The organism is Kordiimonas lacus (assembly GCF_001550055.1).
Lineage (GTDB): Bacteria > Pseudomonadota > Alphaproteobacteria > Sphingomonadales > Kordiimonadaceae > Kordiimonas > Kordiimonas lacus.
In genome coordinates this window covers 688,885-734,965 of sequence record NZ_LRUA01000010.1, presented here as the reverse complement: position 1 = coordinate 734,965, position 46,081 = coordinate 688,885, and the positions used below count along the sequence as shown (strand labels likewise).

Annotated in this window: 29 protein-coding genes; 12 read left to right on the top strand and 17 right to left on the bottom strand. The window is 56.3% G+C overall.

The window, feature by feature from the left end; translation table 11 throughout:
- On the bottom strand, positions 1 to 5,934 hold a 5,934-nt coding region (locus KORLAC_RS18310; RefSeq protein ID WP_160328661.1), incomplete at its 3' end, for a calcium-binding protein.
- Positions 5,935 to 6,698: 764 nt separating this feature from the next.
- On the opposite strand from KORLAC_RS18310, the gene KORLAC_RS18305 reads away from it, so the two are divergent.
- The gene (locus KORLAC_RS18305) at positions 6,699 to 7,535 is read left to right on the top strand and encodes a DUF3108 domain-containing protein (RefSeq protein ID WP_068309234.1); all 837 of its coding nucleotides are present in this window, start codon (positions 6,699 to 6,701) and stop codon (positions 7,533 to 7,535) included.
- 310 nt (positions 7,536 to 7,845) lie between these two features.
- On the opposite strand, the gene KORLAC_RS18300 is transcribed toward KORLAC_RS18305, so the two are convergent.
- Complete coding sequence (locus KORLAC_RS18300) at positions 7,846 to 8,409, bottom strand: DUF1579 family protein (RefSeq protein WP_068309233.1); 564 nt, start codon at positions 8,407 to 8,409, stop codon at positions 7,846 to 7,848.
- 156 nt (positions 8,410 to 8,565) lie between these two features.
- A complete protein-coding gene (locus tag KORLAC_RS18295) occupies positions 8,566 to 11,505 on the bottom strand; it encodes a TonB-dependent receptor plug domain-containing protein (RefSeq protein WP_068309231.1) in 2,940 nt (979 codons plus the stop codon).
- A gap of 372 nt (positions 11,506 to 11,877) precedes the next feature.
- Here KORLAC_RS18295 and KORLAC_RS18290 point away from each other — a divergent pair, with 372 nt between their 5' ends.
- Positions 11,878 to 12,900 (top strand): helix-turn-helix domain-containing protein, encoded by a 1,023-nt coding sequence (locus KORLAC_RS18290; protein ID WP_068309228.1) that lies wholly within the window; start codon positions 11,878 to 11,880, stop codon positions 12,898 to 12,900.
- Positions 12,901 to 13,300: 400 nt separating this feature from the next.
- On the opposite strand, the gene KORLAC_RS18285 is transcribed toward KORLAC_RS18290, so the two are convergent.
- Positions 13,301 to 13,684 (bottom strand): hypothetical protein, encoded by a 384-nt coding sequence (locus KORLAC_RS18285; protein WP_139167370.1) that lies wholly within the window; start codon positions 13,682 to 13,684, stop codon positions 13,301 to 13,303.
- A gap of 331 nt (positions 13,685 to 14,015) precedes the next feature.
- On the opposite strand from KORLAC_RS18285, the gene KORLAC_RS18280 reads away from it, so the two are divergent.
- Entirely contained in the window at positions 14,016 to 14,426 is a 411-nt protein-coding gene (locus tag KORLAC_RS18280) for a methyl-accepting chemotaxis protein (protein WP_068309225.1), read from the top strand.
- Positions 14,427 to 14,607: 181 nt separating this feature from the next.
- On the opposite strand, the gene KORLAC_RS18275 is transcribed toward KORLAC_RS18280, so the two are convergent.
- The 7 genes from KORLAC_RS18275 to KORLAC_RS18245 all read right to left on the bottom strand — a co-directional run bounded on the left by KORLAC_RS18275 (position 14,608) and on the right by KORLAC_RS18245 (position 25,371).
- A complete protein-coding gene (locus KORLAC_RS18275) occupies positions 14,608 to 15,639 on the bottom strand; it encodes a cupin-like domain-containing protein (RefSeq protein WP_068309223.1) in 1,032 nt (343 codons plus the stop codon).
- Positions 15,640 to 15,646: 7 nt separating this feature from the next.
- Positions 15,647 to 17,197 carry a tryptophan halogenase family protein gene (locus tag KORLAC_RS18270; RefSeq protein ID WP_068309221.1) on the bottom strand — a complete coding sequence of 517 codons (1,551 nt, stop codon included), beginning with the start codon at positions 17,195 to 17,197 and terminating at the stop codon, positions 15,647 to 15,649.
- A 23-nt stretch (positions 17,198 to 17,220) separates the two neighbouring features.
- The gene (locus KORLAC_RS18265; protein WP_068309219.1) at positions 17,221 to 18,714 is read right to left on the bottom strand and encodes a tryptophan halogenase family protein; all 1,494 of its coding nucleotides are present in this window, start codon (positions 18,712 to 18,714) and stop codon (positions 17,221 to 17,223) included.
- 4 nt (positions 18,715 to 18,718) lie between these two features.
- Positions 18,719 to 19,435 (bottom strand): SapC family protein, encoded by a 717-nt coding sequence (locus KORLAC_RS18260; RefSeq protein WP_068309218.1) that lies wholly within the window; start codon positions 19,433 to 19,435, stop codon positions 18,719 to 18,721.
- 194 nt (positions 19,436 to 19,629) lie between these two features.
- Positions 19,630 to 22,749: a TonB-dependent receptor gene (locus KORLAC_RS18255; protein WP_068309216.1), complete on the bottom strand. Its 3,120-nt coding sequence runs from the start codon at positions 22,747 to 22,749 to the stop codon at positions 19,630 to 19,632.
- A 330-nt stretch (positions 22,750 to 23,079) separates the two neighbouring features.
- Positions 23,080 to 24,090, bottom strand: a complete 1,011-nt coding sequence (locus KORLAC_RS18250) for a LacI family DNA-binding transcriptional regulator (protein WP_068309212.1) — start codon at positions 24,088 to 24,090, stop codon at positions 23,080 to 23,082.
- A 54-nt stretch (positions 24,091 to 24,144) separates the two neighbouring features.
- The gene (locus KORLAC_RS18245; protein WP_206595009.1) at positions 24,145 to 25,371 is read right to left on the bottom strand and encodes a nucleoside permease; all 1,227 of its coding nucleotides are present in this window, start codon (positions 25,369 to 25,371) and stop codon (positions 24,145 to 24,147) included.
- A gap of 156 nt (positions 25,372 to 25,527) precedes the next feature.
- On the opposite strand from KORLAC_RS18245, the gene KORLAC_RS18240 reads away from it, so the two are divergent.
- On the top strand, positions 25,528 to 26,634 hold the full coding sequence (locus tag KORLAC_RS18240) for a Gfo/Idh/MocA family protein (protein WP_068309207.1): 1,107 nt from the start codon (positions 25,528 to 25,530) through the stop codon (positions 26,632 to 26,634).
- Between the two features lie 15 nt (positions 26,635 to 26,649).
- Entirely contained in the window at positions 26,650 to 27,561 is a 912-nt protein-coding gene (locus tag KORLAC_RS18235; protein ID WP_068309205.1) for a sugar phosphate isomerase/epimerase family protein, read from the top strand.
- Positions 27,562 to 27,580: 19 nt separating this feature from the next.
- Here the strand turns inward: KORLAC_RS18235 and KORLAC_RS18230 are convergent, their stop codons facing one another.
- Positions 27,581 to 28,087, bottom strand: a complete 507-nt coding sequence (locus tag KORLAC_RS18230; protein WP_206595008.1) for a gluconokinase — start codon at positions 28,085 to 28,087, stop codon at positions 27,581 to 27,583.
- Positions 28,088 to 28,229: 142 nt separating this feature from the next.
- Here KORLAC_RS18230 and KORLAC_RS18225 point away from each other — a divergent pair, with 142 nt between their 5' ends.
- Genes KORLAC_RS18225 through KORLAC_RS18205 form a run of 5 tightly spaced genes read left to right on the top strand, consistent with a single transcriptional unit; the run spans position 28,230 to position 33,683 of the window.
- Positions 28,230 to 28,766, top strand: coding sequence for a gluconate 2-dehydrogenase subunit 3 family protein (locus KORLAC_RS18225; RefSeq protein ID WP_068309201.1), 537 nt, complete (start codon positions 28,230 to 28,232; stop codon positions 28,764 to 28,766).
- Positions 28,763 to 30,475, top strand: coding sequence for a GMC oxidoreductase (locus KORLAC_RS18220; RefSeq protein ID WP_068309200.1), 1,713 nt, complete (start codon positions 28,763 to 28,765; stop codon positions 30,473 to 30,475). The genes KORLAC_RS18225 and KORLAC_RS18220 overlap by 4 nt, the downstream gene beginning before the upstream one ends.
- A complete protein-coding gene (locus KORLAC_RS18215) occupies positions 30,475 to 31,326 on the top strand; it encodes a sugar phosphate isomerase/epimerase family protein (protein ID WP_068309198.1) in 852 nt (283 codons plus the stop codon). Before KORLAC_RS18220 ends, KORLAC_RS18215 begins: the two co-directional genes overlap by 1 nt.
- Positions 31,327 to 31,330: 4 nt before the next feature.
- A complete protein-coding gene (locus KORLAC_RS18210; RefSeq protein WP_082714779.1) occupies positions 31,331 to 32,329 on the top strand; it encodes an SMP-30/gluconolactonase/LRE family protein in 999 nt (332 codons plus the stop codon).
- On the top strand, positions 32,322 to 33,683 hold the full coding sequence (locus KORLAC_RS18205) for a GntT/GntP/DsdX family permease (protein WP_068309194.1): 1,362 nt from the start codon (positions 32,322 to 32,324) through the stop codon (positions 33,681 to 33,683). Before KORLAC_RS18210 ends, KORLAC_RS18205 begins: the two co-directional genes overlap by 8 nt.
- Positions 33,684 to 33,871: 188 nt before the next feature.
- Here the strand turns inward: KORLAC_RS18205 and KORLAC_RS18200 are convergent, their stop codons facing one another.
- Both KORLAC_RS18200 and KORLAC_RS18195 read right to left on the bottom strand, forming a co-directional pair.
- Positions 33,872 to 35,188 carry a DUF1302 family protein gene (locus KORLAC_RS18200; protein WP_139167371.1) on the bottom strand — a complete coding sequence of 439 codons (1,317 nt, stop codon included), beginning with the start codon at positions 35,186 to 35,188 and terminating at the stop codon, positions 33,872 to 33,874.
- 2 nt (positions 35,189 to 35,190) lie between these two features.
- Positions 35,191 to 38,382: an outer membrane lipoprotein-sorting protein gene (locus tag KORLAC_RS18195; RefSeq protein WP_068309186.1), complete on the bottom strand. Its 3,192-nt coding sequence runs from the start codon at positions 38,380 to 38,382 to the stop codon at positions 35,191 to 35,193.
- 550 nt (positions 38,383 to 38,932) lie between these two features.
- On the opposite strand from KORLAC_RS18195, the gene KORLAC_RS18190 reads away from it, so the two are divergent.
- Positions 38,933 to 40,024: a helix-turn-helix transcriptional regulator gene (locus tag KORLAC_RS18190; RefSeq protein ID WP_068309184.1), complete on the top strand. Its 1,092-nt coding sequence runs from the start codon at positions 38,933 to 38,935 to the stop codon at positions 40,022 to 40,024.
- A 29-nt stretch (positions 40,025 to 40,053) separates the two neighbouring features.
- Positions 40,054 to 42,483 (top strand): TonB-dependent receptor, encoded by a 2,430-nt coding sequence (locus KORLAC_RS18185; protein WP_139167372.1) that lies wholly within the window; start codon positions 40,054 to 40,056, stop codon positions 42,481 to 42,483.
- 134 nt (positions 42,484 to 42,617) lie between these two features.
- Here the strand turns inward: KORLAC_RS18185 and KORLAC_RS18180 are convergent, their stop codons facing one another.
- Genes KORLAC_RS18180 through KORLAC_RS18170 form a run of 3 tightly spaced genes read right to left on the bottom strand, consistent with a single transcriptional unit; the run spans position 42,618 to position 45,992 of the window.
- Positions 42,618 to 44,057, bottom strand: a complete 1,440-nt coding sequence (locus KORLAC_RS18180) for an aldehyde dehydrogenase family protein (RefSeq protein WP_068309180.1) — start codon at positions 44,055 to 44,057, stop codon at positions 42,618 to 42,620.
- Positions 44,058 to 44,073: 16 nt separating this feature from the next.
- Positions 44,074 to 45,069: a 4-hydroxyproline epimerase gene (locus KORLAC_RS18175; protein ID WP_068309178.1), complete on the bottom strand. Its 996-nt coding sequence runs from the start codon at positions 45,067 to 45,069 to the stop codon at positions 44,074 to 44,076.
- 5 nt (positions 45,070 to 45,074) lie between these two features.
- Positions 45,075 to 45,992 (bottom strand): dihydrodipicolinate synthase family protein, encoded by a 918-nt coding sequence (locus tag KORLAC_RS18170; RefSeq protein WP_068309176.1) that lies wholly within the window; start codon positions 45,990 to 45,992, stop codon positions 45,075 to 45,077.
- Between the last annotated feature and the right edge of the window lie 89 nt (positions 45,993 to 46,081).

Here is a 46,081-nt window from a genome sequence, read left to right as displayed (position 1 = left end):
ATCATTCCCCGCATCACCGGACAGGTTGTCAGTACCGGCGCCGCCAATGATGGTGTCGTCAGCAGCCGATCCAATGATGGTATCGTTACCGCCGCCACCGTCGATGGCCGTGATGCCGACCAGTGTCGTGTTGCTAAAGTCCATGAGGTCCCAATAGGCGCTGTTGCCGCTGCCGCTGCCGACGATGGTGACTCCGGTGTAACCACCGGCGTCGATAATCTCGATGCCCTCAAAGTTGCTGGCAACTTTGTTGGTCTGGATGCCAATCGCAACATTGTCCGCAGCCGCCAGGATCGTATCCGTGCCCGCCCCGCCATGGAAGAAATCGGTGCCGTCGCCGGGGTTGACCAGGAAGGTATCATTCCCCGCATCACCGGACAGGTTGTCAGTACCGGCGCCGCCAATGATGATGTCGCTACCGCCTTCGCCAAATAGAACATCATTGCCTGTATTACCCAAAATCGTGTCGTCGCTCTGCGATCCGTGGATGGTATCTTCGCCGCTCTGGCCGTCGATAGCCGTAATATCAACCAGCGTGGTCGCGGAAAAGTCCAGCATATCGTCACTGCCAAAACCACGCCCGGTGATGGTGACGTTGTTATGACCGTCGGCAGAGACGATCTCGGCCGCTCCAGCTAGGAAACTATAGTCAATCATGATAGCGACGTTATCTGTGGTGGCGAGGATGCTGTCCGTCCCGTCACCACCATCGAACTGGTCATATCCGTCACTAGGGCCAACAAGAAAGGTGTCGTCGCCTCCGCCGCCAAACAAGCGGTCCTGTCCGCTACCGCCGATGATCGTATCAGCGTCGGCTGAGCCTGTAATGGTGTCGTCTCCGCCCTTGGCATCGATGGAGCCGATACCAACCAGAACAGTCTGGCTGAAGTCCCAAACATTGGGCCCCGAGCCAGAAGCCCCAATGGTCACACCACTATGGCCATCAGCAGAAATCAACGGGGCCTCGCCGGTTACGAACATATCCCCAAGGACAATCACCTCATTGTCCTGTGTCGCCAGGATACCTTCTGGTGGCGAGAAGACGAAATCTGTTTCGTCGATGCTGTTGGCGTCGGTATTCAGCATAGTGAGTGTCTTGCCTGTCGCTGCATCTGTGATTTCGGTATTTGCACCATTTTGCACAATTGTCAGGCTGGCAAAGGTATAGGAGGTAGTGGACAGATCTATGATATCACCCTCTTTGAAGTCGCCGATGATGTCATCGTCGATTGTGGTGTCATAGCGGAAGGTATTCACGCCTCCTTCGCCATACAGAACATCACGACCGCTATTGCCGTTTAGAGTGTCGTCACCCTGGGACCCATAGATGGTGTCGTTGCCGTCACCGCCACTAATTTCTGTCACACCAACAAGTATTGTCTGGCTAAAGTCCAACAAATTGTGCTGCCAGGTGCTGGCAATAGTCATGTTTGCGAAACCGCCACTTGTGATGACCTCAACACTACCGGCTGCGAAGGTAGACAAGGAAAGGAGCGCATCGTCGCCAGTTGCACGAATGGTATCAAGGCCAGCTCCACCATCATAGATATCGGTGCCGTTGCCGCCGCCGCCAACGACAAGAAAGACGTCGTTTCCGGCTTCGCCATAAAGCTTGTCGCCGTTATCGCCACCCAAAATGGTGTCATCGCCCTGCGACCCATGGATAGTGTCGTTGCCGGTGCCACCATCGATTTTGGCAATACCGGTCAAAATAGTCTGGCTGAAATCGAACGAATTGTGCCGCCAGGTACCCTGAATGGTAACGCCAGAGCCACTGATGCTTTCTACATCGCCCGCATCAAATGTACTGATATAGAGTTCGTCGCCACTAACGATCAGGCTGTCATTGCCGTCTCCGCCATAGAAGCGGTCCAGCCCTTCACCTCTTGTGTAGAGGAAGACATCGTCGCCACCATTGCCATACATGGTGTCGTTGCCGTTCAGGCCCTCAATAGTGTCGTCAACGGATGTGCCATTGATGGTTTCTGCGCCGTTTGTCCCCTGCAGGAAGGAGCCCATAGCGGGGGGTTCGGTCGGTGCGCCAGGGATGATAAGGTTGGCACTGTAGAAGGCTTGCGCACCTGCCCCCACGACAGTGATGCTGTTGCCGTTCGGGTCTGAAATGATGGCATCTTCACCGCTCTGGACGATTGTCAAGTCATCAAAGGTCAACCCTGTCACTGTCAGGTCCAGCACGTCACCCTCTGTGAAGTCCAGAACACTATCCACGCCCCAACCCGCACCAAAGGCGAAGACATCATTGCCGTCGCCACCGGTTAGCTGGTCATTGTCCGCGCCACCATTGAGTACATCGGCCCCAAGGCCGCCAACCAGCTGGTCGGCTCCGGTGTCGCCCAGAAGCGTGTCATCGCCATTCTCGCCATAGAGTTGGTCATTGCCTGCACGGCCGTTAATGACCTCGCTGCCTTGCGACCCTCGAACTGTGTCCTGCCCATTGCCCCCTAGAATGTCGGTAATACCGACAAGCATGGTTTGGGAGAAGTCCATTGATGTGTTGGTATAGTGGTCGTGGACGATGGAAACACCCGTGTGACCACCCGCACTGATCACTTCCACGGCGCCTGCGGCGAATTGGTCGATATTGATAGCTGCATTGTCCTCTGTGGCCCGAATGGTGTCGTTCCCGGTGCCCCCGTCGAAAGTGTCCAGAGAGCTGTTGGAGGCAACCAGGAAGACATCATCGCCGCCTTCGCCATAGAGTTTGTTCCAGCCGTTGCCACCGTCGATGATGTCAGCTCCCTGTGAACCACGGATGGTATCCTGGCCACCTCTACTGGCGATCAGATCAATGCCATTGAGCATGGTTTGGGAGAAGTCCATTGATGTGTTGGTATAGTGGTCGTGGACGATGGAAACGCCCGTGTGGCCGCCTGCGTCGATCACTTCCACGGCACCTGCGACGAATTGGTCGATATTGATCGCGGTGTCATCTGCCGACGCCCGAACTGTATCCACACCATTGCCGCCATCAAACGTTTCGAGGCCGCTGTTGGAGGATGCCAGGAAGACATCGTCGCCGTCCTCGCCATACAGTTTGTTCCAACCCTCTCCGCCGTCGATTGTATCAGCCGCTTGGGTACCGTGGATCGTATCCGAACCACCGCCCGCGACAATACCATCGATGCCGGTGAAGGTGGTCTGGCTGAAATCAAAGCTTCCAGTGGATGTGAGCGAAACGGTAACGCCGGTGTGGCCGGCCGCATCAATACTTTCGATCGAATTGGTGGCATCGAACGATCCAAGGCCAATGGCAACATCGTTGGCTGCCGCCAAAATGGTATCGATGCCGTCGCCGCCTTCGATTATGTCAGAGCCATCCCCAACGGCGACAAGGAAGGTATCGTCACCTGCGCCACCATACAGTTTGTCATCACCTGCACCGCCAACAATGGTTTCCGATTGCGATGTTCCCGTCACCGTGTCGTTACCGACTTGCATATCGATATAGGTAATGCCTGCCATGGAAATGCCTGACAGATTCCAGTTGTTGCTGCTGCTGCTAGCCAGGATCGTTACGCCAGTGTGTGCCCCAATGTCGATTTGTTCGGCTGCATTGCTATCAAGCGTGACATTGCTTAGGCTCAAGGTAACGTCGTCTGCTGTGATACGAATAGTATCCACGCCGAGCCCGCCATCGATATAGTCTGTGCCCGCGCCTGCGGCAATTTCAAACACATCGTTGCCATCACCGCCAGTCATCTGGTCGTTACCATAGCCACCGATGATAGTGTCATCCCCCGGCGATCCGGCGATAGTATCATTGCCAAGGCCGGCATCAATGTAACTGATGCCGGTCAGCGTCGTGGCGCTGAAGTCAAGCTTGTTGTCGCTACTGCTTGCCAGAATGGAGACACCAGTAAACCCGTTCGCCGTGATCGTTTCAACATCACCTGCGTTGAAGGCCGTAAGACGAATGAACATATCGGCTTCTGAGGCTTGAATCTGGTCATTACCCAGGCCACCATCGTAGGTGGTAAAGCCATTGACGCCGCTCACCGTGAAAATGTCGTCTCCATCGGTGCCGATCACGGGATCACTGAAGTTGCCGCCGCCCGGGATACCGTTCAGGATTGAATCAACATCGACAAGGATCAACCCCTCAGTGAAGGTGCCGGTAGCGACATCATAAACACCATTGTCGAACTGGAGTTTTTCAAAGCCTGCGAACGTTTCCTTGTCGTCATAGAAAATCTCGCCGTTCCAATAGTTGATACCGTTACCAACCTCATTCATGCCGGCTTCGGAAATCCCCTTCACCACAAGTTGCGTGAACCAGCTCGCCTTAGGCTCTATCGAGAAGTCAGAATTCGCTGGATCATTCGGATCATAGATGCCGTGAAACACAGCAATGTCTATGCCGTCGCCGCCCAGGATCAAGTCGCCCCCCTGGCCGCCATAGACAATGTCATCGCCCGCACCTCCCTGCAGCGTCGCCTTGTTATCGCCTGTGCTAACGATAACGTCATTGTCGGCACCGCCGTTTGCATAGCCGGTAGTAATACTTAGCGTGTCATTGCCTTCACCGCCATGCAGGCGCTCGTCGCCCGTGCCGGCGCCGCTGATCAGCAGGTCATCGCCCGAATCCCCATAGAGCATGTCAGCGCCGTCGCCACCATAAATCGTATCATCGTTGGCTCCGCCCAGAAGATAGTCAGCGCCGTCGTCGCCCACTAACAGGTCGTTGCCAGTGCCGCCCCAGAGTGTATCCACGCCGCCCAGACCGATGAGGGAATCGTCACCAGCCTCTCCAGCGATGTTTGTGCCACCTGTCAGCTCAGTGACATAGATATCATCTGCCGATGTCAGGGCGGTGGTGTGTTCCGTAACCGTGGTGTCCGCCAGCAACGTGCCATCAAGCGTGACATTTTGGATATGGCCGAGGCCAATGATCAGGCGATCTTCAAGAACGCCGTCTACTGTATTGTTGACGAGGTTAACGTCCGAAAAAGTCCGGTTCACGACAACTTTCATGCTGTTGATGTTGGGATAGTTTGTGGCGTCAAAACTGTTGTTCTGGATCCAGACTTCCCCCGGGTCACCGCCATAACGGTTGGCGTCATACCAGACAAAGGTACTGTTGTCGGCGCCCGCACCTTTGATGAAGGTGTTGCCGTCCAGCAGGATGTTGCCCCCGCCCCCGATATCCACAGCATAGCTTGATGATCCAGTGCCGTCATCAAGGACGGAATCAACAACAATTGTCTGGCCATAGGTTGTCGACTTCACGTGCTGTCCATGCAGGGCGTCAACAAAATGGCTGTTTTCAACAATCAGGCTTTCACCCTGGATATATAGGGCGTGGGAAAAACCGTCGCTGCCAATACCGCTGAAATAGCTATCCACCACATGGACAGTACCGGTCTCAGGCAGCGCCAGGATGCCGCTTTCACTATCTGAGAACGTGCTGTTGACAACGGTCAGGTCCCCAGCCTGGTGCCTGATGCCCCCACTATTTGCTGAGTTCCCATACGCGCCCGTAAAGGTGATATTCTCAACATAAAGTGTTTGATTCGTCGTTGGGTTGGTGACCAACGCCCCCTTCTCCACATAACCGATGTCGAACGTCGCGGTGCCGATACCAATGATACTGATGTCATGAGAGATCAGGATTGGTTCGGAATGATCGCTTTTTGGATAATATTCATTGCCGCTGAAACTGTAGGTGCCTTCATGTACAAGGATGATATCACCCGCGTTTGATGCAGCATATGCTTCCTGAACTGTCGCATAGTCCTGGCCGACACCAACCTGAATAACGTTGCCTCCATTCCAGATAAAGGACTGACTGTTGGTGCCATCAAAAACAGTGATCGTGTCGCCGACGGTGGCTGCGGCTAGGGCAGAGTCCACTGTGGCATAAGTTTTCCCGTCACCGACTTCCAGCTGGCTCCCATCAAGAACTGGACGATCCACTGAATCCCAAGAAAAATTACCAATGGCAGGCATTTTGCCCTCCCCCCATGAAACATTTAAGATACGCGTTAGGGAGACTAAGGCGCATTGAACCATAATGTCAATTACACATTAACTAATCGTTAACTATAATAAAAGGGATCAAACTTTTGCGGCATCTCTAAGAAGTAATAGGTCGTTTTCTGGCAAAACGGCTATATTTGTCGGTAAAAATGGGAAGTCGGGCATCAGAACGAAAAGCGGCCGGTCGGATAGTCTCATTTTATGTGTCGCAAATGACGGATTGTCTCAGTTTATGCGTCACTCAGTCTCACTTTATGTGTCATTCGGATTCTGAAAAAGGCAGAAATCCGCAGAAGCCAGTCTCATTAATTGCGTCACCCTACAGGTGACACATAAAGTGAGAATTTTGACGCAGAAAAATGGCAGTTAGCGAGGAGCTAGCTGCCTTTTGTGTTTCTGGAAGTGCCTACCCGGACATGCTTTGTGAAGAAACCCCCAATCGGATGTCACAAAACTCCCGACACCTTCCCGTCGGTCAGAATTCCACCAAATCCGGGATGCCTTGCCCCATGATTTCTTTGAAAATTCGGACCTTCGACGCCTGCTGAGCAACAGGTTGCCCTGCCTGCAGATTGCAGTAGAAAAGAGCGCCTAAAACCAAATGCCATCCACCTCGCAGCCGCACCACTTCATCGACAAAAGTTTGAGCCTATCAGCCCCAGTGGCGAACATAAGTTTTAACAATAAATGGGGATACCAGCATGACAATGACTGTGATGCGAGCAGCTGCCATATCAGCCATGCTCACTTTTTCACCGGCCTTTTTGGCGTCAATTAACCAGGATGTGCTGGCAGCTGACACTGCCACCGCCGCAGTGCCAATTTTTCATTTCAAGGGCCTGAAGGCGGAGCAGGTCAACACCGACCTCAGGCAGTATCTTGTCTATATGCAGGACAAAGATACAGGCGAGGAGAAAATGCTGTCCATCTGGCATCGCCGGTCCGTCGTTACCAAACGAAAGGGCGAAGATGTTGTGGAAGTCAGGCAGGTGTGGATGAGCGACGACAAACGCATGAAACGCCGGGAATATTCCGTCAACCGCCTGTCAGATTATGCCCCGCTTTACCACCGAACCGATTTCCCCGGCATGGGTATTCGTCGCGCTTATGAATTTAACGGCAAGGTCATCACCGGCGATCAATCGGTCGAGGGCAACCAGCATGCCGACTATCGGGCCGAGATGCTCGAAGGCGGGCTGAACTGGGAACTGGATATGGAGACATTCGCGTTGCTTCCCTTGGCTGAAGGCCGGACATTTGGCCTCAACTTTCACCAGCCCGGGGCACAAATGGAAGCGAAGACGTCATTTTACAAGGTCACCGGCTCCGAGACCCTGACCGACTTCAGTGGCAATCCTGTAGACTGCTGGACCCTCTATACCGATTACGGCGACGGCAATCACGCCATCTTCTACTTGAGGAAGAGCGACGGCGAATTGATCAAGATGGTCGAGCATTGGGGGAATATGGTCCGGCAAAAGATCCGCCTTGGCGTGTTGGCCGATGGCGTCACGTTACCGGCAGGGCCGGATATGTAGCCAGTTGATTGCGGAGGTGGCTGGCACCAGCTGGTCGCCTCCAGCACCTTCAGCTTCTTCAGCAACAGGGGCTGGGCTTCAGCCCGCGGGAGGCAACAACACCAACAGTCTCATGCGGCCCGCCCTGCTATTGCCTGATCAGGACTGCCAATAAAAAAAGGCCCATTCCGATAATTCAGAATGGGCCAGTTCGTGACGACAAGCTCGAACATTTTTTGAGAGTCAAAACGCCGCTTGGCGTTTGCAATACCCAGGAATGTCAAGCTGTGCCTTCATGGCAGGCAGCGAACATGCCGCCTACAGCGAGAAATCAGAGTTTGGTATAAGTGACCCGGAAGGCAGGCTCCCAGCTTTCGCCGCCATTGTCCGTTTTTTCAATCATCAGGGTCCGCTTCGGGCTCCTGAGCTCCAGTGTCAGGCGGAAGTGCCGCCACACACCCGGCGCGATCAGGAAGCTGGTGTCGGCCTTCAGATTTTCGAACACAATGGTGTCGTCGCCCACCGGCTTGCCTTCATACAGGTCCATGATGCCCCAGACATCGTCGATTGCTGCCTTGCGGTAGACCTCGCGGTACCGGTCGTAGGTGATGTAGGTTTCCATATGAAACCCTGCGTCGGATGCTTCCTGCGGCACCTCCGCCAGCATCAGGTCCTTGTGGCGCAGCTCAATTGAAACCTTGGCGGGCGGCATGGCCTGCCAGGTCTCGCCATCGTTCTGGGTCATTTCGGTGACCATCTCCCAGTCACCTTCCAGCATGGCCAGCTTCTGCATCATGGCATATGGTTTTTCCGATACAGGCGGTCGCTTTGGCTGCTCCGCACTGGCTGCACCCCCCACCATCAAGGCCGCAAAAAGCGTCAGCAAAAATTTCATGGTTCTATCCTTTTGTCGTTTGTCGCTGTTTTCTTGTTATTTGAAAGCGGCAGCACCACTCACAGAGCCATGGTGCTGCCGCCGTTGTCTCCGCATATGCTCCGAGTGCTTAAGTCGAGGAAACGCGAAGACTGTTACCCCCGGGAGGAGGGTTCCTTAGAAGCGGACGCGAGCCCCCATAAACACCCGTGTTCCGATGGCGTCATAGGCTTCCGGCCATGTGTTGGCCTGGCTTTGGCTATCACCAAGGAATGTCGGCTTGTTATTCAAGATGTTCCGTGCACCGCCGTACATCTGCAAGTTCTCGCTCACGTCATAGGTGAAGGACAGGTCGAAATAGCTTTCCGACTTGATGCTGGCCACTGGAAGCGAAGCCGGGTCAACACCGTTGTTGCGGATCTGATCGTCTTCAACACTGTCCAGCCAGCGCCAGTTCAGGCTGAGCTGCAGTGGGCCGTTGGTCAGCGATGTCCGGAGGTTGAAACGATACTTCGGATCAGGCGTACCACATGTGGAACCATAGGTGCCTTCACAGTCGTTCACAAGAGACTGAATACCCCTGATCTGGGTTGGTGTGGTTTCGGAATTGATGACGTGCGTGCCAACGAAGTTGAAGTCAAGCGATGACCCCCCTTCGAAGAAGCCGAAATCAACATCCATGCCGTAAGACCACTGAAGGTCGAGACCTTCGGCCTTGATCGCACCGATGTTCGCGTTCCCTGCATCTACGCGGGCAACGTTACCATCCGTCCGGCGGCTAACTGCCTGACAGAATGGCGATTCGAGATCTTGGAATTCGTTATAGCAAAGATCCAGAATGGTGTTCACACCGCCACCAAAGACGAAGATCGCGTCATCAATTTTGATGTTGTAATAGTCGACAGCCATGGTGAAGCCAGGAAGAGCTTCTGGCGTGATTACAGCACCGAAGGTGTATGTATCCGAAGATTCTTCATAGAGGTTCGGGTTACCACCGAACGAGCCTTCGATCTGCGCATTCGCCTGGGTAAAGTTACCAGTCTGACCGGCAGGCACACCCGTTGCTTCACAGAGCGCAATCAATGTTGGCGACGGGTTTTCTGTCGCATCGGAACATGGGTCAGTCGCACCCGGGAAGCCATTCGACCGTCCCTGGAACAGTTCGAGCACGCTAGGTGCACGTACGGCGCGCTGGTACTGACCACGCAGGCTGATGTCCGCAACGGGCGCCCAGGTCAGGCCTGCTGCATAGGACCATACGGAACCAGCCGTGGAATAATCCGAATAGCGAGCAGCCAAGCTGGCCTCCAGATTTTCAGCCATTGGAGCGCCCGTGAGGAGTGGCAGAGCCATCTCAGCGAACACTTCGTACGTGTCAAAGCCACCGACAGTGGCCTCACCGGCGTTGAAGCCGAGAACGTCACCGGTCGCCAGGAAGGTATCTGGCGTGAAGGCAGAGTCGTCCTTGCGGTATTCAACACCGATCGCGAGGCCAACTTCACCAGCACCAGTCCAGTCACCGAGTGAACCGGAAACGATAGCCTGAAGGTTCTGGGATTCGATCTCAGTCACGTTGGTGGCCGAAACATTCACGAAATCGATTGCTTCCTGGGTGATGTTACCGGCACCGAAGATATTGAGGGGCACGCAGCCGTCGGATGGATCCTGACACGCAGTGCCATCGTCAGTGACTGCAATCGCCTGGATGAAGCGGCTCCGCGATACATCGTTTTTCAGGAACTGGAAGTTGTCCACGCGAGCGTAGCTGTAGCTAACGTCGTAGGACCAGCCGTCACCGATTTCGCCGTCGAAACCAACAAGAACGCGGAAGGCGTCACGAGTGTCGAGAGCCTGACGTGGGCCGTTTTCAACCATACGACGGCCAATGAATACGTCTAGATTGCCTTCGTCGTTGGCATCGAGAACCCCATCACCGTTGGTGTCGCCGCGAGCAACGCGGAAAGCATCCTGTACGTCATTCGTGAAGAAGGGGCTGTCCGGGTTGATTTCAATGGTCGCGAAGGCAGGCGTAGGCGCCAGCTCTTGTGGCACTTTGTTCGATACGAACGTCGCTTCCGTGTACATGCGAACGCTGTCGTTGATCTGATAGTGGGCCATAGCAGACGCCATCCAGCGCTCTTGTGGGAGCTGCAGGAAGTTGTCTGGTGCGTAGTTGAAGCTGTCAGACGCTGCGGAGTATGGCGCACCGGAACCGTCGCTATTGAAGCGGCCAAGCGTATATTCGCCTGCTGTGCCTGGATTAACCTGAACTGTGTCGAACAAACGAGTGCCAGGGATACCGGACGAACCAGAGCCGCCCAGGCCCGTGCCTGCACCATAGGCTTCGCCTGGCAGACGATCAGGGTCACCACCTTCACCCAATGCATAAGTAGAGAATTTGCGGTCGCCCTGCATCAACGGCTTACGCTTCACATAGTTGACGAACAGGGTGGCGTTACCGCGGCCATCGGCAAAGTTGCCGCCCATTGTGGAGCTGAAATTATACCGCTCGGCATCCCCGTGAAGGGTCGTGTCATACTGGCCTGAAAGCTCCAGCCCCTCATAGTCGTCACGCATCACAAAGTTCACCACACCGGACATGGCGTCGGACCCGTAAACGGCGGAGGCACCACCGGTCACAACTTCCACACGCTCGATCAGCGTCGATGGGATGGTGTTCAGGTCAACCTCACCGGACTGACGCGATTGGAGGTAACGGCGGCCGTTCACCAGCACCAGCGTACGGCGTGAACCAAGGCCACGAAGGTCAACAGTTGCAGTACCATCGCCCGGGTTGTTGGACGACCCGCCAAAGCCCGGGATGGTTTGTGGCAATGTGGCCAGCACCTGCTCAACGTTCTGGGCGCCGGACAGCTGGAACTCTTCCGACCCAACGGTTGAGATGGGCGAAGGCGCCGTCAGGTCGCGGCGGACGATGCGCGATCCGGTAACGGTTACCTCCTCGAGGTCCATGTCAAAGTCGGCGTCTGCATCCTGTGCAGAAGCACCGGTGATGCCGGCCCCCAACGCCATGGTGGCCAGAAGCGTCGCGGCACTTCCAAGCAAACCAGGCTTCAGCCGGTTCAGGCCGATATGGCCTTCCAGGTGTTTTTTCATCAAAGCATTCCTTCCTATAGCCAAGTTCTATGTCTTGTCTTTTGTCTCTGTGTTCACGGCCAGACGCCGTCCGGTTTTCCGAATTCTCGCGTATGGCAATGGAAGGGGATAAGAGGCCCAGATGGTTGCCTTGTCGCCCTCTTGCGCGTCTCAGGACGTCCAGAAGCATGAAACTGGACGTCACGGATATCGCCCAATTCGGAGCTGTTGCGACCTCCAGTGCACAGTAGCAGGCAAGGATTTCTGCCGATTCCACGCCGTCAGCTCAGCTCTTTTCTGGTTGAAAGGAGGGATTTTTCGGACCATCCGGCATCCTTGACCTGCCGGATGGATGTTGATTTAGTCAGGATAGAAAAATAATGAGACAGCAGCATGATTCCATATTTAATTCTTGCAGTTATCGGCGCCGTCATGGGGGGCATGCTCACTGCCTTCGCCTACCGGTTTGAAGCGCAGAAATCGATCCAGTTCATGTTTGCAATGATGTGCGCAGGCAATCTTCTGCTGCTGGCAACCTATTATGTGCCGGGCACATTTATTTCTGCGCTGACTTTTTCCTCATTCTTCCTGTTCGGCCCCGCCAACTGGTGGCTGGTCCGTTGCCAGCTTTCGGGCTCCACCGCCATGTTTCACTGGATACACGGCGTCCCGTTTCCCGTAGCGCTTGCGCTGATGCTCGTCCTGCCTGGTGATGCGCGGCTTTTTGTGATCTTCGCCGGATCGCTCAGCTGGCTGCTGTATGGCCTGGCCGCCTTTGTCCTCTTGTGGCGGAACCGGCGCGTATTGGGAGAGCAAAACAGGATGGTCTGGCTTTCGGGCCTGTCCTTCGGCACATGTTGGCTGTCGCTGATGAACCTCATCCAGGTCTACAGCCTGTGGGCCGATACAGCCGTCATCCCAGCTGACCTTATCACGCTCCTGAAGCTTGGATTCGGTGCCTTCGTAATTCTGGCGCTTACCTGGTGGGCACTGGTGAACCCGGACATCTATCTCGACAAGGCCGTGCCGCAAAAAAACCAGGAAGCCACAACAACCGACTTTGACCGCGAAACCTTCGAACGACTGGAAGCGGCCTTCACACAGGACGAGCTGTTCAAACAGGAAGCGCTTAATCTCGAGGAAGCCGCCCATGGGCTGGCTGTTACCCCGCGAGAGCTTTCAAACGCCGTAAACCGCTGCACCGGCAAAAGCTTTCGCGCCTATCTGCGCGCGGCCCGCATTGGCTATGCCAAGCAGATAATGGCCGACCCCACCCAACAAGACCGCGCGATTTTCGACATCGCAACAGAGGCGGGTTTTGCCACCAAATCAAACTTCAATGATGCCTTCAAGACGGAAGTGGGCATGACCCCCACAGAATTCCGAAACCGGGACCTATCTCTCAAAAGCGATTGATGTCCTCCGCGTCCGGCGAACGGGAGACGTTTGAGAGAGAAACCTTAAGGTCTGCTCTCGGATTAAAAAGCGGTCCTGCAGGATAATCTCATTTTATGTGTCGCAAATGACGGATTGTCTCAGTTTATGCGTCACATAAAGTGAGACACAGTTTCGCAGAAAAAAGGCAGTTAGCGAAAAGCTAGCTGCCTTTTGTGTTTCTGGAAGTGCCTACCAGTATTCGCAGGCGATTTGCCTGCATTACCTTATGCGTGCTGCCAACGAACATCCTGATGCGGGAATGACCCCACATGTTTGAATCTTCTGCGACCATGTTTTCTTTGCCGACATGGGCGCATCAAGCGTCATCCGAACCAATTTAAACGTGTTTCATGGTTTGATGCCCATAAAAGCACTCAAACTAACTCTGATGCTGTGGCAATCTGTGGACACGATAGGCTGCCCATACGCTGGACCACGCGGGCAATTGGATCAAAAACAGATTGGTCGCCGATACCTCATCCAAAAGCGCCCCCCTGTCGAAGAAGATAGCCACGTGATATAAGGCATGCAGAGCTGGCCACACGCATGCAAAAAGCCCTACCTCCGAACTCCTGGAAGCCCAGAACAGCCCAGCACCCATCACGCCATATGCAATGCCAATGTCGCGAACAAAATGCATGTGATACAAGCCCATTTGTTGTATGCCGGGCACAGTTTCATACCACCATAATGGCAGGAACCACATCACCAAGCCATTGATCAGATAAGCTCCCCCAACAGCCCAAAGAACATATTTGGACACCTTCACCTCCATATCAGTTATCAACCTTTTCCTGCTCCAGGATGGTCTTCGGAGTGCATCGGGCCCTATTTCGGCACCGCTTTTGACATGCGAAGCTAACGCTTATGTTAAATACGCTAAATACCGTACGGGCATGACGAAGTCACTTCATGATATTCGTATGAATTTTCGCTTTCGCCAAAACGTCCTCCAAGTACATGTTTTTATTATACATCATATAGATGGATGCAATTGAAAACCTTATCGACCTAAAGCTTGCCACAGCGCCACCAAGCCTTTGCCCACACGCATATTCCCGTAATTCAGGAGCGCATACAGCCAGCCATCACTGATGGTGGCATCCAGAATTGGTGACGATAACCAGACCGCACAAGCAACCGACCAGATCGAACGCCAGATACATGCCGTTCAGGAGAAAACCGGCACTGCGACAAGTTCAATGAGTGAAATTCGGGCGGCAGTACGCGAAATCGCTGAGCTGGTAAACGCAGTGTCCGCCGCGGTTGAACAGCAGCAAGCCGCCACAAGCGAAATCGCGCGCAATATTCAGGAGGCGGCCAAAGGCACGCGTGAGGTAAATGAGAATATCTCCCATGTCGCCACGGGGGCAACCGAAACGCAGGCCGCTTCCACGCAGGTGCTGAGTGCCGCACAGGAAGTCTCCAGCGTTTCGAACCGGGTAAAGGCCGCAACGGACACCTTCTTTGCCAATATCCGCAAAGTCATGGCAGCTGTCGGGTAGGGCCGCAGGATCGTCTTTTACCGCCTCCCCGTTAATAGGGCCGTTCATGGCGTTATGATCTCTTGTCAACCGCTGAAAGCCCCAACCTCCGCTTTCCAGGATAGAAGCGGACATAATGCCAAGGGGGACAAGAAGTCTGAAAACGACCCAAAGGAGACATATCAGGAGCATGGGCCCTGCGCTACCGGTTCAGTTTCCTGAGGACTTTCGCTCTCAAGCGACGGGCTGCGAAATCGTCCATCGGGCCAAGCTCGCCACGGACATGGGTTGGCAAATGCTCGGCGGCGGTTCCCGCTGGGCCAAACACGTAATAGTCAAACACGTGCCGCCACGCGGCCTTTTCATGAGCTGGCCGGTCACGCAGGCTCAACAGGCCGTGCAGTAGGGTATCCATTGGGTTGTCGACGAACGCAGGCACGTCGTTCCACCAATAATTCATCATGGCGTTGAAGCCGTCCCGCGCTTCCACCTGGTGCCACCAAAGCGCCGGGAAGAACAGCGCGTCACCGGGGCCGAGGTCCGCCACCTGCGCGCTGTCAAGCGCCTCGCGGAACCGGGGGTATCGATCATAATCCGGATCCTCCAAATCCACCATGCTCACCACCTGCCCGCCAGGCGTGGGCTCCAGCGGCCCGGGATACAGATTATGGATCTGTTCGGGCGGGAACAGCGTAAAGCGGCGCCGCCCGATCAGGTTGCAGGCCAGATTGTTCGACATGTCATAATGGGCGGCGGCAGTCGTCCGGTTCCCGATCCAGACACTGACAAGCATCGGCGATTTTTCGAACATGGCGTGGTTGAGCGTCAGGTCGTTTTGATCCCTGAAACCGGGCAGGAACAGGTCAACATCAGTTGACCCCATATAGCAGTGTCTGCCGCCTTCACGGGCGCCTTCCGCCTGAATCTGGTCCAGAAAGTCACCCAGGCCCGTGACCACGGCATCATAATTGGGGCAGGTCATGTCGGCGTTATAGAAAAAGCGGCCTTTCATGTCAGGCGTGCCGACATAGCCGGTAACCTGCCTGCCCGCGTCAAAGGATTTCAGCTGGTCGGTGAAGGCATCGGCGCCCTGTTCCCCCTGTTTGACAATCGGCCACTTGGCCGCCAGCCCCTTCAGGATCACAGGCTGCCCTTCATCAAGCAGGGTTTCAAACGGAATGGCATCGGGGTTCACCCCGTCCAGCACCCTGGTTCTGGTCTTGATGTCAGTCATGATCCCCCTATCCCCCTTGTCCCGTTCCCATGGCGCCGTTCAGCGTGTCCAGCAATGCCCTGTTCTGCGGCAGCAGAGCCTGCAATTGGGCCACCGTGCGTTCCACCTTGTCTGCGCATTTCTTGCCGAAGCTTTGCGCGTCTGGTGTCAGGGTGCCGGCTGTGCCGTCAGGGCGGAACCCCATGCCGTAAAGAACATACAGATAACTGGCCGGTGGGAAAACCGTGCCCCCGCCGTAGCGTGGCGCCTGTCCCTGATGCGGCTGCCGCCAGGCTTCCATATCCGCCACAAGTGATGCGGGCATGCTGTCCGGCTGCCGGTTATCCTGCCAGAAGGCTTCCGTGCGTTCACTGAGACAATAATGAAGTTTGAGGAAATGGATGATGTCATCCCAAATCTGGTGAAGGTCGCGGTTGAAGGCATCCCTGGATGTGGCCAGATCCCCGCTTTCCGCCACCAAGGCATCCGCCACCATATTGGCTGACGTTTCGATGAGCATAAGGGCCGAAGCCTCCAGGGGCTCCAGGAACCCTGCCGACAGGCCAATGGCCACACAGTTATGGTGCCAGAAAGCCTGCCGGTATCCTGAACCGATGGCCAGCTTGCGCACCGACAGGGCACCAAACTGCGCGTCATCCAGCCCCAGATAACCTCTCAGGCATTCTGTGGCCGCTTCTTCATCCATATGGTTGCTGCTGTAGACATGCCCAACGCCCCGGCGGCTGGACAGGCTGACGTCCCACACCCAGCCCGCGGGCTGCGCGGTGGCAACGGTGGTGGACTGAACGGGGTCGGCCTCGCCGTAGGGTACCTGGACCGCGAGCGCCGTATCGGCAAACAGAATGTCTGACTTGGGCGTCAGGCCAATGCCGTAATGCCCGCCCAGCAGCAATGACCGGGACCCTGTGCAGTCGATGAACAGGTCGCCGTCAATCCGGCCGCTGGCCTCGGTCTCGACCGCGGCAATATCACCGTTTTCAGCCGCCACCACGCCCAGAACCTTGTCGGCAATGTGGGTCACACCCAGCTGGCTGGTTGCGTGGCTGCGCAGGAAAACGGAAAAGGTGCCCGCGTCCAGATGATAGCCATAGTTGGTAAAGCCTGCATACCCGGGGCTGGTGAGCGACTTGGGCGCAAAGTGCCTTTCACACAGATGCTCCTGCGGGCATACGGTTCTTGAAAAGGATTGCGTACCCGCTTTGAGCCAATAGGCGGCGATATCGCCATCTTCGAAGCCTTCCGGCAGGTCAAACGGGTGATAGTAAAAATCTTCCGGTGTGTTTTTGCGCCACTGGCGGAACTTGGACCCCTGCTTGAAGGACGCGTGGCAGGCCGCGATGAAATCCTGCTCGTTGATCCCCATGGTGCGAAGAGTCATGCGCATGCTGGGCCATGTCCCTTCCCCCACGCCAATGATGGGAATATCCGGCGCCTCGATCACCGTGACGTTGACGGGGCGCGCAGCTGACGCCCTGGTGCGGGCCGCAATCAGCCCTGCCGTGATCCACCCGGCTGACCCACCCCCAACAATCACGATGTTTTTTGCCTGCGCCGTCATCCGCCTACCTGTTCCCCCGTATGCTATTCGCCTGCCATGGCGCAGTAGCGAGCGATGAAATCTGCGTGTGACGGCATTTGCGCCACTGTCCGGCGCACCCCGTCCGCATAGTTGGCCAGGGAAGAGCGGAGCTTGTCCGTCGTCATCAAACGCCCGGCCGGGTGATACGCACTGGTTTCAAACCGCTGCCCCAACAGCACCTGTATCCAGGAATCAATCCTGAACAGGTCTTCCTCGCCTTTATAGACAAGGCCATTGTCGCGGTAGAGCGCAAGGCGCTGTTTGAGTGTATCGGGGATATCCATGGCCTGGCGGTCGCGCCAGAAGGCCGTGTCGTCCCGCTGGGTCACATGATAGTGCGCGATGATGAAATCGCGGATGCTTTCAAATTCTTCCGATGCCAGGCGGTTGAAATGGTCCGCCAGCGCCGGGTTGCATCCATTGAAGGGGAAATACTGGATCAGCCGTGTGGCCGCAATCTGGAACAGATGGATGCTGGTCGATTCAAGGGGTTCCAGGAAACCGCTTGAAAGCCCAAGGGCCACACAGTTCTTTTCCCACAGTTTCTTGCGCCGCCCAGTCAGGAACTTTATCACCCGCGGTTCAAACAGCATCTCGCCGTCAAGGTTGCGCTCAAGCGTCGCGCGGGCCTCGTCGTCGCTGATATAGTCACTGCAATAGACATGGCCATTGCCCACCCGGTGCTGCAACGGAATGCGCCACTGCCAGCCGGCTTCATGCGCGATGGACCGGGTATAGGGCAGGATGTCTCCGGCTGACTGGGTCTGCACCGCCACCGCCCGGTTCATGGGCAGCCAGTGTGACCAGTCGTCATACCCGACACCCAGCACCTTTTCGATCAGGGCGGCACGGAAACCGGTACAGTCGATGAAAAAGTCGCCTTCGACCTCATCACCATTTTCCATGACAATGCTTTTGATAAAACCGCTTTCACCGTCCTGCCTGACATCGACAAACTTGCCCTCAACACGCGTCACGCCGCGTGCTTCGCTGTGGGCCCGCAGGAAGGCGGCATAGAGGCTGGCGTCCAGGTGATAGGCGTAATTCAGGTTCAGCTTGTCAGACAGCGCAAACTTCCCCGCTTCGGCGGCGCGCAGTTCCAGGCAATAATCGCCAAGATCGCCGCCAAAGCCATCCGCCTTCGCCTGCATCCACAGATGGTGAAAATCCGCCATCCAGGGAGATTTGCCGATTTGCCCGAACGAGTGGATATAGCTGTCGCCCTGCGCGCCCCAGTTTTCGAACTGGATACCCAGCTTGAAGGTGGCGCGGGTCGCGCGCATGAAGTCAACCTCATTGGCGCCGATCAGAACATGAAAGCTGCGGTGGGTGGGGATGGTTGCCTCGCCCACACCGACAGTGCCTATCTGGTCTGATTCCACCAGCGTGATGTCCAGCAGGCCCTTCAACTGGCTGCTGAGCGCGGCGGCCGTCACCCACCCGGCGGTGCCGCCACCGGCGATAACAACCCTGGGCCTGGCACGCATGTCTGTCATCGCATCAAGCCCTGTTCTTCCGGTCCACGAGCGACCGGATATTGTCCAGTGATGCCATCACCCAATAACAGGACGCCAGGATACCGTTCTTGTGCAGCCGGTCCAGCGCCTCTGCGGGCAGTGCCTGGAATTTTTCCTGGCTGATGGAATAAACACCGGGGAAGGAATATTGTTTGGTTTCGCTGGTTTTGATCTCCAGCGCGATGGGCTCAATCAACTCCAGCTCCTCCAGCATCGCGAAATAGCCCTTCGATATCGCGACCCCGTCATGCAAGGCCCGAAGCACATTGACGGCATGCTCCAGAATGGGGGCGTTGCCGCCCTGGGGCAGGAAAATCGGCAGCCCCTCTTCCTTGCTGACCGCCGGGCTATCCAGGTCGATCTGGATCTTGGCTTCAGGGTCTGCCGACGGCTGGTCTGGATTTTTCTGCAGCACAATCGAAAACGGCCCACGGGCCAGCACAGCCGGAATATAGTTGCCGTCCCACTGGTCCCCGCGCAGGAAAAGATTTTCATCCCGGTCCAGTCCCAGCAAGGCAACGGCACAGAAGTTTCCTTCGTCGTCCTTCCTGAACAGGATCGGATATTCACGCTGCAGGTCGCGGAATTCATTCGGAAAAACAAGGGCCTGATTGACGTGGTCGCCGTATGCCTCGCCACGGTTCATTTTGACCTTCAGGTCATGATGTTCAACGTTATCGAGCAAAACGACATTTGACATAGATACTTCCTTACATTGCTTCAGGCCTGCTGCCGATCATATTGCAATTCTGCGCGCTGACCAGCCCCTTGCAAATCTTACACACGATAATGTAACCGGTTTCTTAATGAAACAGGGCCGCCCCAAAGGGACGGCCCCGTCATTCGCTACTTAGCTTTTGGGAGAAGAGGTTCTTACTCTGAACACAGGGAAACTCAGAACTTGTAGCGTACGCCCAGATAGTAACGTGGAGCGTTCTCTCGTGCGAACCAAAGCTGGTTCGTGGCACGGTTATATTCTCGGCTGTCTTCACCGGTGATATTGATGGCTTCGAATGACACCGCAATATCTTCCGTCACATCGTAGCTGACGTTCAGGTCGAAGGTAGAGAATGCTTCGGTGAAGGTTGGGTTGTTGAACGCATCACCCCGGTTAGCGCTGGAGAGGAACTCGTCCCGCCAGTTGTAGGCCAGCCGTGCCGAGAAGCCATAGTTCTCATAGATCAGCGTGACGTTTGCGGTGTCCGAAAGACCGACCAGAGCAAACTGGTCATCGCTTGGATCAGCGCCGACATCGAACCCGATGTCACCGTCCACCAGCGTATAGCTGGCAGCCACACCGAAGCCCGTATCGCCAAAGAAGTGCTGAGCCGCAATTTCAAGGCCGCGGATAGAAGCTTCCTCGATGTTCAGTGGCCGGGTTACATTCACATCCCAGTTTGGATCATTGCCGTCTGCAACAACGTCAAAGTCCGTTTCCAGGCCGACATAGAAGTCGTTATCCAGAACGCCGTTTGAATAGTTCGCCTGGAATTCTGTAGTCGCTGCAGAAACGGATCCAAGCTGGTCAATCAGCGCTGTCATGGCAAACAGGGTCTGGTTGGTTGCGTCCACGCCCATGGCACCAAGCGCATCCAGCGCCTGACCTGACCGTGTTCCAGCAGCACCGGACGTCACGTCGCGGATGCCAAGATCCTCAACCACCGTGCGTTGGCCAACGAAGTTCTTCACATTCTTGTGGAACGCGCCCACGGAAATGAAGTCATCATCGCCATAGTACCATTCGAACGACAGGTCGAAGTTCTCAGATACCAGTGGCAACAGGCCTGGCGTACCGGCGCTTCCCGTCAACGGGTTGCCAAGGGCCGATGGGCCAGGAGGCTGGTTGACGGAAATACTGGCGTTCAGGTTGTCATAGGACGACCGCGACAGGGTTTTGCTGTAGGAGAAGCGGGAAACGAAATTGTCCGTCAGGTCCACTGCGATATCCAGGTTCGGCAGGAAATTGTCATACGACGCATCCTGCGTGAAACCGGCTGTCGCTGACCCGGCAACACGGGCAAAGTCGTTATCGCCTTCCCACACGATGTCCGTTGTCGGCGCAGACTGCGTGAAGGACGTAACGTCTGTCTGCTCATAGCGCAGACCGGCACTGATACGAACAGGGCGCTCTGCCAGTTCAAACTCGCCATCAAACTGGGCGTAAACGGAGATCACCTGCTCTTCAACAATGTCGAAGTTGCTTTGCAGAAGGCCAATCGCATTGCCCTGCGCCGCATAGAACGGGCTTGTCGCTTCCCAGATATCCAGCGCATTGCCGCGGAAGCCTACGAGACCGTCCTGAACAGGGAAATCATTGTAGCGGCCTGACAGGTCAAACTGCTCGAGAGCACCTGGCGCCAGGTCTTCCACATCGCCCGGGTTGGACGCACCCCAGTTACCCATTGTCTGGCGATACAGCGCTTCAGACGTTTCGTTGGATTGTTCGCGGTAATTGGCACCGAATGTCAGTGCGATGCTGTCATCCAGATCCCACTCAGCGCGGAAATCAACCTGGTCCACCTTGTTGATCTGGTGGATGTAACGCAGGTCGTTGGCGATTTGCGTACTGATGTCGTTCACATCATAGACGCCGTCACCGTTGCTGTTGATCGAATCGTCACGCGTGATGCCAATCACCGGCGTGCCGCTTGAGAAATCAAGAGACTGGGCGGTAACAATCGGCATAGCCATACCAACGTTGGTCTCGGCATAACCCGTGCGCGCATTTGGCGTAACGCTGGCTTTGGAGCTGTGCGCATCCAGTTTCAGCGTCAGGTTGTCCATCGCATCATATTCGATGTTTACACCAAAGGATTCGAGCTTGTCCTTCGTTGCACGATAGGACTGCTGCAGGGCGTAGTCTTTCGCACCGCCAATGGTTTCCGCCATAAATTCGGCAGTTGCCACAGTTGGGTTGTCATCAAATGTAACCTGCGAGAACGGACGGCTGAACCAGTTGCTGATGTCAGCGCGCTGCTCTGCCGCTTCGGTTTCCGCATAAAGGACATCTGCTGTCATGCGGATGCGGTCGGTCGGGTTGAACTGCACAACAGCCTGGCCGTTGATCCGCTCGCGGGTGATGTCGGTAACCCGGAACCGGCTGTCACGGGCAATTGCCACAAGTTGGCTGCCATCAGACGGCAGGTTGTTTACCTGCGTGCTGCTGTTGACCATGCCGTTTGACGGGTCCAGGAACTGGTCGGCTGTGAAGATATCCCAGCCTGCAACACTCAAGGTGCCGGAACCGCTGTCACGGCGGGAATACCCACCGAACAGGCTGATGCCGAAAGTGCCGCCTTCGTTGCTCCAGCTCATCATGCCTGTGAGGTCCGGCGTTACATCGTTATAGATGTCCACACCAGAATCATGGGCGGCCTTGGCAATGATTGTGCCTGTGAAACCTTCGGTTTCCAGTGGCTTGCGAGTCTCGATGTTGATTGTGGCACCCACACCGCCAGACGCGATATCGGCGCGACCGGACTTGTAAACCTGAAGCGCACGAACGCTTTCAGATGCCAGGTTGGAAAGGTCGAACGCACGGTCACTGGCCTGACCCAGGAGACCGGCACCGGAACCACCCACAATCGGAATGTCCGCCGACGGCATGGACCGGCCGTTCAGGGTAATCTGGTTGAAGCCAGGGCCGAAGCCGCGAACAGTAACCTGCGAGCCTTCGCCCGCCTGCCTGTTGATGGCAACGCCTGTGATACGCTGAAGTGATTCGGCAAGGTTTGAGTCAGGGAATTTACCCATATCCTCAGCAACGATACCGTCCACGATACCGCGCGCGTCCCGCTTGATATCCATGCTTTCCTGCAAGGATTTGCGGATGCCGGTAACAACGATTTCCTCAAACGCCATTTCCTCGGAATCGGCAGAATCCTGGGCGCTGGCAGGCATCGCCAGTCCCATTGAAAGCATTGCAGCAAAAGAAGTGCTTCCCAGCAGTGTTTGCACCGTGCGCTTTGAGGCCGCAGGCCACTTCCGAGAATTGTGATTTAATTGGTCGGTCATCGTTCCCTCCCTAACTTCCCAACATAATTGGTACATATTTTTCCCACGAGTCTTGGCAAATATCGCGCTGGAAATCTGGCCCCATTAGCCGGTCACCCCTAACACTGAACAAACACGCGATTTGCCCCATCCCACACACACCCCCTTCCACGGCGGTGTATGCCTTGGTACTAAACAAACCATAATGTAACCGGTTACATTATGCAAAGCAAAAGTTTCAATCTGTTCGATATTTTTGAACAAAAATTATAACCACATGTTTTTATTGGGTTTTAATTGATAGATTTATCAAGGATGACAATTCGGACCGGGCCAAAATGTAACAAAATTCTATTCGGATTTCGGGGCTGGGCCGGTGCTGGCGCGGATCGCCAGCTCGAACGGCATCAACTGATTCCGTCTGGTGATCTCCTGCCCATCAATCATCTTGAACAACTGGCTGACGGCGGCAGGCCCGAATTCTTCCGATGGCTGCCGGACGCTGGTCAGCGCGGGCTCCATATATTTGGAGAACGGCAGGTCATCGAATCCGGCCACGGACACATCGGCAGGGACGCCATACCCGGCATGTTTTATGCCCCGCATGGCCCCGAAGGCCATTTCATCGTTGAAGCAGAAAAGCGCCGTCGGGGACTGATCGCCTGACAGCAACAACCGGGCGCCCTTTTCCCCGGCCTCCAGGGAATAATCCCCCTCAACAACCAGGCTCTCGTCATAGACAAGGCCCTGGCTTTCAAGGGCTTCCCTATAGCCCGCCATCCGGTCCCGCGTCAGCGGGCTCTGGGGCGGCCCGGCGATAACACCGATTCGGCGGTGCCCCAGACCAATCAAATAATTGATGATGGCTTTGGCCGCCTCTTTGTTATCCAGCTGGATGGTCGGCATACTGCCATCATCAACGCATTCACAGCAGTTGACGATGGGCAGGGCCTGGCCCGATTTCCGTTCCCGGTCATCAAGCGGATAGCGTGCGCTCAGCTGGATAATGCCGTCCGTCTGGCTGGTCAGCAGAAGCTGCGCCAGTTCCTGCTCTGTCTTGATATTGCCCAGGGTATTACCCAGCACCACATTATAGCCCCGCGCCCGCGCGGCCTTCTGAATGCCGCTGATCACCCGGGCGAAGAATGGGTTCGACATATCGGGCACCAGCACCAGAATGGAATAGGTTTTCTTGGACCGGAAAACCTGCGCCATCATATTGGGCTTGTAGCCAACGTCCCTGGCGGCTTCTTCGACCTTCTTGCGCGTCTTTTCCGATACTACATCGGGCTTTTGCATCGCCCGTGACACGGTCGCCACTGACACGCCGGCTTTCTTCGCCACTTCCCGAATATTCGTCATTGCCCGCCCCCGGATCTATGCTGCCTGCTAACTGAGAACCCAAGCAAGGCGCCGCTATGCAGGGAGCTCATCTGCTGCCTTTGGTTTGTTATCCTCCCGAAACAGCAGTTGAAATAACAAAGCCACGAATGCTGCGAAAATGCAAGGCACCCACCAAATGGCGGACCATTCCTTGACGCCCTCGGCCGTGAAATAGTCAACGGTTGCCCCCGCCAGCACCGACCCAATGGCCAGCCCAACACCGTAAGTCAGCAAGGCAATGAAGCCCTGGGCGCTGGCCCTGATGGATTTATCGGCTTTCCGGTCCACGTAAATCTGCCCCGTGACAAAGAAGAAGTCATAGCAGATGCCGTGCAACAGAATGCCGGCATAGAGCATCCAGGCACTTGTGTCCCAATCCCCAAGGGCAAAGAAAGCGTAGCGGGCCACCCAGGCCAGCATGCCGGCAAGCAGCATCCATTTCACGCCCAGGCGCACAAAAAAGAGCGGCATGAGAACCATGAACAACACTTCAGACGCCTGACCAAGGCTCATGGTTGCCGCAACCGACGTCATACCCGCTTCGTTCAGAAACAGGTTGGTAAAGGCATAATAGAAGGCGAGCGGAATGGACACCAGGAGCGAGCACAGCGCAAAAACCGCAAATGACCGGTCCTTGAGGAGCGACAGCGCGTCAAAGCCCAGAAGTTCCTTCACGGTCACCTTGGCACCGGCATTCTGCGGCGGCGTGTTTGGCAGCGTGAAACTATACAGCCCCAGCACCAGGGAGGCAGCAGCAGCCAGCTTCATCGGCAGGGACGTAGCCTCAACCCCTTCAACGAATCCGGACAAGACAAAGCTGATCGCAAGACCCGCAGCAATCCAGCCCAGCGTGCCCCAAACCCGTACCTTCGGGAACTGGGTGTCGGGCACTTCCATGGCCCCAAAGGAAACTGCATTCACAAGTGCCAAGGTCGGCATATAGCAAATATTATAAAGCACCAGTCCGATGATGATGGCCGACTGGGCTTCAAGGTCAGAGACGGTGAAAAGCACTGCCGCGCCCGCAATATGCAACACTCCCAGGATTTTCTGCGAGGGGAAAAAGCGGTCGGCGATCATGCCGACAAAAAAGGGCGCCACCATCGCGCCGATGTTGTTGGTAAGATAGGCGAACCCGATATCAGACCCGGAAAATCCGATTCGCGCCAGATAGGTCCCAAGGGTGACAAACCAGGCGCCCCAAATAAAGAACTGAACGAACATCATCGCGCTCAGGCGCGCATAAACTGAAGCTGACACAATTTTCCTCCTTCGGCACCTTGGCACATCCGACATGCCATCGCCTTCCCAAAAATAAGGTTAAGAAATTTTTGATAGACTTGACAAGCTAAAATGTAACCGGTTACAAAACTGTTCAACAAAGGATATGCCCCAGGTGGGCAAAGGGAAGCAATCATGTATCGATTTTCAGCCGCCATTGTCGGTTCAGGATTTATGGGCACCACGCACCTCGAGGCGCTGCGGCGGCTGGGCGTGCGGGTTGCCGGTATTGCCTGCAGCTCTGCGCAGAAGGCTGAAGCCGAGGCGCAGGCCCTGGGGCTTCCGAAGGCCTACCAGGACTATGACGAACTGATTGCAGACAAAAGCGTTGACGTCGTTCACATCTGTGTGCCCAACAACCTGCATTTCGATATGGTGAAAAAAGCGCTGGAGGCGGGCAAGCATGTGATGTGCGAAAAGCCGCTGGCGCTCAATTCCGATGAAACGGCAGCCCTGGTAACGGCGGCGCGCACCTCAGGTGTCGCGGCGGCTGTGTGCTATAACCTCCGGTATTATGCGCTGAATTTCGAGGCGCGCGAGCTTGTCGCGTCAGGCAAGATCGGGCGCCTGTTCCATATCAATGGCTGCTATATTCAGGACTGGCTGCAGTTCGAAACCGATTTCAACTGGCGCGTGGACAGCGCGAAGGGTGGTGCCCTGCGGGTTGTCGCCGATATCGGCACCCACTGGATGGACATGGTGCAGATGATTTCCGGGCGCAAGATCCAGAAGGTTTTCGCCGATCTCGCCACCGTGCACCCCACCCGCCAGAACCCGAAGGACCAAAGCACCGTCACCGTTGATACCGAAGACTGCGCCAACATCCTGTTCAGGATGGATGACGGCCTGATGGGCAGCTTTACCGTGTCGCAGGTGGCGTCTGGCCGGAAGAACACGATTCGGTATGAAATCTCGGGTGACCAGGGTGCTGTCGCATGGAACAGCGAAGCGCCGGACGAGCTGTGGGTTGGCCACCGGGACAGGCCGAACCAGACAATTGTCAAAGACCCGGGCGGCTTAAGCCCGTCTGCTGCGCGCCACGCGTCCTACCCTGGCGGTCACGCCGAAGGCTATCCGGATACATTCAAACACTGTTTCCGCGATTTTTATGACTATCTCGAAGCCGGGGACATGGCAGCACTGCCGCCCTTCCCCACCTTTTCAGACGGCCACAGGGAACTCCAGTTGTGCGAAGCGATACTGAAGAGCCATCAGCAGAGCTCTTGGGTTGATGTCGGTTAAAAGTAGGAAAGTTTTATGAAATTTGGTTTTCAAAGTGCCATCTTGGCCGACCTGAGCTTCGAGGAAGTAGTCGATTTTGCATCGGAAAACGGCTTCGAGTGCGTCGAAATCATGTGCTGGCCTGTCGGCCAGGCAGACCGGAAATATGCTGGCGTCACACACCTGGACGTCACCAATTTTACCAAGGCGGACGCCGAAAAGGCGCTGGGCTACTGCGAGAAGAAGGGCGTCAGCATCAGTGCGCTTGGCTATTACCCGAATCTCCTGAGCCCAGATGCCGAAGAAGCCGAAACCAGCCTCAACCACCTGAAGAAGGTGATCGAGGCGTCTCACCTCATGGGCCTGGACCTTGTGACCACTTTTGTCGGCAACGACTGGACAAAGTCAGTTGAAGACAACTGGTCGCGCTTCCTTGAAGTATGGAAGCCACTGATGCAGTTTGCCGAGGAACGCGGCGTTTTCATCGCCATTGAAAACTGCGCCATGTATTTCACAGACGACGAATGGCCCGCAGGGAAAAACCTGGCTTACAGCCCGGCAATCTGGCGGCGCATGTTCAAAGACCTTAGCAGCGATTATTTCGGCCTGAACTATGACCCATCGCACCTGATCTGGATGCAGATGGACCACCTGAAGCCACTCAAGGAATTCAACAAGCGCTTCTTCCATGCCCACGCCAAGGATGTGAAGGTCGACCGGGAAAAACTGGATGATGTTGGCACCATGGCTGTGCCGCTGTCATATCACGATCCGCGCATTCCGGGTCGCGGCGATATCGACTGGAAAGAATATGTGGCTGCTCTCAAGGCCAGCGGCTTCAACGGTGCTTTCTGTATCGAAGTGGAAGACAGCGATTATGAAAGCTCGCTGGATGAACGCAAGCGCGCCCTGACAGAAAGCGGCGCTTTCCTCCGCCAATATCTATAGTCAGCATTTACAGTCTGAATTAACTGTCTGGCGCCAACAGCTTTTCCTCAATCTCGGCCACAATTGCCGGTACGGGCTTTGCGATGTCAACGCAAATGGCGGCGCTAGGCACTTCAAGCGTTTCAAACTGGCTATCCAGCAGTCCGACGGGCATAAAGTGCCCTGCCCGCCTGGCCATCCGGTCAGCGATCAGCTCTTTCGTGCCTTCAAGATAAACGAACCGGGGAATGACCCGGCCCGACGAAAGCATGCGGCGGTAGCTGTCCTTCAGGGCCGAACATGCCAGAACAACGCCGCCGCGCGCTGCCACTTCGGCTTCAAGCAAGGTGGCCAGCTCCATCAACCAGGGTTCCCGGTCCGCGTCCGTGAGGGCAATACCGTCCCGCATCTTCTGCACGTTGGCCGCTGGGTGAAAATCGTCCGCGTCCTGGAACACAAACCCCAATCGGTCCGCCAACTGGCGACCAACCGTTGACTTGCCGCACCCGCTGACCCCCATCACCACAATGGCTCTGTCCATACTCATTGCGTGCATCCCCTTTTTTTCGGCATGTTTAACTTTACTTTAGAATTAGCTGTTGCAAATTCGAGAAAGCGTAATATGGTAGTTTTCAGGGAATGTAACCGGTTTCATTTTGGTTGCATAGGGAAAAATGGGAAGGCCCCATATGCTTGACAGAAGACAAATTCTGGTGGGCGTCGCAGCACTGATGGGGGGCGCTTTGTTGCCCGCATCCGTCAAGGCACTGCATGGAAGCGGCAGTGTCGGCGCATTCAGGAAGGCGACCCTTTCAGAACCACAAATGAAGGCCATCACCATCATGGCCGATATCATCATTCCGGAAACGGACACCCCCGGTGCATCCGGTGCGGGCGTCCCGGCGTTCATACGCACGGCAATGGCAAACTGGTTGTTGAAGGAGGAAGCGCAAGCTTTTGTCGACGGCCTGGACGGCTTTCTGGAGGCCCACCCTGATTTCCCGCGGCAGGATATCACTGCCCAAACCAACCTGATCGCAGGCATTGACAGCAGCCTGCATGACTTGCCGGAAAAATACCGCTTTTACCGACAGCTCAAGGAGCTGGTGTTGATTGGTTATTACACATCGGAAGTGGGGGCAGCGGAAGAGCTGGCCTACGACCCCGTCCCCGGCGGCTACACCATCATACCCGTTACAAGTGAGACGAAAGCGTGGTCAACATGACAAATACATCAGACAATTTTGACTTCGATGTTCTTATCGTCGGCTCGGGTATGTCGGGCGGCTGGGTGGCCAAGGAAATGTGCGAACGCGGCTATAAAACCGCCGTACTGGACCGCGGCGCCCCGCTTGAGCATGGCGCGGGTTATGAAAACGAAGGCAAGGCACCGTGGGAGATGCCGAACAGAGGCCGTGTTTCCAAGGAAGAAATCGAACGCGATTATGAAAAAAGCAGCCTGTGCTACGCGTTCAACGAATATACCAAACGCCATTTCATCAAAGACAGCGACTATCCTTTCAAGGAAAAGGACGGCAAGCGGTTTGACTGGATCAGAAGCGCCCGTGTGGGCGGCAAATCCGTCCTGTGGCACCGGCACTCCTACCGCTTCAGTGAAATGGACTTTCAGGCCAACAAGCAGGACGGCCACGGCTGTGACTGGCCGATCCGGTATGACGACCTGAAGGACTGGTACGACTATGTTGAGCGGTTCGCCGGCATCAGTGGGTCAAAAGAAGGCCTGCCACAGCTTCCAGATGGCGTATTCCAGAAACCGTTCGACATGAACCCGGTGGAGCTGGATGCCAAGGCCAAGGTGGAAAAAGCCTATCCGGGCCGGAAAATCATTATCGGGCGCGCCGCTCACCTGACCGAACCAACCGACGAACAGCTGGAGCTGGGGCGCGGCCCTTGCCAGGCAAGAAATGAATGCCAGGCCGGCTGTTCCTGGGGCGGGTATTTCTCAAGCCTGTCTGCCACCCTGCCTGCGGCAGACCGGACCGGCAACATGACGCTGGTGCCCAATGCCATGGTGCAAGAAGTGGTGTATGACGCCAAAACAAAGCGGGCGTCCGGCGTGCGCATGATCGACATCACCACCGGCGAGCGGGTTTTTATCTCTGCCCGGGTGGTTTTTGTCTGCGCCTCCACGCTGGCGACAACGCAAATCCTTTTGAATTCCAAAAGCGCAGAGTTCCCGCGCGGGATCGGCAACACCGGCAGTGCCCTTGGCCATTATCTGATGGACCATATCAAGGGGGCGGGCGCCAACGCCGTTGTGGACGGCTACGAAGATGTCTATTACGCCGGGCGGCGGCCTACGTCGCTTTATGTTCCCCGATTCCGGAACGTGACGGAGAAAACCGATGCCTTCCTGCGTGGCTACGGCATGCAGGGCGAAGCCCAAAGGCTGAGCTGGCGGGCGGCCATCGGCGCAGAAGGGATTGGCAAAGACCTCAAGGCGCGAGTTCAGAAACCGGGGCCCTGGACCTTCACACTGCAGGGCTTTGGCGAAATGCTGCCCGAGCATGAGAATTCAGTCTCTCTGAGCACCACCGAGACTGATCAGTGGGGCATGCCCATCCTGGAAATCAGCTGTGAATATGGCGCCAATGAACTGCGCATGAAAGAAGACATGCGAAATACCGCGACAGAAATGCTGCGCGCTGCGGGCTATACGAAAGTTCAGCCCTATAGCGAAGAAAGTTTTCCCGGCATCGTGATCCATGAAATGGGCACCGCCCGTATGGGCCACAAGGCGGACGACAGCTATCTGAACCGTCACAACCAGTGCCACAATGTGAGCAACCTTTTTGTAACGGACGGCGCCAGCATGACATCATCGGCGTGCCAGAACCCGTCCCTGACATTCATGGCCTTGTCGGCACGCGCTGCCGCGTTCGCCGATGAACAGATGAAAGCAGGAGCCCTCTAATGACACAACGTCCGATCACCCGGCGGTCCTTTCTGCGTGCCGCCGCCCTTACGGGCACAGCTCTCGCAGTCCCAACGCTTTTGTCGGCGTGTGGCGCGGCCAACGCCAGCGCACAGCCCATCGGCGTGCAGCTTTATACCGTCCGGGACCTGATGGCCAAGGATGTGGCCGGAACACTGGCGCAGATTGGTGCGCTCGGATACCAGGAAGTGGAGTTCGCCGGATACTTTGATCAGTCTTATGCCGACATCAAGGGCTGGCTGGCCGAAAGCGGCCTGACCGCCCCGTCCGCACATGTCTCGCACCAAGTGTTCAAGGAGAATTTCGAGGCTGCCGTTGAGGCAGCCACAGTGCTCGGACACAAGAATCTGTTCCTGTCCTGGCTGCCACCTGAGGACCGGACAGTTCAGCGCTATTACGCCATCGCCGAACTGTTGAACAAGAACGGTGAGATTGCCAAATCCGCTGGTATCCAGCTTGGGTTCCATAACCATGAATTTGAATTTAAAAATCACAACGGCCTGCGCGGCTATGATATTTTCCTGAACAACACGGACCGCAATCTGGTGAAGTTCGAACTGGACCTCTACTGGACCAGGGTCGCGGGTGTTGAGCCACTCCCCCTTGTCCAGGCGCATCCCGGCCGCTTCCCTTGCGTGCATGTCAAAGACTATGGCGCAGACGGCAGCATTGTGGACGTCGGCGATGGTTCGATCGATTTTGGGGGCCTCTATGCCCCACTCAGGAAAGCGGGGGTAAAGCACTTCTTTATCGAGCGCGACAACAGCCCGGCACCAATGGAAACCCTGACGCGCAGCATCAAAGCGTTTCAAAGCATGATCGGGAGATAACCCCATGCGCTTCCTCTTTCTGTTGGCGCTTGCGACCCTGCTTGCAAGCCCGCTCGCACACGCCGAGGATCATATCGTCCGGCTTGATCCGGCCCTGGACGATGTTCTGGCCGAAAGCGCTGAAATCCGCCACCTGGCAGACGGTTTCACCTGGGCAGAAGGGCCAGCATGGGACAGGCAGCGCAACCGGCTGTATTTCTCGGACGTTCCCGAAAACAAAGCCTATATGTGGTCGGAAACTCGGGGCCTTGAGGTCTTTCTGGACCCATCAGGGCACCCGGAGAAAAACCCTGAAGGCTTTCGCGAGGCGGGCACAAACGGCCTTTTGTATGCGCCAGACGGTAGCTTGCTGATCGCCAACCATGGCGCCCGGGCGGTAGAGCGCATGGACCTTGCAACCGGCCAGCGCGAGACAGTGATTGACCGTTTTGAAGGCCGCCGCCTCAATAGCCCGAACGACCTTGCTGTCGGACCAGACGGCACTCTCTATTTCACCGATCCGCCCTATGGGCTTGCCGGTATTGAAAAATCCCCGCTCAAGGAACTTCCCCACCACGGCGTTTATGCCGTGGCGCCCAGCACGCCGGCCACGTTGGTCGACGCACGCCTGAGCCTCCCCAATGGGCTGGCCGTCTCGCCTGACGGTGCCTTCCTCTATGTAGCCGTCTCCGATCCGGCCAGCCCAATTATCTACAGATACGAGAAAGTCGACGGTCGCTTCACGCACCGCCAAACCTTCTTCGACGCGTCACCTTATCTGGCCAAAGGCTGGCCGGGCCTGCCCGACGGCATGGCCGTCACGGCCAGCGGGCATCTGTTTGCCACCGGGCCCGGCGGCATATTCGTGCTGGCACCAAGCGGGAAGCTTCTGGGCATGATCCGGCTGGACAGTGCCACCGCCAACTGCGCTTTCGGCCAGGACGGCCGCACCCTGTTCATCACCTCCGGTGACCGGCTTCTGGCAGTCCCGACAATCGCAACCGGGACCGGCTGGCATGACTGACACAGCCATACCCCTCATGGCCACAGGCGGGTCTGTCGCGCTGTTGCTGATGCTTGTGCTGAAGTTCCGCATGTCGGCTTTTCTTGCGCTTCTGCTGTCCACGCTTATTGCGGGCCTTGCCGCCGGCATGCCGCCGATGCGTGTGATCGAAAGCGTCCAGTCAGGCATGGGCGGCACGCTGGGGTTCATTGCCATAATCGTGGGGCTTGGGTCCATCTTCGGGGCCCTCCTGGAGGCCAGTGGCGGCATTGAAGCGCTGGCTGACCGGCTGCTGAAGAATGTCGCCGCGCGCCGTGTGCCGTGGCTGCTTGGGTGCCTGGGCACCCTCGTCGCGATTCCCGTGTTTTTCGATGTTGGGCTGATCATTCTGGCGCCTATTGTCTTCGCCCTTGCCGCACGGTCGGGCACGCCACCCATTTATCTGGCGATTCCGCTTCTGGCGGGGCTTGCAACGGCCCATGCCTTTGTGCCGCCAACGCCCGGGCCGATGGCTGTTGCACACCTTCTGGGGGCTGATATCGGTTGGGTTGCCCTTTTTGGTGCCGCCGCCGGCATTCCCGCCATGCTGGTCGCTGGGCCCGGCTGGGCCGCCATTCTCAGGCGCACCGGCTTTCAGGCCGATCATCCCGGTCAGGCTGCTGAGACATCCAAGGCTGCCGGCCCTGCTGCACAGCCGTGGCCGCGCACCCATGCCGCCAAGGCCCTGGCGGTGATTATTCTGCCGCTGCTTCTGATCCTTGCCGCCACGCTCGCCCCCCTGGTGGCCGGCCAGGGCCCCATGGTCGAATTCATACAGTTCGCAGGCCACCCCTTTGCCGCGCTGCTGGTTTCCTGTGGCCTTGCCTACGGCCTGTTCAGACCAGCCGACACAGAGAAACGGGTTGCCTTCAGGAACGTCTGCGAACGCGCGCTGGAGCCCGCGGGCGCCATCATATTGGTGACCGGCGCTGGCGGCGCTTTCAAGCAGATACTCGTGGATACAGGGGCCGGGGCAAGCCTTGCAAATGGTGCGGCCCACATGGGGCTGACGCCGCTGGTCGCCGGATTTGTCCTGGCGCTGATTGTCCGGGTCGCCCAGGGGTCAGCCACGGTCGCCATGATCACAGCCGCGGGCCTGACAGCCCCCCTTGTGGATACGCTGTCGCTCAGTCCCCAGCAAACCGCCCTGACCGTGATTGCCATCGCCGCCGGCGCAACCGCCGCATCGCACGTTAACGACAGTGGGTTCTGGCTGGTCAGCCGCTATTTCTCGCTCAGCCCCGCCGCAACGCTGAAAAGCTGGACCATCTCGGCAAGCCTCATCGGCCTGACAGGCTTTGTCGTGACCCTGCTGCTGTCTTTCACTCTTTATTGAGGCTGGTTGCTGGCATGCAAATGCACGCCAAAACTTCCCATTGTCACGGGAAACATCCCACCTACTGCGCGACTTAACAAAGGAAGGCATGACAGGCTTTGTGACAGCACCTGTCCTATCTCAATTTGGTTCAATGCAGTGCTTTGCAGCAAGACGGCGACCGGCCTATAGCTTTCCCGCATTGCCCGCTAATAGTGATAGGCGACAGAAAAATGCACCCGGTCTGCCTCGCGGAACTGGCCGAAAATGCCGTCCTTCCTGCCATAGAAAAAGTCACCGCCAACGGACGCTGTCATCCTGTCATTGATCCTGCGTTTGGCGAGCATTCTGAAAAGCCCGTCATTGCTGTCATGGTTCGCATACCACCTGAAATCCAACTGCCAGTCCCCGCCCGGGAGGTCATGCCTGACTGTCACCGTCGACAATTCTTCCACATCAGGAGACAGCGCGTTCGGCACTTTGCTCATATTGATTTTCTGAAAAAACTGGGCGCTGACAAAGGTATCTGGGATGCCAAAATAGTCGATGCCTATCAGATATTTGAACACATCGGATCTGGCAGGAGTGAGGGTATCCGACGGCAGCAAGCCTACCGGGATATTTGCGTCCATCGTATAAGTGGCCTCCCCGCGCACAGTAAAATCGCCCCAGGAGTTGGCAAAGGACCCGCCCAGAATATCGACCCTGTTGAACTTTGACGTGATCGCCAGCGCAGGCGGGACGATTTCAAGATCGAAGAACGGAGTATCCTCGAAGGTATGGAGGTAATTCAGGCTGAAGTCCCAGTTGCCGATCAGTCCTGAAACCTTGAAACCGACCTCGCTGGCGTTCAGGCCACCTTGGGGCCGCTCTGTTTCCTGAAGGCTTACCGGATAGGGAGGTGCCTGCCAGAATGTCGGCACGAATTCGGGGGCAGTGATCTCAAAAACTGAGCCCCTTGGGGGGGCTTCATTGAAACTGCGGTCAGGAATCCAGAAGCCCTGAAAATCCAGCCCGCCGATTGTGCGCTCCAGCAGCAAACTCCAAAGGGGTGTTCTCGACTGGTCAAAATCATCAAGCACAAATTCCCGATAGGATTGCGGGTTCACGATATCCAGCACCTTGATGCCGTCAGACCGTCCCCAGACAATCTGTTGCTTGCCGATGCGAACTGTTGAAAGGTCACCTGAATACTGGAGATAGGCCTCCCGCAGCTCAATCTCGGTCGATTGCCCGATCAACACCCTTTTTGTCAGCGCCGATATCGTTTCCTGGCTGGGCCGCCCAACCTCCAGCCGGTCAAAGGCATCGGCCCTGATACGAACCTCGCCCCGGAATTCCCAGGCATCTGAAAACGCCAGGTCCCATTTGGGGCGAAACTCAAGCTCCGCGCTTTGGCTTCGCCCGGACTGCGTGCCGAAAGCATAGCGGGCTTCCAGTACGGCGCTGATATCCAGACCCTGTGCGTTTGCCGGTGCCCCGTCCGCCATGAAAGCGGCACTCAAAACCAACCAAATTCGCCGCACGATTAAAACCCTGCGCGAAGCTTGCGCTCGGTGAATGCCGAAAGCTGAAGTTGGACACCATAATCAATATCTGAAATATTGAACCGGGTGCTATGCCCCGTCTTGTGGTTTTCGGCTGTGATGGTCTGGACTGTCCAGAAACCGTCGAGCAGTATCCGGTCATCCAGCATGATCGTCTTCAGCCTGTTGCCAGCCACATCCCAATAATCCGCCCGGATAGGAAACGCATTTTCGGCATCAACAACAACCCGGACCTTTGAATAGCCAAGTTCCTTAGCCACATCACCGGAAACCGGTGTCAGCAGCAGAACGGGAAACTGTTTGCCCTCCACACTCTCTGCACCGTCCATTTGAAACTGGTAATCCGTCAGCGAGAACTTCGTGCTGTCCTTGATATCTTCATAGGTAAAGTCCGTACCCAGGAAATAGTCACCGCGATCAGAGGCAGATATCCGGCGTGACCGGCGAAGGGCAGGCAGATAAAGCCACTGATTGTCACTTGTGGCGGCCTCATTGAAATCATGGGTCATGAAGGCGGTGTCTTTGATGCTGGACGGGGTCGAGAAGGCAATGATCGACCGCCTCTGGTCTTCCCCGATCTTGCGCAACATGCGGGCGGTTCGTTCTGTTGTCCGGCCTTTTCGGTCTGTCAGTACCATTTCTATTGTCTGGTCGACATTGTCGGGCTCGGGTCGCGCCGCGATCCTCTCGGCCAGTGCCCTACCTTCGGGCGTTTCCTGCGCCCCAGCTTCTTCGGTCATGATCATCACGGCCGATACAGCGATAACCAGCAACGACGTGGCCGTTGCCATCATCCGGCGCGTCACGGGCCTGAAGACCCGCTCTTCACTCAGCGCTGCCACAATCGCGGGCAAGACAACCAGCGCCATGACATAAGCGGAGCCCAGGGCAACCGTGGTCAAACCGCCGAACCGATTGAGCGTTGGCAGTTCGCTGAAGAGCAACACCCCAAAGGCGAGAAAGATGGAAGCGAAATTAAAAAACAGCGCCCGGCCTGACTTGAACGCGATGCGGTCCATGGCATCCTTCAGGTCCAGTCCCTGCTTGCGAGTGTAATACCGGATCTTCTCAACCGTATGGATTGAGAAATCAACGCCAACCCCAATCGCGATAGGGGCGAACATGGATGTTGCCGGCTCAAGCCAGATGCCCATCGCCCCCATGACCGCATAGATCATCAGGATGGCAACCACCACCGGTACAAGCGTGATTGTGCCCGCAACGACGGACCGGAACAGCAACACGGCAGCAGCCCATATGAGCACAATGGATACCCCCAGGGACATGAAGTGGCTTTCCCTGAGGGGCGACAGCCAGTGATGGTCAAGCGCTGCCCGTCCACTGAGCGTCGCCTTGATGCTGTCATCAGCGAAATTCTTCGCCAGATAGTCTTCGGCAGCGATCACTGTTTTACTCACGTCCGAATACAGGCTTGTGTTCAAATTGGCGCGCAGAAGGGCCGTCTGGAAGGCTGGGTCCACCTCTTCTTCAAAGTCGGTCGGGTCGCCGGTCGCGGAATGTACCAGGAACATCTGCTCCACAAGATTGCGGTTGTCCGGCACCCGGTAATATGCCTCATCGCCGGCATTCAGGGACTTGTTCAACTGCTTCAGATAGTCGACAATTGAAACAGACCCTTTGATATGCGGCAAACTCTCGAGATAACCCTGCAGGGCTTCCACCCTTTTAAGGTTTTCAGGCTCATACAGGCCGCCCTCTTCCGGCGTCTCAATAATCACGTCAAGGTAGGTGGTGCCGTTGAAGCGGGCATTGATAAGGGCGTCAGCTTCGCGGATTGGCTCCCCTTCGCGGAAGTTGTGCACCGTCTCGCGCTCCACCTCCAGGCTGCTTGCGCCAAACAGCCCCAAAACAATGGTCAACGCGGCAGCCGCACATACAAGATATGGATGCCTGATGGAAAAGTGATTCACATGGGCCAAACAGCCCGCAACAAAGCCGCCTTTTGCATCATCCGCAATCGCTTTGCAGGGGAGCGGCCTGCATAAACTCAGGGCGGCAGGCAAAACCGTCAGGGTAAGAACAATTGCAATCAAGACACCGAGGGATGCAAAAACTGCAAACCACTTCATCGGCGGCATGATGGCTGTGGCGGCGATGCCGATAAAGCCGATCATCGTCGTGACCGATGTCATCACCAGCGGCCGCCAGACCTGCGTGCAGGCGCCTATGACCAGCTCACGGGAGTTCTGTTCTGGGTGGGCTTTCTGTTCGGAATAATAATAGGTAAGCAGATGGATGCTGTCAGCGACCGAAATACCCACCAGAATGATGGGAAGCGCCGATGTAATCGCGTAATAGGGAACGCCCACAGCCGCCATGGTGCCAATTGTTCCAACTGCGGTTCCTACAATAACAAGCAGTGGCAAGCCCACACTCCGGGGTGTCCGGAATGCCAGGAACAACATCAGGACAATCACAGCCAATGTGAAGGGAAGTGTCTGCCGTGAATCCTTGTCTATGTAGGCGGAAAGATACCCGTCTACCGCGCCGCCACCCGCGACATGAAGTTCGTAATTTGCAGGGGCAAGCCCACCCACATACTTCAGGACAGCCTCATAGGTTTTCCCAGAGATATGTTGGTCAATGACTTCTGCGACAATCAGGGTTGCGGACCCATCATTGGTCACCAGGTTGCCGTGGTAGAGCGGCATTGCTGAAACACGTTCAAGCGTTAGCCTTGCACTTTCATCTGTTACCGGCCCATCCGGAATCAAGGGATCGACAAACAAGTCTGTTGAAGTACCCCGGATCGACATCTCGGTTGAGAGGCTCATGACTTTCTCGGGGTCGATATTGTCCATACCGGATAGTGCTTCAGTTAACTCTCGGACCGCCGTCAGGGTAGACGGGTGATAGGCTGCATTCTCATCAGGCCCGGCAATAGCGACAATTATCGGGTCCTTGAGGCCGAACAGGTCTTTCACCTTGTCTCGGTACTGGATCGCAACATTCTCTGGATCGATGAATGCATCAATCGTTGTGTCTTTCACGAGCGAAGGAATGAATGCACCCGCTACCAGAATGAATACCAAGCCAAGAGCAATCACCCTGCGAGGAAATTCCGTTACAAACGTGAAATATGCTCGCGGCATATCGAATGCCTCGCTGATCTTTCTTTCAAATTCCTGGATTGATTTTTCACTAAACTCCATGACCCCGCTCCCCTCTTGCTCCTAATCTCAAAACAATCGATCTGTGCCTGGGCTTGATCACAGTGCGTTCATAGCAGCGACCGGCCACAGCCAAGTTTCCCGATTATTTTCCGACCGAATTTGCACTTCGAATTTCCCAGCGGAATATTCGTTGCCCCCGTGCAAATACGGAAATCAAACACCCCCAGCAAAAATTTGGGCGGCTTACCCCCTTGGTCCGTGGGAAGGAAGCTCGGAGATATCGCCAGGTGCCGCCCGCACGCAGGAGTAGGCGAAAGATCGCGTTTGAAGCTCGTCAGTTTCGAATTTGGGCCCTGTTTTTTCAAAAATGACGCGCTTTTTTTAAAAATGGCGCCATTAACCCCTTCTTCACCGATGCTTTTAGGCTAAGAATACCCTCCTTGGGACCGTGGGGGCTGTCAAAAGACATAACGTACTGTAGGGTTCTTCGCTCAGCCTGTTGGCGTTGCGGGGGCAAGCCTGCTGGCAAATGGTTTCCTGACCCAGTCGGTCGGGGAAACATGATTGAGTTTTTGGGGAGAGACGTTCAATGCATTGGGAACTTCTTGATAACGTCTTCCGCTATGGGGCTATCTGCAATCTGTTTTGGGTCTGTTTCCTGGCCGCGCGCAACCATTCAAATCTCGCCCATACCTACATCGTCATTCCAGCAATGGCCTCAGGTATTTGTTGGCTGATTACAGGGGCTTACGACGAAATCGCTTTGTTTGGCCCGTTCGGCTATGTCTTGGGATTCATGGCCCGAATGGTGGTTGTCCTCAATTGGCTTTTCACCATCAATGTGCTCAGCGATTCCTTCCGGCTTGGCCCGTTCTACATTGCAGTGTTGGTGGTGTATGCCCTAAGAGCCCTCGCGTTTCAGCTGGACATCGTGCCACACGACCTGTTCGCGCAGATATCCCACCCAATGCGGATAGGGCTCTATCTGTTCCTGATATACAAAGTTCTGTCTGACATGCCTGGCGATCTTCTTGAAAAGCGCCGCAGGTTCCGCATCTGGTTTATGGTTGGGCACGTGTTGATTACGGCTGCGCTCACACTGGAACGTATGTATGTCAGCAACGCCCTGTATGGTGACAATATATCGCTGACAGAGTCTTTCGCGGTATTCTTGTTATCGTCCTATTTCCTGTTTCATTCCATTCGACCGGAAGAGAAAAACCCGTTTGAATCGGACTATAGAAATGCCCGCAGTGAGTCGACCGAAACACTGCCTGAGTTGCAAGCGGCAGACAGGCACAATCTGGAAATCTTGAAGCAGAAAATGGACGAAGGCCTTTACCGCGAACCCGGTTTGACTGTGGCCGAACTGGCTAAATCCATAGACGTTCAGGAGCACAGGCTGCGCAAACTGATCAACATGCACCTGGGGCACAGAAACATCTCGCAGTTTCTCAACGACTACCGTATTGATGAAGCGAAAAAACGATTGGCGGACGTAAGCGAGAGGCATGTGCCGATCCTGACCATTGCAATGGACGTCGGGTATCTTTCACTCAGGCCTTTCAACCGAGCCTTTAAAAACCGGACCAATCAGACCCCCAGCGAATACCGTGAACAACATTTGGCAGCCCAAACAAGTTCTTCCGACGCTGCTCCGCTAGAAAAAATGCCTGGCTGATAGTGGGCAATTTGACGGAAAAAATCTCGGTGGGGCAGCCTGTATCTGGTGCTAGGCATCTTTGTCTTGGCCTGACCAGATCGGTCGCCGGTCTCGGCATGCTGGCCCTTGGCATCGGCGCGGTTCAGGCGCAAGATCGAGCTGGCGCTGCTGATTCCGCCATCGAAGAAATTATCGTTACGGCAACCAAGCGTGAACGGCAGCTTCAGGACGTGCCTGTTGCCGTGAGTGTCATCTCCGGCAATACCATCGACCAAGCCGCGATCAGGGACCTGACCGATCTGCAATCCGTTGTCCCGTCCCTCACCGTTACACAGCGCGGCAGGACAGGGAACACAGTGGTCAGCATTCGTGGCTTTGGTGGCGGCAATGACAATGCGGCCATCGAGCCCTCTGTTGGTGTTTTCATTGACGGCGTGTATCGGTCCAAAAACAGCCAGTCCCTGAGGGATTTCATGCAAGTCGAACGCGTGGAGGTTCTGCGCGGACCGCAGTCTACGCTGTTCGGTAAAAACTCGTCCGCAGGCGCCATTTCCATCATCACCAAAGCACCGGAATTCGAACCAAATGGCAAGCTTGAGCTAACCTACGGCAACTATGACCAAATGATCGCGCGCGGATATGTGACAACGGGCATCTCAGAAACTGTCGCTGCATCCATTGAAGCCTCCTACAACAGCCGGGATGGATATGTTGAAAACACTTTCAACGGGCAAGACCTGGGGGACAGAAACCGCTGGGCGGCCAGAGGCCAGTTGCTGTTTGTACCGTCTGGTGACCTGACTGTCCGCGTTATCGCCGATGTCGACGGACTTGACGAAAATTGCTGCTATTCAGCGCCTGCCATCATTGGCCGGTCTCGGACACTCTTTACCATGGTCGGCGCCGAACCAGCCACAGATGACATTTTTGACTATGAGACCAACGAGAACACACCGCGATCCAACAGCATATCGAACGCTGGCATCAGCGCGCAGATTGACTGGGACACGGGCCTCGCTGACCTGACATCCATCACGGCCTTTCGCAGCCATGACAGCGACAGTATCGGAGATGCCGATTATACCTCGCTTGACGCAACAATTGCCGTCAACAGTAACGCCCGCAAATCCTTCACCCAGGAACTTCGCCTTTCGCGCGGAGGCGCCAGTACGGCATGGCTTTTAGGGGCCTTCTACGCCCACGATGAGGACATCAGGAAAGGAAGCATTACATACGGCGCTGACATGAGGGCCCTCGGCAATGCCCTTGCCAGGGGTGGCCTTATCACTGCCGAAGAGCACCTGAAGTCATCGGGCGCGCTTCCATCAGACACCCTTTTCTTTGGTGAAAACCAGGGCGTTTTCACAAATGGCCAGGTTGAAAGTGACTCCCTGCACCTGTTTTCCAATATCGATTTCGACGTGACTAACCGACTCACCGGCACACTTGGCGCTGGCTACACCTATGACAAAAAACAACTGACCATCGCGACCCGGAACACGGACACCTTATCCAACTTGAACCTTGTTACCCTTGGCGGAGGCCAGTTGCTTGGCCTGCAGGCACTACAATTCCTGAAGCCTGTCGTACCTATTCCAAACGCGGTTGAAAACGGCACCAAGACCGACACTGGCCTCACTTATGCTGTCAAACTGGCGTACCGTGTTTCCCGCAGGGTGAACCTCTATGGATCATATTCAACAGGCTTCAAAGCCTCAGCCGCCAATCCCGGGCGAAACAGCCGACCGGCAGTGGCAGACATAGAGACGCTGGATGCAGCAGGCCTTCTGCCAGACCAAACCGCCGTCAGTTTGGGCGAGTATGCAGGCACCCGCTTTACCGAACCAGAGCGCACCCGTCTGGTCGAGTTTGGCATGAAAACCAAGTTCAAGGCTGGCACCTTCAACCTGGCCTTGTTTGATCAGGACATCAAAAATTTCCAGACAAATGTGTTCGATGGTGTGTCATCTATTCTTGCCAATGCCGGCAAGCAGAAATCCAGGGGCATTGAAGCAGAACTAGCGATTTCCGTTACCGACTGGCTGCAGCTTGATTTTGCCGGAACCTATCTCGACGCCAGGTTTGAGGAATTTACGGGTGCTTCAGGCGTTGACGGCATTGTCGACCTTTCCGGCGAGGCTGTACCCGGCTTTCCGGAGTTCGCGTCCTCGTCGGCAATCACCTTGAAAAAAGCGCTGGGGCCTGCGGAACTGTTCGCCCGCATAGACTGGCAATATGAAAGCGCAACCCCGGTCGCCACAAACGTTCCAGATAGCGTCGAAAAAAAGGTAAGCACCATCAATGTGACCATTGGTGCCGATTTCGACAATGGTTGGGAACTGATGCTTTGGGGCAGGAACATCACTAGCGACAAGGTCATTCTTGCCGGTTTTCCGTCAGCTGGACAACCAGGCACCTATGCCGTGTACGCAAGCGTTCCTGCCCGATATGGCCTGACCATCCGCCGCGAGTTCTAAAGAAAGAACCGATGCTGGCACAAAAAACAGCTGCCAACCCCGGATGCTCGAAACACAAGGGGTATGACAGCTGAGTTGGCTCAGAGTGGTGCCGTCAGTTACCTGACGACACCGGCTCTGGGGTCCTGATCGAGTTAGGCAGACCGCGTGTAGGCGGTCTTGACCGTGGTATAGAATTCCTTGGCGTACGAGCCCTGCTCGCGGCTGCCATAGGACGAGCCCTTGGTACCACCGAACGGCACGTGATAATCCACACCCGCCGTTGGCAGGTTCACCATCACCATCCCGGCCTCGGAGTTGCGCTTGAAGTCTGTGGCATATTCGAGCGAGCTGGTGCAGATACCGCTTGAGAGGCCAAACTGGCAATCATTCGCGACCTTCAGCGCTTCCTTATAGTCCTTCACCTTCACCACGCTGGCCACGGGGCCGAAGACTTCCTCACGGTTGATGGTCATCTCTGGTGTGGTGTCCGTGATCAGCGCAGGGGCCATGAAATAGCCTTCAGGCTTGTCCGCCAAACGGTTACCGCCGCACACCAGCATGCCGCCTTCGACCACAGCCTGCTCGACATATTTGAGGTTGCTTTCAAGCTGGCCGGCGTCCACCACCGGGCCAATCTGGGTCGCCCCGTCACGCGCGTCACCGACCACGAGCGCCTCGGTCGCTTTCGCCAGCGCCTCCACGAATGCGTCATGGATGCCCTCGGTCACAATGATCCGGCTGGAAGCCGTGCAGCGCTGACCGGTGGAGAAGAAAGCACCGTTGAGCGCGCAGTCCACCGCGATATCCAGATCGGCATCATCCAGCACCACAATCGGGTTCTTGCCGCCCATTTCCATCTGCACTTTGGCGCCGCGCGCCACAGCCCGGTTGCGGATGTCTGAGCCCGTCGGCACGCTGCCGGTGAAGCTGATGGCGCGAACGTCATCTGATGTCACGATGGTTTCGCCCACTTCGCGGCCGGAGCCGTTCACCAGGTTGAAAGTACCCGCCGGCAACCCCGCACGGGAAATGATCTCAGCAAGCGCCCAGGCCGAGCCTGGCACCAGGCCAGCGGGCTTGAACACCACGGTGTTGCCATAGGCCAGCGCCGGCGCGATCTTCCAGGCCGGAATCGCAATCGGGAAATTCCACGGCGTGATCATGCCAATGACGCCCACAGGCTCCCGCGTCACCTCAACGCTCAGGCCCGGCCGCGTTGACGGCAGAATATCGCCGGTCAGGCGCAGGGTTTCGCCTGCGAAGAATTTGAAAATCTGGCCTGCCCGCGCCACTTCGCCGATGCCTTCCGCCAGCGTCTTGCCTTCTTCGCGGGCCAGTAGTTCGCCGATTTCCGCTTTGCGCGCCAAAAGCTCTGTGGCGATAAAATCAAGCGCATCAAAGCGCGCCTGGATGCCGCTTGAGCCCCAGATGGGGGCAGCGGCCTTGGCGGCGGCAATGGCGTCCAGGGCCTGCTTGCGGTCCGCCACGGCATAATCGCCGATGATGTCGTCGGTGTTCGATGGGTTTACGTTGGGGGCATATTTGGCGCCCGCCACCCATTCACCACCGATGAAATTGTCATACTGTGTCATGTGTCCCTCCCAATACTCAGACCAGCTGAAACCCCTCCGGGAAGGGGTCGCGGTCGTCTACGAAAATTGTGTTCAGCCCCGTCACGAAGGCCTGGCCTTCTATAGACGGGATGATGCCCGGATTGCCACCCACATCTGTGAGCTCTTCAACCCGGCCGGTGAAACGGCTGTGGATAATGCTTTCATGGACATAGGTGTCACCCACGCGCAGCTTGCCGCGCGCTGTCAGTTGCGCCAGACGCGCCGAGGTGCCGGTACCGCAGGGCGAGCGGTCAATGGCCTTGTCGCCATAGAAAACTGCGTTCCTGCCATCCGCGCCTTCGGTCGGCGCGCCGGTCCACAGCACGTGGCTGCAGCCCTGCACCGTAGCGTCCAGCGGATGCACAATCGTGACCGCCCGGTTGACCGCCGCGCGCACCAGCGGGCTGAAGCGCAGGATGTCAGCCGGGCGCATCTGCTCCAGCCCGCCATAGCCGGGTTGTGGGTCGACGATGGCATAGAAATTCCCACCGTAAGATACATCGACGGTGAGCGGCCCGAGGCCTTCGACCGAAATCTCCACATCCTTGTGCGCCAGGTATGACCCGATGTTGCGGACGCGCACGCCGGTGACCTTGTCGCCCGCGCGGGTGAAGGTCACGCTCACGCGGCCCGCCGGCACGTCGATTTCAAGCTGGCCGTCCACGCGTGGGGTGATCAAACCATGCTCCAGGCCAATCGTTACGGTTCCGATAAGACCGTGTCCGCACATGGGCAAACAGCCGGATGTCTCGATAAACAGGATCGATGCATCCGCATCGTCTGAGCAAGGCGGATAGATGATCGCGCCAGACATCATGTCGTGCCCGCGGGGCTCGAACATCAAGGCCTTCCTGATCCAGTCATGCTGCTTCAGGAAGTCCTGGCGCTTTTCGCTCATGGTCCGGCCCCTCAAGTTGGGGACCGCGCCATGCACCACACGGACGGGGTTGCCGCCCGTGTGGCCATCGATGCACAGGAACGTGTGCCGCACGGTGGTTACGCCGCAGCCTGAAGGTCAGCAGGCAGGGTCGGGCGCGTCTCGATCGCCCGTTTTGTCACGGCTTCCACATAGGCACGCTCCTCGCCGGTCAGTTTCAGGCGCGGCGCCCGCACCATCTCACTGCCGCGGCCCATGATCTGCTCCACCAGCTTGATGCATTGCACCAGCGTTGGGATGGTATCCAGATCCAGAAGCGGCATGAACCAGCGGTAGATCTCAAGCGCCTCGTCCGTGCGACCGGCTTTCATCAGCTTGTAGATCGCGACCGATTCCGCCGGGAAGGCATTCGTCAAGCCCGATACCCAGCCCTGGGCGCCCAGCGCGAGGGCCTCAAGCGCGATATCGTCCACGCCGCCAAAGATGGCGAAACGGTCGCCGAAGGCGTTCTGCAGGTCGATAATGCGGCGCGTGTCCTCGGTCGATTCCTTCACGGCCACCAGATTGTCGATCTCGGCCAGCTCGCGCATGGTCTCGACCTTGATGTCGATCTTGTAGGACACCGGGTTGTTATAGATCATGATCGGCAGGTCGGTGGCAGCAGCAACCGTACGGTAATGCTCCACGATCTCGCGCGGCTGCGCCTGGTAAACCATGGCCGGCAGCAGCATCATGCCGTCCACGCCGATGCGTTCCACGTCGCGGGCATAGTCCGCCGCCAGCTTGGAGGTATATTCGGCCGTACCGGTCAAAAGCGGCACGCGGCCATCGACCACTTCCTTGGCTGCCGCGATCACCTGGCGCTTTTCATCCGCCGACAGCGATACATTCTCGCCCACAGTGCCAAGCGCGATAATGCCGTGTACGCCGTCCTTGATCAGGCCATCGATCACACGCTGGGTGCTCTCGATATCGATGCTTTCATCGTCCCTGAACTGGGTTGTTGTCGCCGGAAATACACCAGACCAATCAATCATTTTCTTGTCTCCTATAGAAGGGAACACCCAAACTTCAGCGCCCCGCAAACAGCCATTTTTCTTTGGCCACATTCAAAATTTGAATTGTG

What these genes read in the sequence shown, in the direction of transcription:
- KORLAC_RS18305 (WP_068309234.1), top strand. Translation starts at nt 6,699, where the DNA reads ATGACAATGACTGTGATGCGAGCAGCTGCCATATCAGCCATGCTCACT.
- KORLAC_RS18300 (WP_068309233.1), bottom strand. Translation starts at nt 8,409, where the DNA reads ATGAAATTTTTGCTGACGCTTTTTGCGGCCTTGATGGTGGGGGGTGCA.
- KORLAC_RS18295 (WP_068309231.1), bottom strand. Translation starts at nt 11,505, where the DNA reads ATGAAAAAACACCTGGAAGGCCATATCGGCCTGAACCGGCTGAAGCCT.
- KORLAC_RS18290 (WP_068309228.1), top strand. Translation starts at nt 11,878, where the DNA reads ATGATTCCATATTTAATTCTTGCAGTTATCGGCGCCGTCATGGGGGGC.
- KORLAC_RS18280 (WP_068309225.1), top strand. Translation starts at nt 14,016, where the DNA reads ATGGTGGCATCCAGAATTGGTGACGATAACCAGACCGCACAAGCAACC.
- KORLAC_RS18275 (WP_068309223.1), bottom strand. Translation starts at nt 15,639, where the DNA reads ATGACTGACATCAAGACCAGAACCAGGGTGCTGGACGGGGTGAACCCC.
- KORLAC_RS18270 (WP_068309221.1), bottom strand. Translation starts at nt 17,197, where the DNA reads ATGACGGCGCAGGCAAAAAACATCGTGATTGTTGGGGGTGGGTCAGCC.
- KORLAC_RS18265 (WP_068309219.1), bottom strand. Translation starts at nt 18,714, where the DNA reads ATGACAGACATGCGTGCCAGGCCCAGGGTTGTTATCGCCGGTGGCGGC.
- KORLAC_RS18260 (WP_068309218.1), bottom strand. Translation starts at nt 19,435, where the DNA reads ATGTCAAATGTCGTTTTGCTCGATAACGTTGAACATCATGACCTGAAG.
- KORLAC_RS18255 (WP_068309216.1), bottom strand. Translation starts at nt 22,749, where the DNA reads ATGACCGACCAATTAAATCACAATTCTCGGAAGTGGCCTGCGGCCTCA.
- KORLAC_RS18250 (WP_068309212.1), bottom strand. Translation starts at nt 24,090, where the DNA reads ATGACGAATATTCGGGAAGTGGCGAAGAAAGCCGGCGTGTCAGTGGCG.
- KORLAC_RS18240 (WP_068309207.1), top strand. Translation starts at nt 25,528, where the DNA reads ATGTATCGATTTTCAGCCGCCATTGTCGGTTCAGGATTTATGGGCACC.
- KORLAC_RS18235 (WP_068309205.1), top strand. Translation starts at nt 26,650, where the DNA reads ATGAAATTTGGTTTTCAAAGTGCCATCTTGGCCGACCTGAGCTTCGAG.
- KORLAC_RS18230 (WP_206595008.1), bottom strand. Translation starts at nt 28,087, where the DNA reads ATGAGTATGGACAGAGCCATTGTGGTGATGGGGGTCAGCGGGTGCGGC.
- KORLAC_RS18225 (WP_068309201.1), top strand. Translation starts at nt 28,230, where the DNA reads ATGCTTGACAGAAGACAAATTCTGGTGGGCGTCGCAGCACTGATGGGG.
- KORLAC_RS18220 (WP_068309200.1), top strand. Translation starts at nt 28,763, where the DNA reads ATGACAAATACATCAGACAATTTTGACTTCGATGTTCTTATCGTCGGC.
- KORLAC_RS18215 (WP_068309198.1), top strand. Translation starts at nt 30,475, where the DNA reads ATGACACAACGTCCGATCACCCGGCGGTCCTTTCTGCGTGCCGCCGCC.
- KORLAC_RS18210 (WP_082714779.1), top strand. Translation starts at nt 31,331, where the DNA reads ATGCGCTTCCTCTTTCTGTTGGCGCTTGCGACCCTGCTTGCAAGCCCG.
- KORLAC_RS18205 (WP_068309194.1), top strand. Translation starts at nt 32,322, where the DNA reads ATGACTGACACAGCCATACCCCTCATGGCCACAGGCGGGTCTGTCGCG.
- KORLAC_RS18195 (WP_068309186.1), bottom strand. Translation starts at nt 38,382, where the DNA reads ATGGAGTTTAGTGAAAAATCAATCCAGGAATTTGAAAGAAAGATCAGC.
- KORLAC_RS18190 (WP_068309184.1), top strand. Translation starts at nt 38,933, where the DNA reads ATGCATTGGGAACTTCTTGATAACGTCTTCCGCTATGGGGCTATCTGC.
- KORLAC_RS18180 (WP_068309180.1), bottom strand. Translation starts at nt 44,057, where the DNA reads ATGACACAGTATGACAATTTCATCGGTGGTGAATGGGTGGCGGGCGCC.
- KORLAC_RS18170 (WP_068309176.1), bottom strand. Translation starts at nt 45,992, where the DNA reads ATGATTGATTGGTCTGGTGTATTTCCGGCGACAACAACCCAGTTCAGG.